Annotated in this window: 43 protein-coding genes (2 of these 43 running past the window's edge); 28 read left to right on the forward strand and 15 right to left on the reverse strand. The window is 58.8% G+C overall.

Annotated elements, in window-relative coordinates:
* The 3 genes in view from ACX80D_RS02535 to ACX80D_RS02545 are tightly spaced (at most 14 nt apart) and all read right to left on the reverse strand, a layout consistent with a single transcriptional unit that may run on beyond the window.
* Positions 1-1,308 carry the 5' portion of a DUF4350 domain-containing protein gene (locus ACX80D_RS02535; RefSeq protein WP_459321007.1) on the reverse strand. It extends 12 nt beyond the left edge of the window, so the window shows 1,308 of its 1,320 coding nt (coding positions 1-1,308); the start codon lies at positions 1,306-1,308; its stop codon lies off the left edge, out of view.
* The gene (locus tag ACX80D_RS02540) at positions 1,305-1,979 is read right to left on the reverse strand and encodes a DUF4129 domain-containing protein (RefSeq protein ID WP_459321008.1); all 675 of its coding nucleotides are present in this window, start codon (positions 1,977-1,979) and stop codon (positions 1,305-1,307) included. Before ACX80D_RS02540 ends, ACX80D_RS02535 begins: the two co-directional genes overlap by 4 nt.
* A 14-nt stretch (positions 1,980-1,993) precedes the next feature.
* A complete protein-coding gene (locus tag ACX80D_RS02545; protein ID WP_459321009.1) occupies positions 1,994-3,088 on the reverse strand; it encodes a glycerophosphoryl diester phosphodiesterase membrane domain-containing protein in 1,095 nt (364 codons plus the stop codon).
* Positions 3,089-3,108: 20 nt separating this feature from the next.
* Here ACX80D_RS02545 and ACX80D_RS02550 point away from each other — a divergent pair, with 20 nt between their 5' ends.
* The 8 genes from ACX80D_RS02550 to secA all read left to right on the forward strand — a co-directional run bounded on the left by ACX80D_RS02550 (position 3,109) and on the right by secA (position 14,257).
* The gene (locus ACX80D_RS02550) at positions 3,109-3,483 is read left to right on the forward strand and encodes a hypothetical protein (protein WP_459321010.1); all 375 of its coding nucleotides are present in this window, start codon (positions 3,109-3,111) and stop codon (positions 3,481-3,483) included.
* A gap of 240 nt (positions 3,484-3,723) precedes the next feature.
* A complete protein-coding gene (gene mtrA, locus ACX80D_RS02555; protein WP_062286912.1) occupies positions 3,724-4,398 on the forward strand; it encodes an MtrAB system response regulator MtrA in 675 nt (224 codons plus the stop codon).
* Positions 4,399-4,432: 34 nt separating this feature from the next.
* Positions 4,433-6,427 carry an MtrAB system histidine kinase MtrB gene (gene mtrB / locus ACX80D_RS02560; RefSeq protein WP_459321012.1) on the forward strand — a complete coding sequence of 665 codons (1,995 nt, stop codon included), beginning with the start codon at positions 4,433-4,435 and terminating at the stop codon, positions 6,425-6,427.
* The gene (locus ACX80D_RS02565; protein ID WP_459321014.1) at positions 6,427-8,241 is read left to right on the forward strand and encodes an LpqB family beta-propeller domain-containing protein; all 1,815 of its coding nucleotides are present in this window, start codon (positions 6,427-6,429) and stop codon (positions 8,239-8,241) included. The genes mtrB and ACX80D_RS02565 overlap by 1 nt, the downstream gene beginning before the upstream one ends.
* Before the next feature lie 74 nt (positions 8,242-8,315).
* Positions 8,316-9,272, forward strand: coding sequence for a ComF family protein (locus tag ACX80D_RS02570; RefSeq protein ID WP_459321016.1), 957 nt, complete (start codon positions 8,316-8,318; stop codon positions 9,270-9,272).
* A 143-nt stretch (positions 9,273-9,415) separates the two neighbouring features.
* Positions 9,416-10,111, forward strand: coding sequence for a ribosome hibernation-promoting factor, HPF/YfiA family (gene hpf / locus ACX80D_RS02575; protein ID WP_459321017.1), 696 nt, complete (start codon positions 9,416-9,418; stop codon positions 10,109-10,111).
* A 50-nt stretch (positions 10,112-10,161) separates the two neighbouring features.
* A complete protein-coding gene (locus ACX80D_RS02580) occupies positions 10,162-11,388 on the forward strand; it encodes a winged helix-turn-helix domain-containing protein (protein WP_459321018.1) in 1,227 nt (408 codons plus the stop codon).
* A gap of 76 nt (positions 11,389-11,464) precedes the next feature.
* Complete coding sequence (secA, locus tag ACX80D_RS02585; protein ID WP_459321019.1) at positions 11,465-14,257, forward strand: preprotein translocase subunit SecA; 2,793 nt, start codon at positions 11,465-11,467, stop codon at positions 14,255-14,257.
* 151 nt (positions 14,258-14,408) lie between these two features.
* Here the strand turns inward: secA and ACX80D_RS02590 are convergent, their stop codons facing one another.
* A complete protein-coding gene (locus ACX80D_RS02590; RefSeq protein ID WP_459321020.1) occupies positions 14,409-15,056 on the reverse strand; it encodes an Rv3235 family protein in 648 nt (215 codons plus the stop codon).
* An 89-nt stretch (positions 15,057-15,145) separates the two neighbouring features.
* On the reverse strand, positions 15,146-15,934 hold the full coding sequence (locus ACX80D_RS02595; protein WP_459321022.1) for a LysM peptidoglycan-binding domain-containing protein: 789 nt from the start codon (positions 15,932-15,934) through the stop codon (positions 15,146-15,148).
* 162 nt (positions 15,935-16,096) lie between these two features.
* Here ACX80D_RS02595 and ACX80D_RS02600 point away from each other — a divergent pair, with 162 nt between their 5' ends.
* Positions 16,097-16,672 carry a hypothetical protein gene (locus tag ACX80D_RS02600; protein WP_459321023.1) on the forward strand — a complete coding sequence of 192 codons (576 nt, stop codon included), beginning with the start codon at positions 16,097-16,099 and terminating at the stop codon, positions 16,670-16,672.
* Positions 16,673-16,757: 85 nt separating this feature from the next.
* On the opposite strand, the gene ACX80D_RS02605 is transcribed toward ACX80D_RS02600, so the two are convergent.
* A complete protein-coding gene (locus ACX80D_RS02605; RefSeq protein ID WP_459321024.1) occupies positions 16,758-16,976 on the reverse strand; it encodes a helix-turn-helix domain-containing protein in 219 nt (72 codons plus the stop codon).
* Positions 16,977-17,172: 196 nt separating this feature from the next.
* On the opposite strand from ACX80D_RS02605, the gene ACX80D_RS02610 reads away from it, so the two are divergent.
* The 4 genes from ACX80D_RS02610 (at position 17,173) to ACX80D_RS02625 (ending at position 25,982) form a co-directional block, all read left to right on the forward strand.
* The gene (locus ACX80D_RS02610; protein WP_459321025.1) at positions 17,173-17,814 is read left to right on the forward strand and encodes an SAF domain-containing protein; all 642 of its coding nucleotides are present in this window, start codon (positions 17,173-17,175) and stop codon (positions 17,812-17,814) included.
* Complete coding sequence (locus tag ACX80D_RS02615; protein ID WP_459321026.1) at positions 17,811-19,445, forward strand: AAA family ATPase; 1,635 nt, start codon at positions 17,811-17,813, stop codon at positions 19,443-19,445. Before ACX80D_RS02610 ends, ACX80D_RS02615 begins: the two co-directional genes overlap by 4 nt.
* A 97-nt stretch (positions 19,446-19,542) precedes the next feature.
* On the forward strand, positions 19,543-24,384 hold the full coding sequence (locus ACX80D_RS02620; protein ID WP_459321143.1) for an NAD-glutamate dehydrogenase: 4,842 nt from the start codon (positions 19,543-19,545) through the stop codon (positions 24,382-24,384).
* A gap of 119 nt (positions 24,385-24,503) precedes the next feature.
* Positions 24,504-25,982 carry a sensor histidine kinase gene (locus ACX80D_RS02625; RefSeq protein ID WP_459321028.1) on the forward strand — a complete coding sequence of 493 codons (1,479 nt, stop codon included), beginning with the start codon at positions 24,504-24,506 and terminating at the stop codon, positions 25,980-25,982.
* Between the two features lie 242 nt (positions 25,983-26,224).
* Here the strand turns inward: ACX80D_RS02625 and ACX80D_RS02630 are convergent, their stop codons facing one another.
* Positions 26,225-26,473, reverse strand: a complete 249-nt coding sequence (locus ACX80D_RS02630; protein ID WP_038469266.1) for a WhiB family transcriptional regulator — start codon at positions 26,471-26,473, stop codon at positions 26,225-26,227.
* A 233-nt stretch (positions 26,474-26,706) separates the two neighbouring features.
* Here ACX80D_RS02630 and ACX80D_RS02635 point away from each other — a divergent pair, with 233 nt between their 5' ends.
* Positions 26,707-27,216: a hypothetical protein gene (locus ACX80D_RS02635; RefSeq protein ID WP_459321029.1), complete on the forward strand. Its 510-nt coding sequence runs from the start codon at positions 26,707-26,709 to the stop codon at positions 27,214-27,216.
* Positions 27,217-27,275: 59 nt separating this feature from the next.
* On the opposite strand, the gene ACX80D_RS02640 is transcribed toward ACX80D_RS02635, so the two are convergent.
* On the reverse strand, positions 27,276-31,451 hold the full coding sequence (locus tag ACX80D_RS02640; protein ID WP_459321030.1) for an FtsK/SpoIIIE domain-containing protein: 4,176 nt from the start codon (positions 31,449-31,451) through the stop codon (positions 27,276-27,278).
* Positions 31,452-31,711: 260 nt separating this feature from the next.
* Between ACX80D_RS02640 and glf the strand changes: the two genes are divergently transcribed.
* From glf to ACX80D_RS02705, 13 genes are all read left to right on the forward strand, one after another.
* Positions 31,712-32,896, forward strand: coding sequence for a UDP-galactopyranose mutase (gene glf, locus ACX80D_RS02645; protein ID WP_459321032.1), 1,185 nt, complete (start codon positions 31,712-31,714; stop codon positions 32,894-32,896).
* 92 nt (positions 32,897-32,988) lie between these two features.
* Positions 32,989-34,908, forward strand: a complete 1,920-nt coding sequence (locus ACX80D_RS02650; protein WP_459321145.1) for a glycosyltransferase — start codon at positions 32,989-32,991, stop codon at positions 34,906-34,908.
* Between the two features lie 6 nt (positions 34,909-34,914).
* Positions 34,915-35,793, forward strand: a complete 879-nt coding sequence (locus tag ACX80D_RS02655) for an ABC transporter permease (RefSeq protein ID WP_459321033.1) — start codon at positions 34,915-34,917, stop codon at positions 35,791-35,793.
* A 1-nt stretch (position 35,794) separates the two neighbouring features.
* A complete protein-coding gene (locus ACX80D_RS02660; RefSeq protein WP_459321034.1) occupies positions 35,795-36,523 on the forward strand; it encodes an ABC transporter ATP-binding protein in 729 nt (242 codons plus the stop codon).
* Positions 36,524-36,693: 170 nt separating this feature from the next.
* Positions 36,694-37,983 carry a nucleotide sugar dehydrogenase gene (locus ACX80D_RS02665; RefSeq protein WP_459321035.1) on the forward strand — a complete coding sequence of 430 codons (1,290 nt, stop codon included), beginning with the start codon at positions 36,694-36,696 and terminating at the stop codon, positions 37,981-37,983.
* 5 nt (positions 37,984-37,988) lie between these two features.
* Positions 37,989-38,918, forward strand: a complete 930-nt coding sequence (locus ACX80D_RS02670; RefSeq protein WP_459321036.1) for a glycosyltransferase family 2 protein — start codon at positions 37,989-37,991, stop codon at positions 38,916-38,918.
* Positions 38,915-40,360: a hypothetical protein gene (locus tag ACX80D_RS02675; RefSeq protein WP_459321038.1), complete on the forward strand. Its 1,446-nt coding sequence runs from the start codon at positions 38,915-38,917 to the stop codon at positions 40,358-40,360. The genes ACX80D_RS02670 and ACX80D_RS02675 overlap by 4 nt, the downstream gene beginning before the upstream one ends.
* Positions 40,357-40,953: an acyltransferase gene (locus tag ACX80D_RS02680; RefSeq protein WP_459321039.1), complete on the forward strand. Its 597-nt coding sequence runs from the start codon at positions 40,357-40,359 to the stop codon at positions 40,951-40,953. Before ACX80D_RS02675 ends, ACX80D_RS02680 begins: the two co-directional genes overlap by 4 nt.
* On the forward strand, positions 40,950-42,041 hold the full coding sequence (locus ACX80D_RS02685) for a DegT/DnrJ/EryC1/StrS family aminotransferase (RefSeq protein ID WP_459321040.1): 1,092 nt from the start codon (positions 40,950-40,952) through the stop codon (positions 42,039-42,041). Before ACX80D_RS02680 ends, ACX80D_RS02685 begins: the two co-directional genes overlap by 4 nt.
* Positions 42,042-42,044: 3 nt before the next feature.
* Positions 42,045-43,037: a Gfo/Idh/MocA family protein gene (locus tag ACX80D_RS02690; protein WP_459321041.1), complete on the forward strand. Its 993-nt coding sequence runs from the start codon at positions 42,045-42,047 to the stop codon at positions 43,035-43,037.
* Positions 43,037-44,206, forward strand: a complete 1,170-nt coding sequence (locus ACX80D_RS02695) for a glycosyltransferase family 4 protein (protein WP_459321043.1) — start codon at positions 43,037-43,039, stop codon at positions 44,204-44,206. Before ACX80D_RS02690 ends, ACX80D_RS02695 begins: the two co-directional genes overlap by 1 nt.
* A 47-nt stretch (positions 44,207-44,253) precedes the next feature.
* Positions 44,254-45,507 carry an oligosaccharide flippase family protein gene (locus tag ACX80D_RS02700; protein WP_459321044.1) on the forward strand — a complete coding sequence of 418 codons (1,254 nt, stop codon included), beginning with the start codon at positions 44,254-44,256 and terminating at the stop codon, positions 45,505-45,507.
* A gap of 45 nt (positions 45,508-45,552) precedes the next feature.
* Positions 45,553-46,641: a glycosyltransferase family protein gene (locus ACX80D_RS02705; protein WP_459321046.1), complete on the forward strand. Its 1,089-nt coding sequence runs from the start codon at positions 45,553-45,555 to the stop codon at positions 46,639-46,641.
* 68 nt (positions 46,642-46,709) lie between these two features.
* Here ACX80D_RS02705 and ACX80D_RS02710 read toward each other — a convergent pair whose 3' ends face one another.
* From ACX80D_RS02710 to ACX80D_RS02735, 6 genes are all read right to left on the reverse strand, one after another.
* Positions 46,710-47,084: a DUF2304 family protein gene (locus tag ACX80D_RS02710; protein ID WP_459321047.1), complete on the reverse strand. Its 375-nt coding sequence runs from the start codon at positions 47,082-47,084 to the stop codon at positions 46,710-46,712.
* Between the two features lie 4 nt (positions 47,085-47,088).
* Positions 47,089-47,754: a glycosyltransferase family 2 protein gene (locus ACX80D_RS02715; protein WP_459321049.1), complete on the reverse strand. Its 666-nt coding sequence runs from the start codon at positions 47,752-47,754 to the stop codon at positions 47,089-47,091.
* A 63-nt stretch (positions 47,755-47,817) separates the two neighbouring features.
* Positions 47,818-48,882 carry a non-hydrolyzing UDP-N-acetylglucosamine 2-epimerase gene (gene wecB / locus ACX80D_RS02720; RefSeq protein ID WP_459321050.1) on the reverse strand — a complete coding sequence of 355 codons (1,065 nt, stop codon included), beginning with the start codon at positions 48,880-48,882 and terminating at the stop codon, positions 47,818-47,820.
* 29 nt (positions 48,883-48,911) lie between these two features.
* Entirely contained in the window at positions 48,912-52,298 is a 3,387-nt protein-coding gene (locus ACX80D_RS02725; RefSeq protein ID WP_459321052.1) for a lysozyme, read from the reverse strand.
* 240 nt (positions 52,299-52,538) lie between these two features.
* Entirely contained in the window at positions 52,539-53,501 is a 963-nt protein-coding gene (locus tag ACX80D_RS02730; RefSeq protein ID WP_459321053.1) for a glycosyltransferase family protein, read from the reverse strand.
* A 21-nt stretch (positions 53,502-53,522) separates the two neighbouring features.
* Complete coding sequence (locus ACX80D_RS02735) at positions 53,523-55,661, reverse strand: acyltransferase family protein (RefSeq protein WP_459321054.1); 2,139 nt, start codon at positions 55,659-55,661, stop codon at positions 53,523-53,525.
* A 40-nt stretch (positions 55,662-55,701) separates the two neighbouring features.
* Here ACX80D_RS02735 and galE point away from each other — a divergent pair, with 40 nt between their 5' ends.
* A complete protein-coding gene (gene galE, locus ACX80D_RS02740) occupies positions 55,702-56,730 on the forward strand; it encodes a UDP-glucose 4-epimerase GalE (protein ID WP_459321056.1) in 1,029 nt (342 codons plus the stop codon).
* Positions 56,731-56,862: 132 nt separating this feature from the next.
* On the opposite strand, the gene ACX80D_RS02745 is transcribed toward galE, so the two are convergent.
* A protein-coding gene (locus ACX80D_RS02745) for a DUF6541 family protein (protein ID WP_459321057.1) crosses the window boundary here: on the reverse strand, positions 56,863-57,671 show its 3' portion. The gene runs 1,156 nt beyond the window's last position; the window shows 809 of its 1,965 coding nt (coding positions 1,157-1,965); the start codon falls outside the window, past its right edge; its stop codon occupies positions 56,863-56,865.

The following is a 57,671-nucleotide window of genomic DNA, read 5'->3' on the forward strand; positions in this document are numbered from 1 at the left end:
CACTTCTTCCTCTAGTGCCGCAAGGTCGGCGGCGATTCTCAACATGTCTTTTTCAGTCGTAGGGGGCTCGCCCAGCAGGATGGCATGAATCTGCGCGCTGGAGCGGGAGCTTGCTGCGGCAACAGCTTCGACGACGGCGGACGGTTCAGCCGCGTGCCCTAATCGCAGGGCGTGTGCCAGCCGAGTCAGTGAGGCATGCCGAAGCGTGCCCGTGGCAGTATCCACGGCTCGGGCATCTTGATAGAGCCGGGCCCGGCCAGCCATGGTCTCGGACGCCTTCACAATTACCGGCAGCGGCTCAGCCACCAGCGGTCCGTTCCTGCGCCCGCGCCACAGCACACCCACCACGGCCACCAGCATCAGCCACGCAGCGGTCGGGAACATCCAAGCCGGGGTCAGCTCGGCCACGCCCGGCGGGTTCTGCGCCGGAGGGATGTCACTGACCGAGGATGTGTACCAGAGCAAATTGGGCTTGCTGCCCAGCAGCCTAAACGTCAGTGCCGCATTCCCGGCCTGGGCTAAATTATGGTTATTGACGGCGCCGGAGAACCCCAATGCGGTGATGTCACCGGCGCTATTGCTCGCCAAAAGTCCCCCCGATGAGGAGCCTGCGTCTCCTTCGGGGCTGAAACACGTCTGCGCACCCTTGAACATCATCAGCGGACCTTTTGCTGGTCCTGCATCCAAGGCTGGGTCGGGTGCGCCACCACTGATGGAGCCAGCGGCAACAGCATCTGGATGATCGCACTGGGCAGTTACTTGCTGGCTTCCCGCGGTGGTGCCGGTGGACCGGAGCTCGGGGCTGAGGCTTTTCACGGTGAGCGGGCCGGGTGTGACGGCCAGCAGCTTGGCACCGTTAGCCGTCACGGATGCGGCTAACTCGGATACCTGGGCTGCGCTGAGGATGTTTCTCGGATCATAAAAAAGTACGGTACTGCTGCCGTAGTCGTTGTGGATCAGAGCGTCAGTGGTTTCGGCCAATGACTTAGTGGCCGTAACAGCCACACCTTGGTTCTCCAGCACCGCTGCCGCAGCCTGTGCGCCAGCCGGAGCCGGATTGTTGATGGCCAGCGCGTCAATGCTGCGATTGCCTGAATCATTGAGCAGAAAGGCAAGCACCGACAACAGTACAAACACTGCCGCACCGATGATCCAGAAGCGGTACTTCCGCCACCGCGTGGACAAGCGCTGGCTAAGTGTGGTGCCGTCGGCGTGAAATACCTTCTCTCCGGTGCTCCCAGACGCAACGGCCTCTTCGGGAGGATCCGTGCTCAGAGGGGCAGGGGGAGGAGAAACGGGCGCGGTCACGAGGTCACCGCCGTGAAATCGTCGGCGTACTGCGGCGTTGTCCGGGCAACAGCTGCGTCGGTTGCCACCAGTTCCTCGAACATGGCCTGGGTCGGTGGAACTCTGCCGTAACGGACGGCATTGAAAAGAGAAGCCGCGTGGCGAATGTCCGAGCTGGCGTTGGGGAAAGCCATCCCCAGTTCACCGGCAATTTCCATGGCCGTGCGCCCAAGTGTCCTGGCTGTGACATCGCGCTCCTCACCGGACCGGGCCAATGCCCTGAATTGTTCATTGATAGCGGTGTGCCAGTCTCCGGCTTGCGCGGCGGCCTTAGCAAGTCTGCGGTGCTGTTCGGCGGACAACGTCATATCAGGGGCGAACACAGCGTTGCCAACGGCCCTTTTGCGGTTCAAACGGGGCCTGACGATTAAGATGATGACCACCACGGCAACCACGATCAGCCCAATGACCACGCCTAGGCCAATGTTTCCATCGGCTGATCCCATGTTTCCCAAGAGCTCATTCAGAGCCCGGCCCAACAGGTCCAAGATCTGCCGCGCCAAGCCGGGCTTGGCATCTTGGTAGGCCTGCTTGGCCAGCTCCTCAGCAGCCCAACGGCGCGCTTCATCGGCCCCCGGGACAACGGGGACCTCGAGGTAGCGCAGGGCGGGCAACGCCGGTGAAGAGACCATGGGAGGGACTGCGATCAGTAAGTGCTAGGCGGCTGCTGCTGGCTGCCCGGCGCATAGGCACCCGGCACCAAGTCTGCGCGAGAAGAGGAGCCGGGGATCCCGCCGTCGTCCTTGCCGCTTTCAGATTCCTTGAGCAAGGTGAGGTCGAAACCGTCGCGGCGCATGCGCAAATCAACATAGATCAAGGCCATGACGCCGGTCTGGAAAGCCAAGGTGATAGCTCCCACCAAGGCGCCGATGGCACTAGAAATGACTTGAGCGATGATGGTTTGGGTGAGCGCCTGCTCCGCGGTGGCCTCGATGCTCATCATGCCCATGATCATGCCCACGATGAAGCTGACGGGTGTGGTGATAACACCGGTGATGACGGCGGCGATGATCACGGCCAAAAGGTACGTTCCAAAGGTCCTCCACCAATTGCGCTTGGTGAGTTGCCATGAACGTTTGATGGCCGCAAAAGCGCCAATGTTTTCCACCACGATCGCCGCCGGAGCCACGAGCAATTTGGTGCCGATCCAGAGGCCAACGGCCAGGAACGGCAAACTCAGCAGCAAGGACAGGCCGATGCCTGCCAACGCCGCTGAATCGGAGTCCATGGATCCCAAGCTGAGGATCAGTAGCACCACCACAGCAATGTAGACAGAGACTGCGATCAGGGCGGCTACGGCGTATAGCACTGCGAGTATAAGCAGGGTGCCAATGCGGGGCTTTGTCAGTTGCCACATTTGGCCAAAGGTGGTTTTGCGGTTGAGTACGGACCTAACCACCGGGACCACTAGGGCGCCCTGTAAGACCATTTGTAGCAGTGTGGAGACAAATACCGTCACCATAATGGCTACGGTGAATCCGAGCATTCTGCCAATGAAGGCGTCGGTATCGGTGACGTTGTTGCCCTCCATGAACAGGCTGCCGTCCATGAACCCCACCAAGAGCTGGCCCAAGGTCAAGAACATGATCAAAAGGGTGGCGGCGACGGTGACCAATTGGAAGATCAGAGCGGAGCCGAACATGGCCTTGCCGTTGCGTCGGGCGGCCTGGAAAGCACCGTCGAGGATTTCACCCAGGCCCAAGGGGCGCAACGGAATGACGCCGGGCTTCGGAGGGGCCATGTAGTTGTTGTAACCGGTCTGTGGCTGGCCCGGGTACTGGGGTTGACCTGGGTATTGTGGCTGGCCCGGGTACTGGGGGAGCTGCTGCTGGCCATACTGACCCCACTGCGGCTGTTGAGGTTGAGCGGGCTGCTGCGGTTGAGCGGGCGGTTGCTGAGAGTACTGACCCCACTGCGGCTGCTGCGGTTGAGCGGGCTGCTGAGGTTGAGTGGGCTGAGCGGGATACTGTGGCTGGGCCGCTGGCTGCTGAGGAGTCAACGGCGGTTGACCTTGCCAACCCTGCGCCTGCCAGTCCGGCTTCTCCTGCGGCTGACCTGCGGCTGGTTGTCCAGCACCTGGCTGATTCGGGTCCTGCGGTTCCTGCGTCATGTTGCTCCCTGAAAGTTCCCCCGTGAAAAACGTGTACGGCAGCAACAACCGCCGAATACCCTCCAGCGGAAGCGTCAATAGTGAAAAAGCGACACTAATGGCGTCATATTCCGCGGCGGATCCATGCTGTTGCTGCGTCCATCATCAAACCCTATCGGGAAGATGTGCCTTTTCCCTGTGAACAAGCCGGACATTGCGGAAACTATTGAGAGTGCCTGTGGAGCGTCGATAGGGACATTGTGCGGCTCATAGGCAAATATAGAGGTATGAAGGCACGTATTTTAGTTGTTGACGATGACGAAGCACTGGCCGAGATGATTGGTATCGTCCTGCGCAATGACGGGTTTGACCCGGTTTTCTGCGCAGACGGTGCCAAAGCCTTGGAGACATTCCAGTCCAGCAAGCCCGATCTGGTCCTGCTGGACTTGATGCTGCCCGGAATTGACGGCATTGAGATTTGCCGCCTGATCCGTGCTGAATCCGACGTCCCCATTGTGATGCTGACAGCCAAGTCAGATACCTCCGATGTGGTGCGTGGGCTGGAATCCGGGGCCGACGATTACGTTGCCAAGCCGTTCAAGCCGGCCGAACTGGTGGCCCGAGTTCGTGCCCGACTGCGTCCCGGCGACGTCAAGGCTCCCGAAACGCTTGTCATTGGTGAGATCAGCATTGATGTGGCCGGCCACGCCGTTCGGCGTGCTGGCGAACGGATTTCGCTGACCCCGTTGGAGTTCGATCTCCTCGTGGCACTGGCCCGCAAGCCTTGGCAGGTCTTCTCCCGCGAGCTGTTGCTGGAGCAGGTGTGGGGTTACCGCCACGCCGCCGATACCCGCCTGGTCAACGTCCACGTCCAGCGTCTGCGCTCCAAGATTGAACGCGACCCCGAGGCACCAGAAGTGGTCCTCACCGTCCGCGGCGTCGGCTACAAGGCCGGGCAGTAAGCGCTGATCAGCATGTGCGCCGGGTGAGCCCAGAATGAGTGCAGACCAAGACCAGTACGACGCCGGACGCGCACCTTTGGGGGCCACTCCGGATGACGCTGTGCCCACTGAAAGCACCGTGTCCACTGAGAGCCCTGTGACAACTGTGTCCGATGCAGAAGAGCCAGACAAGTCAAGAACTAGTGTTTGGCGCACCCTCCTCACTCAGGCGGGCCGCATGGCTGTTGCGGTTGGCCGGGCTGCGGCTCGGTTGTTCGATTGGGTCCGGGCGTCGTTGCTGCGCCGCTGGCGCACCTCATTGCAGTTCCGCACCGTTGTTACCACTTTGCTGATTGCCTCTGTGGCTGTGGTGGGTGTTGGCGGGTACTTGGCTGGCCAGATTTCCAACGGGCTTTTCAATGAACGGTTGGCCCAGGCTCAGCAGGAATCGGCGCGTGGCGCTACCCAGGTGCAGGAGAGCTTTTCCAATGCCAGCCTGAGCGATCAGCCGCGCATGTCCACGTTCGTGGGGGACACCCTGCGCCTGCTGGAACTTGGCGGTGCCGATGACACCCGTAAGTACTTGATGGTCAAGATCCCGGGCCAGACTAGCCGGCTGGCCGTGAGCTCATCGGATTCAGGTGGAGTCACAACAGCCATCATTCCGGATCAGCTGCGTCAAGCAGTCCAAGGTGATCCCGATAGTCAGTTTTGGCAGTCCATTGCTCTGCCCACGGGCGAATCAGGGTTCAGCCCTGCCGTGGTGGTGGGCAGCCAAGTGGAGTTGCTGCAAACCAACTACGAGCTCTATATGATCTACGATCTGAACACCGCTCAAGTGACGCTGAATTTCATTCAGTCAGTGTTGTGGGTAGCTGGTGGGATTTTACTGGTGCTCATTGGCGCCATTGCCTGGTACGTGACCCGGACAGTGGTCAAACCAGTCAGTGAAGCAGCTGCCGTGTCGGAGAAATTGGCGGCAGGCGAACTTGAAGAGCGGATGGAAGTCAGCGGCGAGGATGAAATGGCCAGATTGGCCACCTCCTTTAATAAGATGGCCACGTCGCTGCAGGACCAGATCACGGCGCTGGGGACTCTCTCGGACATGCAACAGCGATTCGTCTCGGACGTCTCCCATGAGCTGCGCACACCCCTGACCACAGTGCGGATGGCCGCGGAAGTTCTCTACGATGCTCGCGAGAACTTCGATCCCATCAACAAACGTTCCTCCGAATTGCTCTTTCACCAGGTTGAACGCTTCGAGCTACTGCTGGCAGATCTCTTGGAAATTTCCCGTTTCGACGCGGGGGTGGCGGATCTGGACGCGGAACAATTGGACATTTTCTCCGTGATTCATTCGGTGATTGACGGGGCCATGCCCGTGGCCGAGGCGAACAAGGCGGAGCTTTCGGTGGTGACCCGCCTACGCAACCACAAGTGCATTGTGGAGATGGACTCGCGCCGGGTGGATAGGATTCTTCGCAATCTGGTGCTCAATGCTCTTGAGCACAGCGAAGGAAACCCCGTGAAGATTTATGTTTCGGCAGATGAGAGTGCCGTGGCGGTGGCTGTACGTGACTATGGCATAGGCATGTCACCGGACGCCGTTGGCCATGTCTTTGACAGGTTTTGGCGGGCCGATTCTGCCCGAGCCCGGACCACCGGGGGCAGTGGCCTGGGCCTATCGATCGCCATGGAAGACGCCCGGCTGCACGACGGCTGGCTGGATGCTTGGGGAATCCCGGGAGAAGGATCCTGTTTCCGCCTGACACTGCCCCGAAAGCGCGGAACAGTTCTGACTCATTCCCCAGTTCCGTTGCCTCCCGACGGCGGACAAGCCGGCAGCGCTAGCAGCCTCGGCACCGGACCAGTGATGACCCACACCGGATCGATCGGGGTTGTCGGAGCGCTGGGTCGGCTGAAACCTGCCGCTGACGTGGCTAAGCCTGCTGAGCCGAGTGCTGAAAAAAGCATGGGAAGCAGTGCTGAGAAGCGCGGCCCCGAGAGTGAAGATCCGGGCATGAACAGCTCTGAGAAGGTGAATCACTGATGAGTCACATGGCACAGCAGAAGCAGCACACACCTAGTGAACACACGCTTACTGATCCCCGTCTGATTCGGCACAGTCTCAACCAGCGCCGTCCGGCCACTCGCCCACAGCGGCACTGGGCCGTGGCGCTGTGGGCGAGTCTCGTCGTCGTGCTTCTGGTGGCAACGGGATGCTCCGCCATTCCGATGCACGGTTCCGTAGGAAAAAGTGATCCGCTGGCCCCGCGCAGCAACTCCGTCAATGTCAATCTGCAACAGTTTTCGCCTGTGGACAGAGCTGAGCCGGAGAGCATTATCCGTGGCTTTATTGATTCCGGAACGGGTATTTCGGATGATTTTCAGGTGGCCCGGCAGTACCTGACACCGGCACTGGCGCAATCGTGGGCACCGGACAAACGCACCTTGGTCTACAAAGACACGTTCGCCGTGGCGCCGGCCTCGCAAAGCGGCGTTTACGAACTGACCTTCAACGTAGTCTCCTCCGTCGATGCAACGGGCGTTCTCACGCCTGGAAAAGCGGAGGCCACGGAGCTGCTGAGTATGAAATTGGTGAAGGTTGATGGGCAGTGGCGGATCTCCGAAGTACCCGACGGCGTAGCCCTCGCCGAAGCGAACTTCCAAACGTTGTATGCGCCGGTGTCGCTGTTCTTCTACGACCCCACCTTCACCTATGGCATACCTGATGTCAGGTGGCTCGCGGGACGGACCTCGCGTACAGCCACCTCCATTGTCCAGGCGATATTGAAGGGGCCGGCACCTTATCTGCAGGGCGCGGTGGTCAGTGCCTTCCCCAGTGGGATGGCCTTGGACCGTGACTCGGTGCCCGTCAATAACGGTGAGGCCAAAGTTGGTTTGACCGCCCAACAGCTGCTGGCAACGAGCATTGAGCAGCGCCAGCAAATGAACGCACAGCTCTTGACCACGTTCCAAAAGAGCCTGAACACGATCACCGAAGTCCAGTTTTTAGCCGACGACAGGTCTGTCGACATGGGCAGCACGGGCGATGATATCAGCCGCATGATCGTGGACAACCCCGTTCCACCCACGCAAATTGCGGTGGCTCAAGGCGATCTGGTCACCTTCGACGGGACCAAAATTGGTCCGATCCCAGATGTCTCGCCAGTGGCCAATCTGGAGCCATCGGCGCCAGCGATCTCCTATTCCGGGAAGAACTTTGCCTTCCTGTCAGGGGTGGGCAACCAAATCTTTACTGTTCAGGCTAACGAAGCGCCGCTGCTGACGTTGTCGGGAGTCGCGCTCACCCCGCCCTCTTATGCCCCCAATGGATGGCTGTGGTCGGCTGCCGGGGATGGCTCAGGGTTAGTGATGGCCATTGACCCGGACGACGGCGGCAAGCTGGGGACACCTGTCCTGCTGACTATTCCGTGGCTAGTTGGGCAGGAAGTGCACACCTTCCGGGTATCGCGTGACGGAACCAGAGCATTGGTGATTTCAGAGGCCAACGGGGTGAGCCGCGTCAGCATCACAGGAATTTTCAAAACAGGGGAGCTGCCCAAGGAACTTACCTCGCCCATTCGGCTGCTCCATTCCGGAACACCGAGGATTGGTGTGTGGGCCGGCGATTCCAGTGTGGCCGTGATGGACCCGTCAGCCACCGAACAGGTGGTCATCGAGGTACTGGACCTCGCCCTTCCCGTGGTGCAGATGGATCCCCTGAAGGGGGTCCAGTGGTTGAGTGCCGGATCGGGAGTACGGAACGTGCACGCCCAAACAGCTTCCGAGTTCTACACCAACGTGGGCAACTACTGGGAAGTCGACGCCAAGGAACTCCAGCAGGCTTCATTTGCTGGATAGCTGGATAGCTGGATAGCTGGACGGCTGGCCTGCCGGTCAGGGTTGTTTCCTCCACAGCCCCAGTAGTCATTGTCTTGGACACAATCGGCGCCCAAGGCCAGCATCTGCCTCGGCTGCGGGTGCATGCTGGGGACATGGATGGAACAGCTCACCGGCATAGAGGCGCGGCGCGTACTCCGTGGCTGCGGATGTATTTCTGGTGCGAGGCGGCTTGGCGAGACTTCCTCTACTTGGTGCTTCCGGCCGATTGTGTGGTGTGTGGGGCCGAGGACCAATCGCTGTGCCCCGAGTGCGCCGCGGCCCTGCGCAGACAGACAGCATCGCCTTTTCGGGCTGAACACAGTGCCGATGCGTTGATGAGTGTCTCAGGGCATCCGTTGTTGCCGGTTATCGCGGCGGGAGAGTACCGAGATGCATTGTCGCAAGCCATCTTGGCGTTCAAAAACCATGGACGAACGGAAGTTGGTCCGCAATTGTCCCGCTGCCTGGCCCGTGCGCTGGACGCCACAGCCACACCATCCACAACAGCCTCGGTGGCCGCTCTGCCCACGCTCTCCGCTCTGCCCACGCTCATTGTGGTACCCATCCCCAGCACCGGCACCGGCTGGCGACGCCGTGGCTACGACCCGGTAGCACTGCTCCTGAGGACTCTGGTCCGGGAGGGGCGGTTGCCCTCCGGTATGGAAATAGTGCCCGTGTTGCGGATCAAAGCCAGACTGCCGTGGCATCGTCGGCACCAGAAAGGACTAGGCAGAGCAGCGAGAAGGAGGAATATCCGTAACACTATGAAAATCAAGCAGAAATTTCTGCACAATTTTCGGCTCAAAGCGAAGCCATCTCGCCAAAATATTATTGACGTTGTCTTAGCCGATGATGTCCTGACCACTGGCTCCACCCTTCGCGAAGCGGCCAAAACGTTGGAATTATCGGGGTTTCGAGTCCGGGGTGCCGTGGTTCTTGCGGCAGCTAGAGCCCCCTCCGGAACCTCGGATGATGATCGTGAAGAAGGACGCGCGGAAAACAATTTATGAGCAAAAGATGAATAAACCCATGCAGTGAACTAACGTAAGTGAACGGGTACCTCTTTCAAGAGGAAACCGCCCGTCGGCGGTCTGGAGACAGCACCGAATATGCTAGCCGGCCGCCGTGTCACCGAAGATATTTGGAGGGCACCATGGAGTTCATGATCACCGGTCGCAACTTGAGTGTTTCGGACCGATTCCGCGAATACGCAGGCGAAAAGCTCACGAAGATCGAACAGCTGGCCACTAAGGTCCAGCGTGTCGATGTGAAGGTTTCCAAGGAGAGCAAGGCCCGCACAGCCGACACCCCACTCACAGTTGAGTTGACGGTTGTGGGTCGCGGTCCGGTCATTCGCGCGGAAGCTGCCGCTTCGGACAAGTTCGCTGCTTTTGATCTGGCTTACGGAAAGCTGCTCGAGCGTCTCCGCCGTGCCAAGGACAAGAAAAAGGTCCATCACGGTCGGCACGCTCCTCTCGCAGTGAACGAAGCCACCGGGTCATTGCCTCCCGTCAGCAGTTCTGAGCCCATCTACGCTCAGACCGCCCCGGAGGTTGTCGAAGAGAAGTCGCCTTACGACATTGAGAATGACATCCCTGCCGGAGACTCGCCTGTGCTGATCCGGCGCAAGGTCTTCCCGGCCACGGCCTTGTCCTTGGACGACGCCGTTGACAACATGGAGATGGTGGGACACGATTTCTACCTCTTCGTCGATTCAGCAACCGGCATCCCCTCGGTTGTTTACCGTCGCAAGGGTTGGACCTACGGCGTTATCTCACTGGATGACAATGCCGAGATGGTCGAAGAAATCTCGGCCTACCGTTCGCCGGATGAGCCGGTCCGCGTCTAACCCAGACCGGAGTTCCAACATTTCGCACTAAGCCCAAGGAGCAACACACGATGCGTGCAAGCCTGAGCCTTTCTCAGGCACGCCGTATCGCACTGAAAGCCCAAGGATTTGCAACCGTTCGGCCCACCCAACCCGTCACAGCGCGGATGGTGGGCCGGACTTTTGCCCAAATACAGCTCGTGCAGATCGACTCCGTCAACGTTCTCTCACGCAGCCACTACCTACCGTTCTTTTCCAGACTGGGCCCTTATCCTCATTCTGTCGTTGACGGTTTAGCAGGGACGGCGCCGCGCAAGCTCATGGAGTATTGGGCTCATGAGGCCAGCTTTATTCGGCCCACACATTTTCACGACCTGCGGCAATGGCAGCACCGGAGTTGGGCTGGCTCGGGCGATATGGATCCGCATGTACGCGATGCTCTCGAAGAGGAAATCATTTCCGTTTTGACGCACAGCGCAGCGCTGACCGCACGGGAAATAGGGGAGCGGATTGGCCATCAGGAAGTCACCGACCGCAGCCAATGGGGATGGAACTGGAACGCTGTCAAACGCACGGTAGAAGGGCTTTTTGAGCGTGGAATAGTCGGGGCGGCCTCACGCAATGAAACGTTTGAACGACGTTACGCGTTGATCGAGAAGATCTTGCCAGCCAGTGAGCGCGGATTGATGGCGCCAGGGGAGAACATGCCGGAGGCTGACAGGGAAGCAGCCCTACTCCGCCTCATCTCTGCGGCGGCCAGCGCTCACGGAATCGGAACGCTGCGATGCTTTGCCGATTACTTCAGGCTTCCGGTCAAGGCGGTGGCGCAGGGTATAGGACAGTTAGTGGATGCTGGGGAGCTCGAACCGGTCACGGTAAACGGTTGGCCGGAACCAATATATCTGCACGCTACGGCTACCATTCCTCGCACGGCTACAGCAAGCGCGCTGCTGAGTCCTTTCGATTCGTTAGTCTTTGAGCGCCGGCGCTTGGAAAGACTCTTCAATTTCCATTATCGGCTGGAGATCTACACTCCTGAGCCGCGGCGGAAGTATGGATATTACGTTTTGCCGTTTCTGCTAGGCGAGAAAATTGTGGCCAGGGTGGATTTGAAAGCCGACAGGCAAGCTGGTGTTCTTCGAGTGCGCGGCGCCTATGCTGAAGCGCAAGCGCCCAAAGATACCGCACTACATCTGGCAACGGAGCTGGAACAGATGGCGAAATGGCTAGGGTTAGGGGCCGTCGTCGTGCATGACCAGGGCGACCTCTCAGGGAAACTGCAGGGCGCACTGCCATGATTGGCGGTGGTCTGTACGTCTTCTCACGTAGACTGAACACGCCACTTTTAGGCAGCAATAGATTGGGAGCAATTTCGTGCCATCACTTCTTGAGCGGGTACTTCGCACAGGCGATCGCAAGACGCTTAAACGACTCAATGTCCTAGCGGACGCCATTGATTCGCTGGAGGACTCTTTCCAGACCTTCACCGACGCTGAGCTGCGCGAGGAAACAGACAAGCTCAAGCTCCGCCACGAAGATGGTGAATCGCTCGATGATCTGCTGCCGGAAGCCTTCGCCGCAGTGCGTGAAGCTTCTTCGCGCACACTAGGTCTGCGCCACTTCCGCGTCCAGATGATGGGTGGTGCCGCCCTCCACCTGGGCAACATTGCCGAAATGAAGACCGGTGAAGGTAAGACCCTGGTGGCTACGGCCCCGGCGTACCTTAACGCGCTCACCGGCAAGGGTGTTCACGTGGTCACGGTGAACGATTACTTGGCGCAGTACCAGTCAGATCTGATGGGCCGTGTTTTCAGGTTCCTAGGTATGAGCAGTGGTTGCATTGTGTCCAATCAGGATCCCTCGGTGCGCCGCGCCCAGTACGCTGCCGACATCACGTACGGCACCAATAACGAATTTGGTTTTGATTACCTGCGCGACAACATGGCATGGAGCCAAGAGGAGTTGGTCCAGCGCGGCCATAACTTTGCCATTGTCGATGAGGTTGACTCCATCCTCATCGATGAAGCACGTACGCCGTTGATCATTTCCGGTCCGGCCTCAGGCGACGCCAACCGCTGGTACGGCGAGTTCGCCAAGGTAGTTCAGCGTCTGAAGATTGACGACGACTACGAGGTTGACGAGAAGAAGCGCACCGTCGGTGTTCTCGAAGATGGCATCGAAAAAGTCGAGGATTACCTCGGCATCACCAACCTGTACGAGTCTGCCAATACGCCCCTGATCGGGTTCCTGAACAACGCCATCAAGGCCAAGGAACTCTTCAAGCGCGACAAGGACTACGTCATTATGGACGGCGAAGTCCTGATCGTTGACGAGCACACCGGCCGTATCCTAGCCGGACGCCGCTACAACGAAGGCATGCACCAGGCCATTGAAGCCAAAGAAGGTGTGGAGATCAAGGCTGAGAACCAGACCTTGGCCACCGTGACCTTGCAGAACTACTTCCGCCTGTATGAGAAGCTCTCCGGCATGACCGGTACTGCCGAGACTGAGGCATCGGAATTCATGGGCACCTACTCGTTGGGTGTTGTGCCGATCCCCACGAACAAGACCATGCAGCGCGTGGATCAGGCTGACCTTGTTTACAAGAACGAGGTTGTAAAGTTCGACGCCGTTGTGGCAGATATTGCCGAACGCCACGCAACCGGTCAGCCGGTTCTGGTTGGTACCACCAGCGTTGAGAAGAGCGAATACCTCTCCAAGAAATTGGCTGAGGCAGGCGTCAAGCACGAGGTCCTGAACGCTAAGAACCACGCCCGTGAAGCCGCGATCGTGGCCCAAGCTGGCCGCCGTGGCGCCGTCACCGTTGCCACCAACATGGCTGGCCGAGGCACTGACATCATGCTCGGCGGTAACGCAGAGTTCAACGCAGTGTCCGAGTTGAAGGCCCGTGGCTTGGATCCGGAAGAAAACGCCGAAGAGTATGAGGCGGCCTGGGATGAGGCATTCGAGGAAGCCAAACTGGCTGTCAAGGATGAGCATGAGGCTGTTCTGGAAGCCGGTGGACTGTATGTTTTGGGCACCGAGCGCCACGAATCCCGCCGCATCGACAACCAGCTGCGAGGCCGTTCCGGCCGTCAGGGCGACCCCGGTGAGTCACGCTTCTACCTGTCACTGACAGATGATTTGATGCGCCTGTTCAACTCCGGTGCAGCCGAACGGCTCATGTCAAGATCCTCCATGCCGGATGATGTGGCGTTGGAATCCAAGCTGGTTTCCAAGGCCATCGCTTCTGCACAGGGTCAGGTTGAGGGCCGCAACGCCGAGCAGCGCAAGAACGTTTTGAAGTACGACGACGTCCTGAACCGTCAGCGTGAAGCCATCTACGGCGACCGCCGTCGAATCCTCGAAGGTGGCGACCTGCACGAAAAAGTTCAGCACTTCTTGGAAGACACCGTCAACGAGATCATCGAGGCTTCGCTGAGCAACGTCCATGCTGGTGAGTATGATTTCACCACGCTCTGGAGCAACCTGCGCACCATCTACCCCGTCACTGTGACGGTGGATGAAATTGCGCAGGAGGTGGGCGGCGAAGGACGAATCACTCCGGAACACCTCAAGACGGAGCTGCTCTCAGATGCACGCGTTGCATACCAGGAGCGCGAAAGTGCTCTCGGTTCAGAAACCATGCGTGAGCTGGAACGCCGCGTTGTGCTTTCTGTAGTGGGCCGGAAATGGCAAGAGCACCTCTACGAGATGGACTACCTCAAGGAAGGAATCGGTCTGCGGGCCATGGCCCAGCGCGATCCCCTCGTGGAGTACCAGCGTGAAGGTTACGAGATGTTCCTGTCCATGATGGCAGCCATCCGGGAAGAAAGCATCGGCTTCCTGTTCAACTTGGAAGTTCAGGTTGAGAACGCTCCGGCTGCCGCCGTAGGTGTTGTGGCAGATGCACCTGCCAATCTCATGCAACGAGTCGGCGGTGGTGCAGCGAATGCAGGGCACGATCATGACCATGATCATCCGCATGTAGCTCCGCGCATCACGGCCCCGGGTCTAGAAGCACCGGCTCGTCCGGCTCAGCTGCAGTTCACGGCGCCGGATGCTCAAGGTGAAGCTGAAACTCATGTTGAGCGTCGTAGCACCGGTGGTCTGCCGCCGTCGGCTAAGCGTCCGGCTACTAAGAACAAGAAGAAGAAAAAGCGCTGATTCGCTTCTGATTCCACTCTTTTGTGAGTGAGAACGCCGCCGTCTGGCGGAATGGCCACAGAATTTTCTGTGGTGATTCCGGCGGGCGGCGCTTCTTTGTCTCCGGCTGCCTAATGGTTCGGTGGTCTGAACCTTGGACGGCAACGCCCGGTCAACCGATGCGTAGTGCCGTGACTTTCCACATGCCCTTGGATAGTTCTAGGCGCATCGCGATGGCGCGGAATCTGGTCCTGTCGGCAACCACCACTGCGGTCTCAAAGATGCCCGGTTCCACAGCGAAGCAGTGAACTGAGTGCACCCGCGGCTGCCTGTGCAGGAGTCGGACATTGTCTGGGTGTCCTTCGCGGCTACGGTGGCGGTCCTGTTCTCGGCAGGCCTGGGCATAGAGACGTGCGCGGGTTGTCAGTGAGCTTAGGCACCGGACGTCGAGCCAGCGGGCCAGTTGCTGCACGGAGCGAGCACCGTTGATGATTTCCAAGGCGCTTTGGGCCACCTTGCAGGACATGTTGCTGACCACCGCCCGTTCTGCCGCTTCCGGGTCTAGACTCACCACTGTTCCTGCAGTGCCAGCTGATTCAACTGTGCCAAGGGTCCCAGCAGTGTCAGCCGTGCCTCCGGTACGTTTGCCTGGTGCCGCCGAATCCCGAGTGTTCCTCTGGGCCTGGCCGGCACGGGTACCTCGGGGAAAGAGTTTCACCAGATTATCCGGTGCCGCAGCGACGCCGCCGGTGAAGGCAACGGCTTTGACTGCAAGCAAGGTGGTTGGTGCGGTGGTTTCGGAGATGGCTGCTGTATTCACGGTGTGCTCCTTTGCACTGAGTTGGTACCGGCAGGGCTGGGGATTGGCTACCGGCAGTCTTTCCATGCTGTTTTTTGCTGCCGGGAGAGTTAGTAGCTGCTTGGGGCATGTAGAACTTGGCCGGGAAGAATCAGGTTCGGGTCGGCCCCAATGATGGTGCGGTTGGTGCTGTACCACTGCGGCCAGGCGAGGGCGACGTCCACGTCGCTGGAGTACGGGCCTAAGGCTTCGGCCACGATGCCCCAGAGGGTGTCACCGCTTTTGACCACAACATCACCAGTCTCCGGGTGGAAGGTTTCCGCAGTTCCAGAGTCGCTATGACCCGGATCGTTTCGTGGAGGTTGGCGGATCAGCAGATCAGGTTCAACCTCGGGAGTATTGGGCACCCATAGGGGATCTACCGGCGGGGCAGATACCAGTGGATTCTGAATGACCATGCCTTCCGTGGCTGCGGATCCAATAGAGGTGGACGGGGCCGTGGCGAAGATTTGTGCTTGCCTGAGTGGGTCTACGCTGGGACCTTGCGCTGCTCCAGCCAAGGGAGCAGTGAGCAAGTTGATGCCCACCACTGCGGCAACAACTCGTCGCATGAAAGCCGGCGATAATCCTGCTGTCACTGCTGAGAGGCGGGAGGCTCCGAGCTTGTGCGCCACAGCGGACAGGAAAGCGCAGAGAAGGGCGAAACACCACCAAGACAACAGAGCAATGCCAATGCCTGCCCCGGCTACGCCCAGTAGTTCGGGTAGATCAAGGGACATTGCCTGGGGGCGCCCGCTCCAGTGAAGCCGCAGCAAAGAAAAGCCACTGAAGATCAATGCTCCACCCAGGAAAACGATGGCCGCCGTCATGGCCAGATCCGCCCGTGTTTGTGATTTCACGAGAACTCTCCTTTGAGTCTTTGCTCCCATTTGACACCGTTTAATATCTATTGACGTTGTTTAATTCATTTTGACCCCTTAATGCTCCGCTGTCCAGAGTCTGTGCAGAGGTTGTGGATAGCTAGGGTTGACTGCCCTCCCGCCTCCGTTTACCGTGTGCCCATGAGGTGGGAACTTCTTTTCGGTGACATGGAAGCGCAATGGCACGCCTCGACGCAGCAAGATTTCGAGCAGTACGTCAATGAACTGGCTCGTATTGAAGCGTCCCAATTGACTCTTGCGGAGGCGTTGCGGGGTGCCTGTGGACAGCAGCTCTCGGCGGTCACGTGTACAGGATCGGCCGTCCACGGAGAACTTCTAAGAGTAGAAGGAACGTGGGCGCTACTGCACGAAGGGAACAGCTCGATCATCTTGCCACTGGCAAAAATTGTGCGGATTCACGGTTTGGGGATGGCGCGGCGGGAGTCCGTCAGCACGCTGAACTATTCGCTGGCAGCCGCCTTGCGGTTGTTGGCCAGGAACAGATCGGCGGTAGTTCTTGAACTTGACGCCGCAGCCCAAGCAGGCTCCAGTGCGGTGCGCATGAGGGGAGTCTTGGATCAGGTGGGGGCGGACTATATTCAGCTCATGCAACTGGCCGATGGGGTGGGGCGGGACCCCGGAAACCGGCAAGGCTCAGTGGTCATTCCGATGGGACGAATAGTGTCCATTGCCTCGTCGCAGGAGAATGAGTTCTGAACCAGCGCTGCGGTGGGTGCCGCCAAACAAATCGACAGCCACGCTGGCACGCTGGTCGAGAAGGCCGCGGTCAGTTGGTGTGCGGTCAGCCAGCACTCGTGGGGTTTTCGGCGGCCAACATGGTCCGGGCCGCCGCGTGCCGATCATCAATAAACTGTTCAAACTTCGCTTCGTCTACCCGCCATTGTCCGCGCCCACCAATTTGGAAGGCGGGCAGTTCGCCGCTGTGCACCAGCGCGTAGCAAGCGGCGGCTGAGATCTGCAGTTGTTCGGCTACATCGGCCAACGTCAAGAATCTGGGCATACCTTCATTATCCCCCCGTTAAGCCCCTTTGGCGAGGTTCGTCCGTGTTATCCACAGTGTCGGTAGAGCAAGAGTTCTCCACAGATTTAGCCGGTTTCCCACAAACCCCTTTCAACCTTGGTCAATCAACGGTACAAATAGGAGAGGGCAGCGCGGCTCGCACAGCTGCTGGCAGGGTCCTGAAAGGGGCGGAGCTATGGCGATGGAGACGTCCGGACCGGCGCCACGGTTGAGTAAGCCCTCATGGAAGGATCCGAGGCTGCTCATTGGTATTTTATTGGTTCTGGCCTCGGTGGCTGGTGTGGTGGCCTTGGTAGGCAACGCAGAGCGAACAGTTCCCATGTACGCAGCCAGAGACGCGCTCGTGGTGGGTCAAAAGATCACTGCGGATTCCTTCACCATTGTGCAGGTCCAGCTCGGAGACGTCGATGGAAAGTATCTAGATCCCGCCGATGAGTTAGAAACAAATGCCGTCGCCATTCGCATGGTTCCCAAGGGTGAGCTGGTCTCCCGCACCAGCATTGGCCGGATCGACGTGCTGGACCGCAAGCCGGCCCCTATCACCATTACCGAGCCGCTTCCCAAAGAAGTGGTGGTGGGTGCTTACGTTGATGTCTGGGTGGCGCTACCAGATGACCGGAACGGTTTCCTTGAGCCGGTTCTGATGCTGCCCGGAGCCGAAGTCGCCTCGTTGAGTTCGGCAACAGGATCATTGGGTGCGAGTCAGAATATGGCGCTCATGGTGCTAGTAACCGACGCTCAGATGCCAAAGTTTCTCGGCGCAGTGGCCAACAAAGCCAAGGTCTCGGTGGTGTGGAATCCCGGAGCGGCTCCATGAACCCAGGAGAGGGCAACACCGCGAACGCAATGAGTGCAGCGAACCCAGTGACGGTGGTTGCCGTGGGGGACACCCCATCCGGCGTGATTGCTAAACTGGCTGAGGCGACCGGGAGCGTGGCGATTGTGCGCCGGTGTCCCGAGCTTGCCGAACTTCTGGCCGCTTGTCAGAACGGACTGGCTCAGGCGGCCGTGGTGGCTAGTGGGGTCGAGGATTTGAGTGCGACGTTGGTGGATCGTTTGGCTGCTGTCGGCGTCTGTGTTGTGGCCATTGCCGCCACAGAGACCGACGCGCAGCGACTGCGAGGTTTGGGAGCAGTCGCTGTCACGGAGCAGGCAACCCCGGAGATGCTGAGCCAGGTTGTTGCGTCCGCGGTGCAGTCCCGCCGCTGGCGTGATGCTGCCGGATACGCTGTGCCCACTGGCTCCGATGCCCGTGCCGCATCCGGTGGGAAAGCTCTCAAAGACACCTCCGACGACGTGTTCCCGACTTCCGCAGCCGCCGCGGGTGTCGGGGTCTCCCACCAAGCCGCTGCTGCGGACGGCGCCAACCGTTTTGCCGCGGCAGCTGAGGGCGAATCGGATGCCACGGCGAGCGAGCTATCCCCCAGCAGAATGGAACTACCCGCGAAGGGCGTCCCGGCTGGTTTGTGGGCCCGGACCAGGCGGCGCTTTGATCACCGAGCTGACGCAGCCCAGAAGCGAAGCTCCGGCACCAAAGCAGCCACGGGCGTCTCTCAGTCCAAAACCCAATCATCAGCCCCCGTTTCGGAAAAGAACTCGGCCAACAGCACCTTGGTGGCACTGTGGGGTCCCATCGGATCGCCCGGGCGGACTACCGTGGCCATCAACCTGGCGGCTGAACAGGCCGCGGCCGGCAGAAGCGTGATGGTGATCGACGCTGATAGTTACGGCTCGAGCATTGCTGCTGCGTTGGGATTGTTAGAAGAATCGGCGTCGTTTGCACAGGCTTGCCGGGCGGCTGATCAGGGCTCCCTCTCGGCGGCACAATTCTCGGCCATCACCACGAAGGTGGTGTTTTCGGGCGGAACATTTTCACTGCTGACGGGCCTGACCAGGGCAGACCGCTGGCCGGAGTTGCGGGCGGCAGCTGTTGCCAGAGTGTTGCAGCGGGCACGGGAAGCGGCCCAGCTGGTGGTGGTTGATTGTGGCTTCTCACTGGAGAACGATGAAGAGCTCAGCTACGACACCATCGCCCCGCGGCGCAACGCAGCAACACTGGCCGTTCTAACCGAGGCAGACATTATTTATGCAGTGGGCAGCGGAGACCCGGTGGGCATTCCACGCCTGATCCGAGGAATGAATGAGCTTCAGGATGCCTTCCCCGCCAACCGGGTGGAAGTGGTGGTGAACAAGGTTCGCCGCAAGGCCGCCGGACGAGCTCCGGAGAAGGCCTTGGCTCAGGCTTGGGAACGGTTCGGGCCGTCCCTGCCCATTGCTCATTTCCTGCCGTGGGATTCGGATTTATGTGACCGCGCGCTGTTAGAAGGGCGCCTCTTGTTGGAGATTGCACCGGACGCACCGCTGCGCAAGGCCATCCGCGGGATCGATTGTGCAGCTGTCCAACAGAACTCACAAATTGCTGTAGCAAGCGCCACAGCAAAGCTCTAGAATCAGGGATAGGCTCAGTTCAGGACCGCAAAGAAGCGGTCTTTTCTCTTTGACGGAGGGCTATTCATTGTCATCGCACACATTCACTCACGATCCCGTGCAGGAGCAACCACGGTTCGGCGGGCAGTCATTCTTCAATGACTACTTTGTGCAATTGTCGGTAGAGGACGCAGATCTCTACGACCCTGCGGTGCTCAAAGCCCGGGCCCTGCTCCACCAACAGGTGGCAACAATCCGAACCCCGGGACAATCCACGGTGGACATCCGTGATGAACGCGACGCCAGCATTGTTTACATCGTTTCCGAAGACATGCCGTTTTTGGTTGACTCCGTCAGTGCCGAATTGGTGCGCCAAGAACTGGCCATTCACCTGGTGACACACCCCGTATTTGTGATCTCGCGTGACAAGAAATCCAACGCCCTGAGCGCCGTCACCAAGGTCCCCACCCACGCAGGCATCGCCAGCGGGGACACCTCAGCCATGCCTAACATCGCGCACCTGCTCGGCGACGGGGACAACACCTCCTTCTTGGAGTCATGGATAGCCATTGAAATCCCGAAGATCGACGACGATGCCAAGTTAGCGCTCTACGCCGGCCTTGCCAAGGTGCTCGGCAATGTGCGCGCCGCCGTAGAAGACTGGGCCTCCATGCGCGAGAAGGCGCTGAGCCGGGCCGAGGTTCTGGCGACCGTGCTCGCTGGTGAAGATCTGGTGGACCTGCGTGAAGCCGAAGACCTGTTGCACTGGATGGAAGCTGACAACTTCACGTTCCTGGGCTACCGCGAATACGATCTGGAAAAGCGTGACGGCGAGGACGTGCTGGTCAACAGGGAAGGCAGCGGTTTGGGCCTGCTGCGGGATGGTTCCAGCCACCCCACCGTGCAGCACCTGACCACCACTGGCCGCAAGAAGGCTCGTGAGAAGCGTGTTTTGGTCATCACCAAAGCAAACTCCCGCTCCACCGTTCACCGCGGCGCCTACCTTGATTACATTGGCATTAAGTCCTTTGACTCCCAGGGCAACGTCAATGGCGAACAGCGCTTCATCGGGCTGTTTTCCTCGGCCGTCTACACCGGTTCTGTTCGCAATATCCCGGTGGTCCGGGAAAAGGTTGAGGCCGTGCTGCGGCACTTTGGCTTCCCGCCCAGCTCGCACTCCGGCAAGGACCTCTTCGCTGTGCTGGAGACCTACCCTCGCGACGAGCTGTTCCAAATGGAAGTCTCGGATCTGATTCAGATCTCGGAAGGAATCCTCAGGCTGGCCGAACGCCGTCGTACACGGTTGTTCCTGCGCCCGGACATCTACGGCCGCTTCATGTCGGCGCTGATCTACATCCCGCGTGACCGGTACACCACCGCCGTGCGCCACCGCATTGAGCGCGAACTCATGGATACTTTCAGCGGCGTCTCCATCGACTTTGAGGCGCGTATGAGCGAGTCTTCGCTGGCTCGTCTGTTCTTCCGCATCCGCCTCCCCAAGGCCTACCTGGTCCCGGCCGATCTGCAGACCGTTGAACTCGAGCAGCGACTAGTCCGGGCGGCCCGATCCTGGCCCGAAGGTGTGGCTCAGGTGCTGCGTGAATCCCAGCCGAGGGAAGTCGCGGAGCGGCTGGTACCCAAGTGGTCCGACGCATTCCCGAACAGTTACCGGGTTGATTTCGAGGTAGAGGACGCCCGGGCGGATATTGCCCGTTTTGAGGAATTTGACGCCAGCTACAAGGCGGCCATCGCGGCCGGGAAGTCTCCGGATCAGTGCGCGCCCGGTATGCACGTCTACCAGCCCGCTGGCATTGACGAGCTCGAGGAGGATGCGCGCGTCAAGCTATACATGGCCCACCCGCAAAGCCTGAGCAAGATCCTCCCGTACTTCCATAATCTGGGGTTGGAGGTGCTCGATGAGCGGCCCTTTGAAATTGAAACCGCTGACAAACGTGACTTCTTCCTCTACGATCTGGGCCTGCGGTATCCCGAGGGCGTAGACCCATTGACGACGGCGGATCTACTCACCGAGGCGTTTGGTGCGGCGATCACGGGCTTGAGCGAGTCGGATAACTTTGACCAGTTGGTCTTGCGGGAGGGCATGCACTCGCGCCAGATCGTCATTCTTCGCGCCTATGCCAAATACATGCGGCAGATGGGTAATACCAACTCCTTTGGCTTCATTGCCAACACGCTCCTGCACAATGTTGCGGTGACGCGCGGGTTGGTGGAGCTGTTTGAGGCCCGTTTCGATCCCACTGTTGATGAGCTGGCGCGACCTGCCCTGCAGGAAACGATCCACGCCAAGCTCAACGAGGCGTTGGAAAACGTGCCCACCTTGGATGCTGATCGGGTCCTGCGCACGTTCACTAACCTGGTTGATGCCACGCTGCGAACCAACTATTACCGTGAACGCGATTACCTGAGCCTGAAGCTGGATCCGGGAGCCATTGTTGGCCTCCCCGCGCCGAAGCCCATGTTTGAGATTTGGGTGTACTCCCCGCGTGTTGAAGGGACGCATCTGCGCTTTGGCAAGGTGGCCCGAGGCGGGTTGCGGTGGTCGGACCGGCGTGAGGATTTCCGGACAGAGGTACTGGGCCTGGTCAAGGCACAAACGGTCAAGAACGCCGTCATTGTGCCCACCGGTGCCAAGGGTGGCTTCTTCGCCAAGCAACTCCCCAACCCGGCTCTGGACCGCGGCGCCTGGATGGAGGAAGGCCGGGAAAGCTACAAGACTTTCATTCGCGGCCTGCTCGATGTCACCGACAATCTGGTGGCCACAGCTGATGGCGAAGTAGTAGCGCCGCCGGAGAACGTGGTCCGCCACGATAGCGACGATACCTACTTGGTGGTGGCAGCGGACAAGGGCACCGCGTCGTTCTCCGACACGGCCAACGCCATCTCGGCCGAATACGATTTCTGGCTCGGTGACGCTTTCGCTTCCGGCGGCTCTGTGGGCTATGACCATAAGGTGATGGGCATCACGGCCCGAGGTGCGTGGGAATCCGTCAAACGGCACTTTAGCGAATTCGGTGTGGACACCCAGACCCAGGAATTCACAGCCGTGGGTGTGGGCGATATGTCCGGAGACGTGTTCGGCAATGGCTTGCTGCGCACCCGCCACGTGCGCCTGGTGGCGGCGTTTGACCACCGAGACATCTTCCTTGACCCCACCCCCGAGGCAGGGCCAGCTTTCGATGAGCGCCAGCGCCTCTACGATCTGCCACGATCCTCCTGGCAGGACTACAACAAGGACCTCATCAGCGCCGGTGGAGGTGTGTTCTCACGCTCGCTGAAGTCCATTCCGATCTCCCCGGAAGTTGTCGTGGCCTTGGGATTGCCGGCAGGAACGGTCAAGCTCAGCCCGCCGGAACTACTTCAGGCAGTGTTGTTGGCGCCCACCGATCTGCTCTATAACGGTGGCATTGGCACGTACATCAAGGCCAGCACGGAAACCAATGCCTCGGTAGGAGACAAAGCCAACGATCCCATTCGTGTTGACGGTGCTGACCTGCGCGTGAAAATCATTGGCGAGGGTGGCAACCTGGGCATGACCCAGCGAGGTCGTGTGGAAGCGGCCCTGCATGGGGTCATCCTGAACACGGACGCCATCGACAACTCGGCCGGCGTGGACTGCTCGGACCATGAAGTCAATATCAAGATCTTCGTGGACCGCATGGTGGCCGCCGGGAAGCTTGACCCAGCCGAACGCACCGAGTTCCTGATGTCCATGACGGATGAAATCGGGCACTTGGTCTTGGAAGACAACATTGAGCAAAACATTTTGCTGCTCAACGATCGGTCCAGGGTGGTTCAGTGGAGCCCCAGCTACGAACGCTTCATGAATTGGCTGGAAGAGCATGCTGATCTGGACCGTGAGCTTGAGGCGCTGCCCAGCAATGCGCAACTGCAGGAACGGTTGGCCTCAGGACAGGGGCTGACCTCTCCGGAACTGGCTGTGTTGCTGGCGTACGCCAAGATGGAGCTGGCCAAGGCCCTGAGCAGCAGCGACTTGGCAGATGATCCGTGGTTCAAGTCAACGCTGCGCAGCTACTTCCCCACAAAGATGACTGAGCGCTTTGATGAAGAGCTGGACACGCACCCGCTGCGGCGGGAAATCATTGCCACGGTAGTGGCTAATGACATGGTGAACTTAGGCGGCATCACCTTCGCCTTCCGCGCCATGGAGGAATCCTCGGCTGGCGAAGTGGTGGTCGCTAAGGCGTTTGTGGCCCTGCATGAAATCTTTGATTTCAAGACCATGTCCACCATGCTGCAAGAACTGCCGCCGAGCTTCCCCACAGAACAGTGGAGTGCCGTCCACCAGGACATGCGCCGTCTCCTTGACCGTGCCGTGCGCTGGCTGGTCAATGATGGGATTGGGCAGCAGAGCATTGCCGAAGTAGTGAACCGCTTCCAACCGGTGGTCAGTAGCTTGGCGCACCGCATGGGTGAGTTCTTCCAAGGTGTGGACGTGGATCGGGTTGAAGCTTCGTACAACCGCGCCTCATCCTTTGAGATGCCGATGGCACTGGGCCACCGCTGGGCGGAACTCTTTGAGACCTTCCCGTTGCTGGATGTGGCCAAGGTCAGCGAAGCACTCGGTGAGCCGCAGGAGACTGTGGCTAGCGTCTACTACGCCATCTACAACCGCTACGGTGTGGACGCCCTCTTGGAACGCATCACCGCGTTGCCTCGTAATGATCGTTGGCAGGCTTTGGCTCGTGCCGCTCTGCGTGATGACCTCTACGCGACCACCGCTGATATGACGCGCAACGTCATGATCAACACCGACCATGACGCCACCACCTTGGCTCGGATTGAAGCTTGGGAAGCGCAAAATGCGGAGCAGCTGGAACGGGCTGTGAAGATGTTTGCCGAGGTGAACCAGCTTGAAGAGGATGATATGGCCTCGTTGTCGGTAGCATTGAGGCTCTTGCGTTCAATTGTGCGGCGTTAACCAGCAGCACATCATCAGAGACGGCTGCCACCGTTTGAATGCAACCGTACTGATGCATTAATTAGCGCGGCGCCCGCTGTTCGCAGCGGGCGCCGCCACCCACGTTTAAAGGAGCCCGCATGGCAATTTTTGCCGACATGATCAGGGAGAATCCCGGGTTGGGCCCGGGCGACGCCGAATGGCTGCACCTTCTGGTGGGGGACTGGCAGATGATTGCCGATCTTTCCTTCGCCGACCTGGTGCTATGGTTCCCGGCTAAAACGGGCGACGGTCATGTGGCGCTGGCCCACGTGCGCCCTTCCACCTCTCACACCATGTTCCACGCGGACTTTGTGGGGGAACAGATCCAGCCCGAACTCGAACCGTTGGTCCAGGCCGCGTGGAAGAGTCAAAATATTGAGCGCTCCCAGGAAACCAAAATTTGGAGTCCTGAAATGGCCATGCGAGTTGAAGCCATTCCTATGGTGCGCAACGGCAGGACCCTGGCTGTTATCACCTCGCACATGGATCTTTCCAGCTCGAGGATGCCCTCCCGGCTGGAACTCACCTACCGGCAGTGCGCCTACGATCTCTTGAAGATGGGCACACTGGGGCTGTGGCCTGACTTTGCTTCTCCTACCGGATCGCGCCGCGGAGCACCGCGTGTGGGAGATGGCCTACTGCGCCTGGATGTGGACGGCATCGTGCAATATGCCAGCCCCAATGGGGTCTCGGCGTTCCGCAGGTTGGGCGATGGTGAGTCACTCGAGGGCCGGTCCCTGGCTGAGGTCACCACAGGGCTACTCAAGGACCGGCGCATGGTTGATGAATCATTGCCGCTGGTGGTGACTGGACGGATGCCGTGGCGTACCGAAATTGAATCTCGGGGCGTCAGCCTGTCATTGCGAGCTATCCCGTTGCGCGATGGTTCAGAACGTTTCGGTGCACTGGTGCTGTGCCGCGATGTGTCGGAGCTGCGCCGCAGGGAGCAAGAGCTGGTGACCAAGGATGCCACCATCCGCGAGATCCACCACCGGGTGAAGAACAACCTGCAGACCGTGGCCGCCTTGCTGCGTATGCAATCGCGCCGCATGCACAGCGAGGAAGGCAAACAGGGCCTGGAGCAGGCCATGCGCCGGGTCGCCACGATTGCTTTGGTGCATGAGACGCTGTCGCAAGGACTGGCTCAGAACGTTGACTTCGATGAGTTGATTGACCGCCAGTTCCGGCTCTCTGCTGAGGTGGCCTCACCGGCCCATCGGGTGCAGACTGAACGCGAAGGTGCTTTTGGCGAATTGCCCAGCGACTTCGCGACGCCCTTGGCTCTGGTGATCAACGAACTAGTTACTAATGCTGTTGAACACGGTCTGCAGGAGCATGGGGGAACTGTCTGGTTGATGGCCCACCGGTTCAAGAACGAGGCAGGGGATGACGCGCTAACCGTGAAAATTGCGGACGACGGCGTGGGGCTACCTGAGGGGAACATCGCCGAGGGCCTGGGGCTGCAAATTGTGCGGACCCTGGTCACCAGTGAATTAGGTGGCACCATCGACTGGTCCCCGCGAGAGGGCGGCGGCACGGTCGTGGAGCTGCAGATGGCACTGATCAGCAGGCACTAAATCGCTGGTCTTGTTTGAGACTGCAGCTCATGCGGTTTGCAGGTTTGAGACTGCAGCTCATGCGATAAAAGTCCGGTGATTGTCGCATTAGCTGCAGTCTGGACTTGGAGGGTGGTGCGGACTGCTGGGTTTAGGGGTAGTAGGTCGAAACTCGGGGTTGGAACCTGGTTAACCCGGAATCCGGTGTTAAAAAACTGACCCGCAGCAACCAATAGATTGCTGCGGGTCAGTTGGAATGATGACTAGCTGGCGCGACGGGCGCGAGCTGCGCGGCGCTTCATAGCGCGACGCTCGTCTTCACTTAGGCCACCCCAAACGCCTGCGTCCTGTCCTGATTCAATAGCCCACTTCAAGCAGGTGTCAATCACGGGGCAGCGACGGCAAACGCTTTTTGCTTCCTCGATCTGCAGCAAGGCCGGCCCGGTGTTTCCCACTGGGAAAAACAGCTCCGGGTCCTTGTCGAGGCAGGCTGCGCGACTACGCCAGTCCATGCTGATCACTCACTCCTTTTAGAACGGGAGGCATCTTGTGAAAATTTTCACGTTAGGCCACATAAGAAAGGGCCCTATCTGGGCCCCTTTAGGTCATTAACTTAAGACTGTCATGTTAACTCTGCGTAAACAAGGGGTTGAGGGCGAAATAATAGCCTATAAGCGTGAGCGATGCGTCACAATGACCTCGAGTTTCGCGGCCACTTTACGGCTATTTCCGATAAGGTGCTGTTGTGCGCAATGATCCCCAAACCCCAGCTGACCTGCCCCGCCCAGAGGACCACAGCGCGGTGAATTCAGCCCTCGGCGGTGGCCTCGAGGGTGGCCCAGCAACCCGCCCCATGGGAGTCTTCGTCATCACCGTGGTGGTGGGGCTGGAAGCGTTGGCACTTGGAATTCTAGGAGTTTGGTCAATCTTTTCCCTGCTGACACAGCCCAGCCATTCCATGGCTAGCTCAATCTTTTTGACTCTGCTCCTCTTGGGAATGGCCGCCGGTTTGGCGGCCGTGGCCGTCAACGCTTTCAAGGGACTTCGCTGGACCCGGTCAGCGGCCTTTGTCTGGCAATTGCTGATGGTGGCTATTGCCGTACCTGCCCTTTTGGAAGGCCAAGTGCTCTTAGGGTTGGTGCTCTTGCTGCCACCGCTTGCTGTGGCCTACTTCTTGTTCACGCCCAAAGTGGTGGATTTTTCGCTGCGGACAACAGCCGAAGGGTCTCACGAGGACGAAGGGAAAGTCCTTTAGCTTCCTGGTTCAGGTTCTCAAGTTCTTACGCAGACAGTCTTGGGAAAGACACCGGTGCTTTAGGTAGGTCTGACGGTAGCGCCGCCCATTAAGGGGAATTGGAACCACTCCCGGCGCAGGGCATCGATCAAGACGGCTCGTCCGGGAGGTTCTGAACCGGCGGTATCTAGCCGGACCCCGAAGAGTTCTCCGTCTGTAACTCGCTGTGGCCGCAGCACCACACCTTGTTGAGCTGTTCGCAAACCCCACTCCAGCGGAAGCCGCGATACTGCAGGACCGGGATAAGGCAGAGCCACAACCAGCACAGCTCCTGCTGCCAACTGTTCGCTGGCCACGCGGAGCAGCTCCGGCGACAGTGCCAGAGGGTTATCGATGAGCAGCACCTTAACGGCCACGTCACGAGAAAAATCTGCTTGGTCATCGCTCAGCCACACAGCATCATTAAGATGAGACAGCATATTTAGAAAGCTCGTCTTCCCGGTTTGCGGACCGCCCAGCACGGGAAACACGGTGCCAGATTCCAGCCGAATGCTCACGGGGTCTTCTCCGTCCCCGCCGATTCCCAGATAGAGCGAAAACCCGGTGCCGCTGCCAGAAGGTGTCTGGGGTAGCACAGCAAGGCGGCTTAGCCCGGCGAGATTGGCGAGCTGCGCCGAGGAAACGGACTGGGCCAAGGGGCTGACCCTCAGCGCCTCCCCAGTATGAGATCGCATCCTCGAATGTCGATGCTTGCCGGATCCCGGCACCGTCGGCACGGACATCCCCAGCTGCGTTACGTGCATGCTATTTGAGGGTTGGTCAGCATCATTATCAGGTGCACTAAAGGGTCCGTCTACAGCGGCGCGGCCGGGCAGCGCGGAAAACTGAGGAAGGCGCGGCCACAGCATGGTGGATTCGGCGGGACTTCCGTGGGTCAAATACAACCTGTTGGGAATCGCGGCCATGAATGTAGCCGTAAGCAACTCTCTGGCGCCACCAACCACCACAACCAGATTCTTTCCCCCAAAACGGATCAACTCCGCAAGGACGTCCTCGGTCTCGTGCCAAGGGCTGGCTCGCAGAGCAGAGATCCAGCATCCCCAATCGGTGATGCACAGCAGTAGAGGGTTCAGGCTGGTTCCTGCGGTTTCCTTCAGTCTCAGGATCAGATGTGCCGCTGCCCGCAGATGCTGGGGTGTCAGGTAACTACCCACCCAAAAGCTAGTAGCGAACTCCTGAAGCGAACCGTCAGCATCGAGCAGATATAGCAAGGTGTCCGTGGAACTTGCAGAGTCGGGCGCTTCCGCAGTGGCGTCCAGGAGTCTGTTCACGATCAGTGCCACAGCGTGGGAAGTCTCCGTGGATGTTCCAAAACATGCTACGTGGGAATGCCGAAGAGGCTGCCAACGCAGAGGTTGCAGACGCTGTCGTTCCGGCAGGTCCATCAGGCCCAGCACTACTGTTCCTTGGCCGCTTGTGAACTCGATCGACGAGTCACACCCCGCATCGTCGGACGGAATGAGCAGTCCGTCGTAGGCGAGCGAGAACTCGGTAGGTAAATCAGCAGCCACCACAGCTGGAGCTGCAATGAGGGCAGGATCTCTGGAGCATGCAAGCGTCCACGCTTGCGTCATCAGCCCTGCGACCCCATCTACCCCGCTGGCTGTCGCCGACTCCTCAGTTCCCGAAAATGAATCAGCGGTGCCGCTTTCGAGTTCTGCCTCATCAGTTCGCTTCACCCGCGGCAGTAGAGCTGCACCAGAGGGAGGCAAACTCAGGACGGCACTTTGAAACTCTTCAGGCGCGCCGCCTGCTCGACTGATGTAGGCGCGGCCCGGTGTATCGACCGCAATGTCGGCAGCAACCGTACTGCCAATAACATCCACGGAATCAAAGCCGGATTGCACCCGCAGGCAAATGGAACTGGTGACGTTAGCGCGAATGTCTGCGTTCACAGCACCTTGAGGCCGTTGTGTGGCCATGACCAGATGAATGCCCAGAGACCGCCCCACCGCAGCAATCCGCATGAGCTCGGCCATGGCATCAGGGAACTGGTCTACCAACACCCGGAATTCATCAATCACTATAACCAGGTGTGCCATAGTGTGACCGCCGACGATGGGTCCCCCAGGATGAGCACGGTAGGAGGCGCTATCGGCGGCGTTGACGGAGGACAGCGCCGTTTCGCGTCGGTGCAGTTCGGCCCGCAGTGAAGCCAACGTTCGCTCCATCCCATGACCACCCAGATCGGTAACCAGTGAACTTTTATGCGGCAGTTTGCCCAAGGTGCCCAGCCCAGCACCACCCTTGAAATCGACGAACACAAACTGCAGATCGGCAGGGGAGTGGGATGCGGCAAGGCTACCTACCAGTGTCCGCAAAAACTCCGACTTCCCGGAGCCCGTAGTTCCACCCACCAGTAGATGGGGACCGTCATGCTGAAAACTGAACAGCGTGTGTCCAGCCAACGATCTTCCAATATGAACCGGAAGCAACGGCCCTCCGGCTGACCGATCCCATGCAGCCGTCAAGGCTGTAGGGCTGCATTGTTCAGCCAGAGGAAGGCAATTCGGCGCCAGAGAACCGTGGGCCTCGTTTCGCTGGGCGGCCGCCGTCCACGCACGACGCCGGGCGTAGTTGGCAAATACTGTGGAGGGGACACCATCGGGCACAAAGTCACGTCCGCCCCATGAGGCAGCGACGCCTGGGCCATCGGCATGAAGTTGGATCAGGTTTTGCGATGAGGTGACAGTCGGACCGAAGCCGGAATCGTCCAGGCGGAAATGGAGCTGTCGGACGTGAGGGCCCAGGATCATCCCCGTGCTGTCTGCATAGCCCACCACGAGCAGCGCGCAAGAAAGGGCAACAGCGCCCTTGTCAACGGGGCGGGACATGCTCGCAAGTATCTGCTGTGCGGCAGTAGATGAGACCGTGAGCCGAGTTTGGGGCAGGAAACGGGCAGACCACGGAAGTCTGCCCGCAGGACCTAACACAACCACTGGGATGGCGGCAGCATCCAATTGCATCAAAATGAAGTTCAGCAGAGCCAGAACTGGCGCCTCGGGACCCACAATAGTGGTGGGCTCCCTGCCTAAAGGAACGGTGAACGGCTGGGAGTGAACACGGGGAGCAGTAAACCCCGGATCGTGTGGCTCTGGAGCAATCTGCGCGGCACGTGATGCAAGCCCAACACGAACGGCAAGCTCCGGTGGAGAAGAAGAACTCTGCACGGAAACGTAGATGGAGGGCTTGAGGCTTGCGTGATCCACCACAAGAGTTGCGGCATCGGGAAAAGTGCGCGCGGCCCGCTCTGTGTCACAGGTAACCGCGCGTGACACCTCGACGCGGAACGCCTTGCGACGTCGACCTCCGCCCATCAGGGGGACCAGCACTGTCACTGCGCCCATGGCTGCAAAGGCTAAAAACATCGGCGAACCCGTAAAGACGGCCAACGCTGTGCCCAATAACAGGGGAAGCAGCCCGGTCAGCAGCATTGCGATGGAAGCTCGGGACGAACCGGATGGATGGGGCACGGCAATAATCTCCGTGGCTGAAAGATTCAACAGGCCAACAGCAGAGGCAGGCACAACGGAGGAAGGCAACGTAACATCGTCGCCGCGCTGCAGGGGGAGTCGTATCTCCAACTTCGAGCTCCCGCAACAGATCCATTGCCCGGCCTCCAACGTCACGGGGCCCTTGATTTCTTGGGCGCTCGCCGTAGGACCATCAGAGCGTTGGTGAAGTAGAAAACCCGATGAGCCCGGTGCCGCCGTCAAAGTGATGAGTGCCGAGCCAACTACCAAGGTTCCGTGGTGCCGGGACAGCGCAGGGTCTGGCAGCTGCAGCCGGCACTTTCCACGGCCCAGACTGTATGTCCCACGCTTCAGCGTGAAAGTAGTTCCAGCGGCAGGGCCTGAAGAAACAACTAAGAGCGCTAAAGCCCCAGCACCTGCCGTATCTACAAGCGAGAGATTTTCGTGTCTCGAAGGGGAAGCGTTTGCCGGCCAAGCAACAACCACTGCTCCGTCGCACAATGGTGCGGTTCCCGGGGTCATAGCGTTCAGCGACTGCCCGGCGACTGTAAAGTCATGGCCGGGCCACTGTAATTCCAGCGCCTGTTCCAGGGAAGAGCCGGACCCGGAGCCGGCGGCGCCTAGCGGCCACACCACGCTCAGCTCCTGCGGAGAAAAGCAGGTGCCCTCCGCAGAAGTCCCAGCCACCAACGTGATTTCCAGCTGCATCACTCCTCCCAACATGCCCCTCCGCCACGCTCAAACCTCGGCTCAAAACCGACTTCTCACCCCGAGCCTAGAAGAGTGGCGCGCAGTGTTGGAGTGCGGTGGGGTGCTTTGTGAAGACGGCAGGCGAATAAAGCCATTGTGGGGGAAGCAACCGCGGGAAGCTGTGAGCATCGCCACGAATGCGGGGCCCTGTGATAACGGTCAGGTAACCTTGGGAGGTAGATCATGGCACTGTTGTGCCCAATACACCGCTATCAAGCACCGCAGGAGAGTTTGTGAACGCTGACCTAGTCGTCGTCGGTTCGGGTTTCTTTGGCCTAACCATTGCAGAACGTGCCGCCACCGAGTTGGGGCTGAAGGTTGCTGTCATCGACCGCCGCCACCACATCGGCGGCAACGCCTACAGCGAGAACGAAGCCCAGACTGGGATCGAAGTTCACCGCTACGGAGCGCACCTGTTCCACACCTCCAACGAGCGTGTGTGGGAGTACGTGAACCGCTTCACCAAGTTCACCAACTACCAGCACAAGGTGTACACCTCCCACAAGGGTGAGGTCTACCAAATGCCTATTAACTTGGGCACCATCAACCAATTCTTCCGTTCCTCCATGGGGCCAGGTGAGGCGCGTGCGCTGATCCAGGAACAGGCCGGCGAGCTCGCCGGAACTGATCCGGCGAACCTCAACGACAAGGGCATCCAGCTCATTGGCCGCCCCCTCTACGAGGCATTCATCAAGCACTACACTGGCAAGCAGTGGCAAACCGATCCTAAGGACCTGCCGGCCGAGATCATTTCCCGCCTGCCTGTCCGCTACAACTATGACAACCGCTACTTCAACGACACCCACGAAGGTCTGCCGGTTGACGGTTACACAGCCTGGATTGAGCGCATGGCGGATCACCCCAACATTGAAGTTGTGCTGAACACCGATTTCTTTGATGACGGCGAGTACTCACGCAAGGCTGTCACCGGCCAGGTCCCGGTCGTCTACACCGGAGCTGTGGACCGCTACTTTGACTACGCCGAGGGCGATCTGTCCTGGCGCACCATCGATCTGGAGCAGGAAGTTCTGCCGATCGAGGACTACCAGGGCTGCGCCGTCATGAACTACCCGGATGAGGAGCAGAAGTTCACGCGCATTCACGAGTTCCGCCACTTCCACCCGGAACGCGAATACACCAAGGACGCCACGGTCATCATGCGTGAATTCTCGCGCTTCGCCGAAAAGGGCGACGAGCCGTACTACCCCGTGAACACCAGCGATGACCGTAGCAAGCTGCTGGCCTACCGTGATCTGGCCCGCGGCGAAAAGGACGTACTGTTCGGTGGCCGTCTGGGCACCTACAAGTACCTCGATATGCACATGGCCATCGGTTCGGCCCTGAACATGTATGACAACAAGATCAAACCGCATTTCACCGGCGGTGCGAAGCTGCAAAGCGGAGGAGTTGACGCGTGAGCGTAACTGAGTCATTGGAAAGTTCGACGGCGGCAGCTGAGTCCCAGCAGTGGCGCACACTCCAGCGGGTCATCCTGCCGGAGCAGAGCCAGATGGATACGGCACCTCTCTACATGGACACCGGTAGCGCCATGGGGGTGCAGATCCCCACCTTGGGCTCCGGCAACACCATGCGAGATGCCAAGACATCCCAGACCGTGAGCGCCCCCAGCAAAGAAGTCCACGTTGAAGACTTCTTGTCCCGGTACTCAACATCAGTCCGTGCTGGCGAACGAGTCTCCTTCGGAACGTACTTCAACGCCTTCCCGGCAAGCTACTGGCGCCGCTGGACCACCGTGGACAGCGTCCGGCTCAGCGTAGCCACCTCGGGGGTCGGAGCGGTGATTGTCTACAAGTCGAACGCCCGCGGCGCGCTGCAGCGCGTCGATTCTGTCCGCGTTGAAGGAGAAGCCGAAAGTAACTTTGACCTGTCGCTAAAGCCCTTTGGTGACGGCGGCTGGTACTGGTTTGACTTGGTTGCAGGCTCAGAGCCGCTGGTGCTCAAAGAGGCTGAATGGCAATCCGAGGGTGTAGCGAAGAAGCCCGGCACCATCACGCTGGAAATCACCACGCTCAACAAGACTGATTTCTGCATCAACAACCTGCGCCTCCTCTCTGAGAACCCGCAGGCCCTGGAACATGTTAAGGAACTGATCCTGGTAGACCAGGGCACCCAGAAGGTCGCAGATGCCGAAGGCTTTGCCGAGGTGGCGGAGGCCCTCGCCGGCAAGCTGCGCATTATTAACCAGGACAACCTAGGCGGTTCGGGCGGCTTTGCCCGAGGCATGTACGAGGCTGTTCAAAACGGCAGCGACTACGCACTCCTCATGGATGACGACATTGTTGTAGAGCCGGAAAGCATCCTTCGACTGCTGACTTTTGCTGACTTGTGCAAGACCCCCACCATTGTGGGCGGGCATATGTTCGATCTTTACAACCGCACGGTCCTGCATACCTTCGGTGAAGTTGTCAACCCGTACGCGTTCCAGCCGGATCTGCCTAGTCATGAGATGGTATTGGGCCACGACTTTGTCGGCTCGAACCTACGCCACACCGGTTGGCTGCACCGCCGCGTGGATGTGGATTACAACGGTTGGTGGATGTGCATGATTCCTACCCAAGTGATCCGCGAAATCGGCCTGTCCCTGCCTGTCTTTATCAAGTGGGATGACGTGGAGTATGGCTTGCGCGCCAAGGCCGCAGGTTTCCCCACGGTATCCATGCCTGGTGCAGCAGTATGGCATGTCTCCTGGATCGACAAGGATGACCTTGTCGGCTGGCAGGCTTACTTCCATGCCCGCAACCGGTTTATTGCAGCCTTGATTCACAGCCCATACGAGTTTGGCGGCAAGGTGGTTCGGCAGTCCTACGCCTTTGATGTCAAACACCTGGTATCCATGCAGTACGCAACCGCCCAGGGCCGCATTATGGCGCTCCGCGACCTGCTGCGCGGACCGGACCACTTGCACAGCCTGCTGCCGGGCAAGCTGCCGGAAATCCGATCGATGATGAGCGGCTACACCGACTCCCAGTTCTCCGCCGACCCAGATTCCTACCCGGCGCCGAAGATGGACAAGCCGCCCAAGCGCGGACATGGTGTGACTCCGCCTTCCTACGTAGGCCTGTTGCCGTGGGCGGCCAAGACCGTGATTCGCCAACTTTCGCTTCCAGTCTCGGAATCCAGCCAAGAACGACCACAGACCAATGTGGCGCACCAGGACAACCGCTGGTGGCGCATGTCCCAGTACGATTCAGCGGTGGTTTCCAATGCTGAAGGAACCGGTGCCTCTTGGTACAAGCGAGATCCCAAGCAGCTGCGCAAGATGATGGCCGAGAGCGCCAAATTACACGCGGAATTACTGAAGGACTGGCACAAGCTCAGCTTGCAGTATAAGAGCGCACTACAGGAGATCACCTCCATCGAGGCGTGGGAGACGACCTTTGATGCCCATAGTGAAAAAAGCGAGAACTAACCGCACATGACGCAAACGAACAGTGAGCTGGTCCGCCCCGGAGTAAGCGGTGGACTGGCAGATGTTGTGCGGGCACGCTTCCTCTTGAAGCTTTTGGTCCGTAAGGAACTGAAAGTCCGGTACCGCGGATCTGTCTTGGGACTGTTGTGGTCCTATGTAAAGCCCGGTGTTCAGTTTGTAGTGTTCTATGTGGCACTAGGTGTGTTCATGGGGTTGGAACAAAGTCCGACGAACAAATCGGGATTACCCAATTATGCAATCTACTTGTTTTCGGGCATTGTTCTGATCAACTTCTTCACCGAAGCACTCGGGAATGCATCGCGGTCGATCGTGGGCAATGGGGGGTTGATTAAGAAGATCTACCTTCCGCGTCAGCTGTTTCCAGTGGCTTCTGTGTGGGTCTCAGCTGTTCACTTCTTCCCGCAGTTAGTCATCTTGATCGCTGCCTGCCTCTTCAGCGGATGGCATCCCTCGCTGCTACAGCTTGCTGCGGCCGTGGTGGGCTTCATTATCGTTGCGCTGCTGGCCACCGGCCTGGGGTTGCTGTTCGGCGCGGCCAACGTGTACTTCCGGGACTCTGAAAACTTTGTTGACATGCTCCTGATGGTGGCTACTTGGGCGTCACCGGTGATGTACTCCTGGACTATGGTGCAGGGCAAATTGGGTGATTTTTGGTTCTTCATTTATCAGCTGAACCCCATCACCGTGGCCGTGGAAACCTTCCACTATGCGTTCTGGCTGCCCACAACTGACGAGAGTGCCAGCATCCCACCCAACTTGTTGTCCTTCTGGGTTCCGGTGGCATTGGTCATGTCAGCCGTTGTCCTTTTGTGGGGACAGCTGACCTTCCGCAGGCTTGAAGGCCGATTCGCGCAGGAGCTTTAAGATGACAACAGCCATCGAAGTAAAAGGCATTAACAAGCAGTTTGTGCTGCGGCATTCCCGCTCAATCAAAGAGGCATTTGTTTGGTTGATCAAAGGCCGCAAGGGCGATCTCTCCGAAAAGTTCCATGCACTCAAGGGAGTGGATTTGGACGTCAAACAGGGCGAGACTGTGGCTCTTCTTGGATTCAACGGATCCGGTAAGTCCACTTTGCTGAAGCACATTTCTGGTGTCATGATCCCTGATAGCGGGACGGTGCGCACCCGCGGCCGGGTAGCTGGCTTGATTGAGGTTGGGGCAGGATTTCATCACGATCTATCCGGGCGAGACAACGTCTTCCTCAACGGCGCTATATTGGGAATGACTGAAGATGAGATCAACGAGCGTTTCCAGTCCATTGTGGACTTCGCCGAAATTGGTCATTTCATAGATACCGAAGTGAAATTCTACTCGTCAGGCATGTACCTGCGCCTGGCATTCTCTGTAGCTGTGCACACGGACCCAGAGGTATTTCTTGTCGATGAGATTCTGGCCGTGGGTGACGAGCCATTCCAGAAGAAGTGCATCGCTAAGATTCAAGAGCTCGCTTCGGAAGGCAAGACCTTGGTTGTGGTTAGCCACGATCTGGACTTGGTATCGCGCATTTGCGACAGGGGTGTGCTGTTGGATCATGGCGAGGTGCGATTCGATGGCCCCATAGGCGAAGCGGTTGCAAAACTCCGTGGGGAGTGACCTAAATAAGAGAGTCGCTCGATATTTAGGCTCCACGGAGAAGTCTGACAGCCGTCGGAACCACTGAATGTGGGTGGTTCCGTAGTAAGACCGATATTCTATACGAAGGGCACTGGCGCTAACCATCCAGTAATCCCATGCAAATGCTCAATAGAAAAGGCAACTAAAACGTGAAGATTGCAGTTATAGCCCTCGGCAAGATCGGGTTGCCGCTGGCAGTTCAGTTTGCTTCCAAGGGCCATGAGGTCATAGGTGTTGACGTCAACCAGGCAGTTGTTGACCTAGTCAATGCGGGCCAGGAGCCCTTCCCCGGGGAAGCGCACCTGCAGGAAAAGCTTTCGGAACTCGTGCCGGCTGGAAAGTTGCGTGCGACGACGGATTACGCCCAGGCCGTTCCCGGGGCCGATGCTGTGGTTTTGGTAGTTCCGCTGTTCGTTGATAAGGACGCCAACCCCGACTTTGGCTGGATGGATACTGCGACGGAGGAGTTGGCTCGTCACTTAACTCCCAATACCTTGGTCGCCTATGAAACGACGCTTCCCGTTGGAACCACTCGAAGCCGCTGGAAGCCTGCGCTCGAAGCAGGCTCAGGGTTGAGCGAAGGCACCGATTTCCATCTCGTTTTCTCTCCCGAGCGTGTGCTGACAGGCCGTGTCTTCGAGGACCTGCGGAAGTACCCCAAGCTGGTGGGCGGTCTGTCCGAAGCTGGAGCAACCAAGGCTGTTGAGTTCTACGAATCAGTCCTTGACTTTGATGAGCGTCCCGATCTGAACCGCGCCAACGGCGTCTGGGATCTGGGTTCAGCTGAGGCATCCGAGCTGGCGAAGCTTGCCGAGACCACCTACCGCGACGTGAATATTGGTCTTGCCAACCAGTTTGCGCGTTTCGCAGCCAAGACCGGCATAGACATTTATCAGGTCATCGCGGCTTCAAATTCCCAGCCGTTCAGCCACATCCACCAGCCCGGCATCGCCGTCGGCGGACACTGTATCCCTGTCTACCCGCGCCTGTACCTATGGAATGATCCGGAAGCGACAGTGGTTCGGGCGGCACGAGCCGCTAATGCTGACATGCCCGACTACACCATTGGCCTGTTGGAAGGTGCCTTTGGTGACCTGACCGCGGCACGCGTCGTCGTACTGGGTGCTGCCTATCGCGGCGGGGTCAAGGAAACTGCGTTCTCCGGTGTCTTCGACGCCGTTGAGGCCATCAACCGACGTGGCGGAACTGCTCTGGTGCATGATCCCATGTACACCGATGAAGAGCTGAGCAAGCTCGGCTTCGTTCCGTACCACTTGGGCGAGCCTGTTGATGCCGCTGTGGTACAGGCTGATCACGCTGAATACCGAGAACTAACTCCCGCAGTGCTGCCGGGTGTGAAGGTATTTATCGATGGTCGCCGCATCAGCTCCGCCGAGAAATGGACCGGCGTAACCTACCGCGTTATTGGCAAGGCGTAATTTTCGTGACCATCCGCAAAGTGGCGATTGTCCCCTGCCATAATGAATCTGGGGCCATCGCCAAAGTGGTCGCCGATTTGGCAGCGGCCGTCCCGGACATGGAAATCTATGTCTATGACAACGCCAGTACCGACGGAACCGATGTTGTTGCTCGCGGAGCTGGTGCCCAGGTCCGCTATGAGAATCTCAAGGGCAAAGGCAACGTGGTCCGACGGGCCATGGCAGATCTGGATGCAGACGTGTACCTGCTCATTGACGGCGATGACACTTACGACGCTTCCGCTGCGCCATTGATGATCGAGACCCTGTTGAACGGTCCCTTTGACCAAGTGACGGGTGTCAGAACACAGCAGAGCGAGACAGCCTACCGCGCCGGGCATGAACTGGGCAACAGGGCGTTCAACTCGGTAGTGAGCCGCATCTTTGGCTACCCCGCCACAGATATGCTCAGTGGCTATAGGGTGTTTTCTCGCCGTTATGTAAAGTCCTTTCCGGCTGTTTCCCGAGCTTTTGAAATTGAGACGGAGATGACGGTCCACGCAATCAATGCGCGACTTCCGCAGACTGAGGTTCCCGTGGGGTTCAAGGACAGAGCCGAGGGCACTGAAAGTAAGCTACGCACCTACCACGACGGTTTCCGGATTCTGGGCATGATCGGCAAGCTACTCTGGCAGGAGCGCCCACTGTTGGTCAATGGACTGCTGGCTGCGGCGTTATTTCTTTTGGGCGTGGGCTTCGGTATTCCGGTCATAGCTGACTTTGCCGCAACTGGCGAAGTAGCTCGCTTTCCCACGGCCATTTTGGCATCCTCTATCGTTCTTCTGTCGGTGCTGACCCTCTTGATTGGCATCATCCTTGATGGTCTGCGTAAGGTTCGCCAGGAAAACATCCGAACGGCGTACCTTGCCTTTCCTGCCGTAGGAGTGGAACGATGACGGCGAACCACCCTGCGCATGGGCCATTTCGTCGCAGCATCGCTGTGAAGCTATTCCTCCGGCGAACCGGGGCTTTTTTGTTGGTAGCGGCAACGGTACAGGTCATCTTTTTTGGCCTGTTGGTCGCCGGACAGTCTGTGCCCGACGACGCCGTTGCCCACAATCTCAGCGTTGCCATCAAGTCAGGGAACTATGGACCGGACGGCTTGAACGACCGTATGGGGGGCACCTCGGACACCTTTACGGAGTGCATAGTAGCCGCCACGGGGTTGGGCCACCCCGGTGAGAACGTGGTCATTCGCGCCGCTTACATGCCTCGTTTAGGCAGTTGCGCTGGCGGCAAGGAACCTATCCTCGAGTTGGCGGCAGGCAAGGCACTGCCCGATGGAATCGTCTCAGGCTACTCAAAATATTGGGCCGGTTACACAGCAGTTACGAGGCCGGTTATTGCGCTCTTCGGGCTGACCGGGATGCGAATCGTGGCAGGCGCTATGCTCTTGTTCAGCGCAATCTTGGCTGTCGTTGTCCTCGGTCGCCGGACAGGTATGTGGGCGGCCGCTGGTTTGTTGTTGCCGCTAGGGCTGGCCAGTAACATCATGTCCACGCCTTCGACGTCCTTTAGCCAGGCATTTTCTATATCTGTCATGTTCTTTGGAGTAGCACTCACGGCGTGGGGCGCGGCCAAATCGACAAAGCGGACCATTTTCTCGGTTGGCCTTGCGGGGGCCTTGTTCTGTTTCGTGGATCTGCTGACTGCCCCGGCCATTCCGTGGGCATTCTGCACTGTCGTTGCCGCGGGTCTCACCTATGCGAAACACCGCACGCTGCGGCCCACATTGCTCGCAGGAATCATTGCTGCGTCCGTGTGGATCCTCGCTTTTGCGGGAACGTGGTTCTCACGATGGATCTTCGCCGCACTTTTTCTGGGCGTACGGACAACCTACAAATCGATCGTGAGCAACATTGAATTCCGCACAGGGGGCGAGCATGCAGCTGTCAAGCACACCCTGTTTGCGCCTACTGAAGCCAACTGGACTTATTGGATCACCCATGTGTCCACCTCCGGGTTCATCACCGTCGCCGTCGGAATCGTAATCGTGCTGGCTCTGGCTATGACTTGGGGAAAGCATGGCCTGCGTACCGTGGCGGCCTGGCCAGTGCTGATATTGTCAGCTGTCGTAGTCATCGTCTGGTTCGAGGTCTTGAATAACCATTCCCAGATTCACGCATTCTTCACGTATCGAGGATTGCCAGCGATGCTGGGAGTGCTGTTATTTTCAGCCCTCACGCTATGGCAGTTGCCCCGCGTGGGCAAGAAGAATTCTATCCCGAAGGGTGAGGTCTTGGGTCTAAGAGCATCGCCATCCCCCACCGTTCAGGGAATGCAACAAGAGCAAGCTGAATCGAGAAATTTCATCCATCGAGAGGAACCCACCGCATGAGTTACATTGCCCCCAGCGCCGATGTCGCGGACCAAGCGGTCCTTGGCGAAGGCACAAAGATTTGGCACCTAGCCCAAGTGCGCGAGGACGCAGTCCTTGGCGAGAATTGCATCGTTGGTCGGGGAGCTTATGTTGGTACGGGCGTGAAGATTGGTGAGAATACCAAGATTCAAAACTACGCGCTCGTCTACGAACCCGCCGTTCTCGGCAAGGGCGTGTTCATTGGTCCGGCCGTTGTGCTGACAAATGACACCTACCCGCGTTCGGTGAGCCCGGACGGTTCGCTCAAGAGCGCTCACGACTGGATCCCGGTAGGAGTCACGATCGAAGACGGCGCGTCGGTTGGGGCCCGCGCCGTATGCGTCGCACCCTTGACTATTGGGCGGTGGGCCACCATTGCGGCTGGCTCCGTCGTTACAAAAGACGTTCCTGCGTTTGCCTTGATGGTAGGCGTTCCCGCCCGTCGTTTGGGGTGGGTCGGCAAAGCCGGCTTCCCGCTCAAACAGGACGGAGATTTCTGGGTATGCCCGGAAACAGGATCAAAATATATTGAAGATTCAAACTCCCTTATAGAGGCAGAGGACAACGTATGAGCCAGGAATTCATCCCCGCAGCAAAACCGATTATTGGCGACGAAGAGCGTGCGGCAGTTGACGCTGTCATGGCGACCGGTATGTTGGCCCAGGGTAAACAAGTAGCCGAATTCGAAACTGAATTCTCGCAGGTACTTCTTGACGGCCGCGCCAGCGTAGCCGTGAACTCCGGCACCTCGGGCCTGCACCTAGGTCTCCTAGCCTCCGGCGTTGGTCCCGGCGATGAGGTCATTGTCCCGTCGTTCACTTTCGCCGCCACCGGTAACTCTGTCGCTTTGACCGGTGCAACCCCAGTCTTCGCGGACATTGAGCTGGACTACTACGCGCTCGACGTGGCCCACGTGGAGTCCTTGATTACGGATAAGACCAAGGGCATCATGCCGGTGCACCTCTACGGGCACCCTTTTGCTGCGGAGGCGTTTGCCGCATTGGCTGACAAGCATGGTATTGACCTTTATGAGGATGCCGCCCAGGCTCATGGCGCTGCGTTGAACGGTAAGAAGGTGGGAACGTTCGGTAAGTTCGGCATGTTCAGCCTTTACCCGACGAAGAACATGACCTCAGGTGAGGGCGGCATGGTCTCCACCTCTGATGCCACCGTTGAACGGAACCTTCGCTTGCTGCGCAACCAGGGTATGGAAACCCAGTATCAAAACGAGCTTGTCGGTTTCAACAACCGTATGACGGATCTGCACGCCTCCATTGGTCGCGTACAACTGACCAAGGTTATGGGTTGGACCAAGCAGCGTCAGGACAACGCCGCATTCCTGACGGCCAATCTTGAAGGCGTCGGAACGCCCAAGGTTGCCGTAGGCGCTGAGCATGTCTACCACCAGTACACGATCCGTGTTCCGGAGGGCCGAGATGAGCTGCACGAACGCCTACGCTCGGAATTCAACATTGGTTCCGGCGTGTACTACCCGGTCCCGAACCACCGCCTGCCCTCGTTCAACCGCACCGAGGAACTGCCCAACACGGAGATCGCGGCGAAGGAAGTCTTGTCACTGCCGGTCCACCCGTCGCTGTGTCAGAACGATCTGGAACGCATCGTGGCCGCCGTCAATACCATCGTGAAGGCCGGTGCCTAAGATATGGCTAATTTACGCGTTGGTCTGATCGGCTTGGGCATGATGGGTCGCCACCACGCCCGCGTCATCCGCGAAGTCGAGGGTGTTGACCTGGTCGCCGTCGCCGACGCATTCGGCGACCCCCACGGCGTGGCCAAGGAACTTCCCGTTCTGCACAGCGTAGAGGAACTCATCGCGGCAGGCATCGACATGGCAGTTGCCGCAGTTCCCACCGGCATGCATGAAGAGGTTGGCTTGGCCCTGGCTGAAGCCGGCATCCACACCTTGGTGGAGAAGCCCATCGCGGCCAGTGCCCCAGCAGGCCAGCGCCTCGTGGATGCATTCGCTGCCAAGGGCCTTGTCGGGGCTGTGGGGCACATAGAGCGCTTCAACCCCGCACTGCAGTCGCTGCGTCAGCGCATCGCCGACGGTGAGCTCGGTGAGGTTTACCAGATCGCGACGCGACGTCAGGGACCTTTCCCGTCCCGCATCGCCGACGTTGGAGTGGTCAAAGACCTGGGCACCCACGACATCGACCTGACAGCATGGCTGGCTCAGAGTCGTTTCGAATCGATCTTCGCTCAGACCACCACACGCAGTGGACGTCCCCATGAGGACATGGTTGCCGCAACCGGCAAGCTTGAGAACGGTGTCATCACCAACCACCTCGTGAACTGGCTTTCCCCCATGAAGGAACGCTTGACCATTGTCACCGGTGAAAAGGGCGCCTTCGTGGCCGACACCGTCACCGCAGACCTCACTTTCTACGAAAACGGTACGGTAGCCACGCAGTGGGAATCTATGGCCGCCTTCCGCGGAGTATCCGAGGGCAACGTCACTCGTTTGGCCATCGCCAAGCCGGAGCCGCTGCGCACCGAACACGAAGCATTCCGTGACGCCGTTCTGGGACTGCGCAACGATGTCGTCACCATGGCCGAAGGCCAAGACACCCTCGTCGTGGCAGAAGCCGTGCTGGAGTCCTCCCGCACTGGGGTGCCTGTAAGGATTTTGTCTTAGTGGAAGCACAAAAACCCTTGAAGGTCGTCGTTACCACTAGGCTGTTCACTCCAGAAGTGGGAGCGGCGGCCTTCCGCTTAAAGGCCCTCGTTGACGGGCTCGTTGACCAGGGTGCTGAGGTCCAAGTCATCACCACCGCACCACCCAAGGGCTCGGGGATCTTCAGCCCGGAGTACAAGCTCAGCCGCTGGCCGGTGCTCCGAGACGCCGGCGGGAACGTGCGCGGCTATATCCAGTACCTCAGCTTCGACATTCCTGCGTTCTTTCGGCTGCTCGCCGTGAAAGCCGATGTTGTCGTTTCCGAGCCGCCGCCCACCACGGGAGTCGTCGTGGTGCTCTCGTCAATTCTGCGCCGTCGCCCGTTTGTGTACTACGCAGCGGACGTCTGGACCGAGGCACTGTCTGCGATGGCTGTCCCACCCTTCGTTAAAAAGGTCATGGGCGCCGTCGAGGGATTCGTCTTGCGCCGTGCAGCGGCGGTAATCGCCGTGTCCCATCCTGTGGCGGAGCAGGTGGCAAAGTTCAACGTGTCGGCCAGCCGTATTACGGTCGTAGGCAATGGTGTGGACACCAACGTGTTCGGACCAACGGGAGAGGCTGCCTCCACGCAGCGGCCATACTTTGTCTACACCGGAACCATGAGTGAATGGCAAGGGGCCGGCATTTTCATTGAGGCGTTGCCCTTGGTCAAGGAGAAGTTCCCCGACGCCGAGATCCGCTTCTTTGGGCAGGGCACAGACGAGGATAACCTAAAAACAATCGCGGAGTCGTTGGCCCCCGGGGCCGTCCACTTTGGTGGCGTAATTCCACCCGTCGAAGCGGCGAGCTGGATTCGAGGTGCAGTTGGTGCGTTGGTTAGCATCAAGCCAGACCAAGGCTACGACTTTGCCAAGCCCACCAAGATATATGCAGCTGCCGGCTGCGGCACGCCGGTCGTCTTTGCAGGAAAGGGCGACGGCGCCGCTATTGTTGCTGACAATGCTTTGGGCACGGCCGCTGACTACAACGTTGAGGCCGTTGCCGCCGCCATGACCGAGATGCTCCTGATGCCTGATAGAGCGAGCAGTCAGCGCAGTGACTGGGTCCTAGCCAACGCGTCGTTGACGGCTTCGGGGCAACTGGCCGCCGCCGAAGTGGTCAAGGTCGCGGGGACGTCAGTTCGGCCGTGAGGGACAATATGGGCGGGCGGATTGCAAGGTGGCGCAGAAGCGAGTTTTTGCGCCACATTGTTACACTCCTGACGGGGACGGCAGCAGCGCAAATCCTGATGCTGCTGCTTACTCCGGTGCTTTCACGTCTGTACTCCCCGGAGGCCTACGGGCTGTTTTCACTCTACTCGGCGCTGGTGGCCACCTTCAGTGTCGTAGCCGCCCTTCGATATGACATTGCGATCATGCTGCCAAAGCATGACGCTGATGCGAAAGTCCTGAAACGGGGCGCCACTCGGTTGATCCTTGCCGTGAGTATCACCGCGTCGCTTGTGTGCGGCATTGCAGCACCTTTGATTGCTGATTCTCTGGGCAACCCCGAACTGGCACCGTGGCTGTGGCTGGTGGGTCTGAGCGTGTTCACACTAGCTGAAATTTCGGCTCTTACCTACTGGTTGAACCGTCGCAGCGACTACAAGGCTATCGGCATCAACAGGGTGCTTCAGAGCGGCGGCACGGCATTGGCCCAACTGGGACTGGCCATAGGCAAGCTTGGAGGCGTGGGCGGGCTGATAGCCGGCTCCATCATCGGGCAAACCGCGGCGCTACTGACGCTGCGCCACAAAGGCCGCGACGTGCGGACTGGCCTGGAGGATTCCGTGGAGACAACTCGCAGTCTTTTCAGCCGCTATCGCAGGATGCCGTTGCTCAACGGGCCAAACGCCCTTGTCGACGCTATCCGTATCAACGGCATCAGTCTCTTGATTGCTGTGGTCTATTCCGGGGCTCTCTTGGGCCAGTTCTATATGGCCTGGAAACTCCTGCAGATTCCCTTGGGACTGATCAACGGCGCCCTCTCACAGGTGTTCTTCCAACGGCTGTCTGTCATGGAGCGCGGCTCCATGTATTCCTTTGCCAAGTCCTCGGTCATCCGGTCGGCTATTCTTGGCATCCTGCCGTTCGCTTTGATTTATCTGCTGTCCCCTTGGGCTCTGCCGGTAATCTTGGGGTCTCAATGGGTTGATGCGGGATTGATAGCCCGCGCACTGGTGCCCTGGCTGTTCATGAGCCTGATCACCTCTCCCATCTCCACGATTTTCGTGGTAACAGAAGCCCAGCACCTCTTGCTGGCCCACTCCATCGTGTATGCGGCCGTCCCGCTATCGATGATCTATTTCCTCAACGGGGACATTGTCTTCAACCTCAGTATGGTGTCGTGGGCCATGGCCTTAATCCTGCTGGTATTCATTGTGCTGGCCTTGTTCATTGCACACCGCTACGACCACCAGCCCGAACCGGACTCGCAGACAGCCGCAGCCTAGCTGCAAGGACCACCTACCACTTGTCAAGACCAGGAAGACCACATCATGAAGCAGATGATCTACCACGTGCCGTATGTGCTGAACCAGCATGCCAAGACGGGAAGCGGGCTGCGTCCGTTGCGGATGCTCGAGGCGTTCAAAGAGATCGGCTTCAACGTGACGATCGTGGCGGGGGACTCCACCCTCCGCCGTCGGGCCATCGCTGACGTTAAGGCGCGGATCAAGTCCGGGGAGCGGTTTGAGTTCCTTTACTCCGAGAGTCATACCATGCCGACGGCGCTGACCGACCCTGACCATTTGCCACGCCACCCCGCGATGGATGCTTCGTTCCTGCGCTACTGCCGCAAGCGCGAAGTCAAAGTTGGCTTGTTCTACCGTGATATCTACTGGCGCTTCCCCGAGTATCGGGAGCGACTGAATCCAATAGTCCACACTGCCACACGGGCCCTGTACCACTGGGACTTGTTGGCGTACAAGGCTGGTGTGGATGTGCTGTATCTACCGTCGCTGGGCATGGGAGACTTCGTCCCACATGTGCCGGCCAAGCGCCATGTAGCCCTGCCACCTGGCGCAGAAACCAAGGATCTGCCGACAATCGCCGGGGGTGGCCTTGAACTGTTCTACGTCGGTGGGTTGGGCGGCTACTACAAGATGCACGACACTGTCCGTGCAGTGGCGGCATCAGCATCCGCACGCCTGACCATTTGTACACCTGAAGCGGAATGGGCCGCCCATGGTGCCGAATACCAGGCTCTGGTCAATGAACGCATCACAATCATTCACAAGAGCGGGGTGGAACTGGAGCCCTACTATGCAAAGGCTGCGGCTTGTATGCTTTTCATCGAACCGAGCGTCTATCGCTCCTTTGCAGCGCCTATAAAATACGCTGAGTACATCGGCTTCGGGAAGCCTGTCATCGTCAACGAGGGCACCAACGTGGCCGGCCAGGTGCAAGAACACGGTAACGGGTGGGTGTTGCCGTTCGACGGAGCAGCCTTGGAACAGCTACTCAACGAGCTTACGGAGTTCCCTGAGCGGGTTACTGAGGCCACCGCGAAGACCTTGGCCATCAGGGACCAAAACACATGGGTGGCACGCGCCCGCCAAGTAGCTGAGGGCCTCGCTCGCAACTAGGAATTACGTTTGGCGCAAGGAGAAGCCCGGGTCAACTTGACGTTGGGCCCGGGCTTTCCATGTTTAATCTAAGCTTCGCGGCCTGGGGCGGGGCTATTCGTCTCGGCCGTTGGCTGCTCTGCGTCGTCAAGGGCAATTCGGCGCGAAAGCAATGTCAGCGAATTCTCCAGATGGCGGAACCGCTGGTAGGTGGTTGCCATAAACACCAGGAAGCTCACGATCAAGGCGTAGAGGACTAGGTCGGTACCGCGCCCAATGCCGAGAATCCTGGCCACCTGGGTCAGCGCCGACGGGAAGAAGACCGAGAAGGCGGCCACGCAAGCGAAAAGCACCAGCATGATGCGCCGGATGGCCAGGTGCCGGGCATTGGAGCCACCGCGCATCAGGGCCACCGAGACGACGATGACGGCTAGTACAAGAGCTATTTGGACAATGATCTGCATGGTCTCACCTAAAGAAGAGGTCCGCGACAATGTTCACGGAGTTGAGCAGGGATTGGCCCTTGGAACGCGAGTAGTCTGTGTAGATGATCTCCACGGGTTGCTCGACCCAGCGAGGCTTGATCTCGGACAACTGATGGATCAATTCTGACGCGTGGGCCATGCGGTTTTGGGTGAGATGGATCTGGGCCGCGGTGTCACTACTAAAGGCACGCAGGCCGTTGTGGGCGTCTGTTAAGGCCATACCCGTCGACCAACGGGACTGCATGGCAGCCACCCGCAGCACGAGGCGTTTTGCCACGGACAGTTTGGTCCGGTCGTCAAGGAATCGTGAGCCAAGAACTACGTCGGCCTCTCCGGAGACGATTCGGGCTTCCATCTCTTTGGCATCTTCTACCCTGTGCTGGCCATCGGCATCAAAGGTGATGATGCAGGTCGTAGCAGGGTCGCGTAGGGCATATTCCAGGCCCGTCTGCAATGCTGCCCCCTGGCCGAGGTTGATGGGATGTTGGACCACCTTGGCCCCGGCCTCCATGGCCACACGCTGGGACCCGTCAGAGCTGCCGTCGTCAATGCATACGACGTTAGGGAAGTCCGCTAATAGACCTCTAATTACATTGCCAACGACTGTAGCTTCGTTGTACATCGGGATGACAATCCATGTTCGACTCACAGTTCCATTATCCCATGAATCGACTGGCCGGCAGCCTCGGCGCTCGACAACGATGGACACACGTCAGTTCCCAATGACGGATAGAAGTGCGTCAACAGTCCGTGCTGCAGCCTGGCCGTCTCCGTAGGGTGCGGCTTCCGTGGGGGGTGCGGGTGCCCTCTGGACTGTCGAGGCCAGAACGGAGAGGTCCTTGCTCACGAGCATGTTCCAGCCGAGATCAACGGTTTCCACCCACTCCGTTTCTGGCCTGATCGTTGTGCAGGGCACCCGCAGCAGGAACGCCTCTTTCTGCAGCCCGCCCGAATCAGTGATGACACCTGCACTATTGGCTACGGCATTCACTAGCTGCGGGTAAGCCAACGGCTCGGTGACAGTGATTGAACCCTGATTGAGGTCGATGTTGTGTGTTTTTGCCAGACTCTTCAGGCGTGGGTGCGCCAGCAAGACCACGGGCAGCCCTAAGGTCGACAGCTCTTGGATAATTGCCGCCAGCCGTTCGGGAGAGTCGGTGTTGTCGGGGCGGTGCAGTGTGCTCACATAGTAACCGCGGCTGGGCAGTCCCAAAGGCAGCGATTCCGTGGAGCCAGTCAGGGAATCCCTCACTTGGTACAGCACATCGGTCATGACATCGCCAACAAGCACCGAGCGAGGGGCAAGTCCCTCGCGAGCTAGATGGTCCATGGCAACTTGGGTGGGTGCTAGCAGCAGATCCGCGCTATGGTCTGTCAGGACGCGGTTGTGTTCTTCAGGCATGCGGCGGTTGAAGGACCTTAGCCCTGCCTCAAGGTGCGCTACCGGGATGTGCATTTTTACGGCCGCCAGGGCAGCCGCAACGGTGGAGTTCGTGTCCCCGTAGACAAGGACACAGTCCGGTTTTGAGGATTCAAACACTTCCTCTAGCCCGGCCAGCATGGCGCCAGTTTGGGCCCCGTGCTTTCCCGAACCGATCGCCAGATTAAAATCCGGAGCCGGGATGCCCAAGTCGCGGAAGAAGACATCACTCATGAGCTCGTCGTAGTGCTGTCCGGTGTGGGCGATCAAATGCTCAGCCCGTCCCTCCATGGCTCTTGCGATCGGGGCAAGTTTCACAAATTGGGGACGGGCACCTACAACACTGAGAATACGCATGGTCTCCAGCATACTGCGAAACCTCGGGTCTACCGAGACACCACGGAGCCAGCGACCTTCGTTGTAGCATTGCGTGGCACGCCCCACTGGAGTGGGGCTACTAACGGGTAATACCTTGGCTGGTTGCCATTGATGACGGTCATGATGCCGGTGCTGCTGGGGCCAGCATATCCGGCGGTCCCGCTGAACTGGTCGACGTTGCTCCAACCGTTGCCCACAGTTGGCCGGGGCTCAGCGACGAATTTTCCAGTTCCGGTGCTGCGGTAGAGCTTCATGAATCCCGAACCGTCGACACCCAGAATGTCTTGGGTGCCATTCTTGTCGAAGTCAATCATGGCAAGTTTCAACGTTCCCCAACCATTGCCGATCTGGAGCGCGTTACTGAGCCCGCCCCCGGAGCCATTGGCCCACACAAATAAGTTGCCAGCTGTGTTGGTGCCGACGAGGGACGGGTACTTAGAACCGGCTAACCAGGGCCCGGTCACGAAGTTGATGCCGCTCCAGCCTTTAGTGGACAGCGCTATAGTCCGCGAGAAACCCCCGGCCGCGGAACCGACGTAGACCGTCATTGCACCGCCGGACCACTGCGTAAGCACATCGACGATGCCGTCAGCGTTCCAATCCAGAACGTGCAGGCTCTTGACGTTTAGCCAGCCATAGCCGATCTGGAAGCGCGCTCCAAGATTCCCGGTCCCAGTGGCGGGGTAGTTCCACAAAGCTCCACGCGAGTCAGCAGTTAGTACATCCGAGACACTGGTGATCGAACGCTGGCGCACCAGGACGGAACTTCCCGAGACCATGGTGGACGTCCAGCTGGAGGCCAAAGTGACAGGACGGCCAAAGGCCGACTTGACAATCGGGTAGTAGCTCAAGGTGCCGTTCGTGGCTAGTGCAAGAACGCCGTTGGACGCAGTTGAGGAGTATCCCCTTGCGGGAGAGGCGCTCCGGACGTTTGTCCAACCGACGCCGATGACTGGACGAGCTTCTGTTACCAGAGCGTTTGCGCCGTTGGATCGGTAAAGGATGAGTTGGCCCACATTATCGATGGCTGCAATATCGGCTTTCCCGTCGCCATCGAAGTCCCCCATGATGGGATGCATTCGCGCAAAGCCACTTCCCAACGGCGTCGGGGTGGACAGAGAGGTGCCATTTGCGCTGGTGAAGCTGGCCAAGGTTCCATCCGGTCGCCGGGCAACAATGCTGGGGTATTTTGCCCCCTGGATCCAAAAACCTGAAGTGATGTCGAATCCGGCCCAACCCGATGAAGCAAGCACTGTTTTAGTATTGAACCCCCCAGATTTGCTTCCGGTATAGAGCGACAGTTCGCCGCTCTTCCATTGGGTGAGAAGGTCATAGACACCGTCGGCGTTCCAGTCAACGGCATGAATAGAGACGGTACGGGTGAATCCGCCGCCGATCCTTGTCCGGCTGCCTAATCCCGTCCCGCTGGCAGAATGGCGCCAAAGCGTGCCAGCAGCGTCTACAGAGACGATGTCTGAAGCAGCCTTTATCGAAGGGTTGACGACAGGCGGGGCCGGAATAGTTGCCCGCGGGGCCAGCGTCTCGCCCCCGGCAATGAGGAAGCCGTTCCACGTGGTGCCGACGGTGATCGGGGCTGAGAATGTGGAATTGCCGGGCACTGGGTAGTAAGCAAGTTTTCCGGTTGCGAACCGGACAAGGATTCCGTTGTCCGAAGGAGTCCGGTAACCGCTCGAGATAGACATGCTTGTAGCCGACCCCCAGCCCTGGCCAATGGTGCGCCGGGTTTCTGAGATGAACCGACCGGCACCGTCGGATCGATAGAGCACCATGGTCCCTGTGGAGGTTTGGGCCAGTATGTCCTGCCGGTTGTCACCGTCGAAATCGATCATGATGAGATTTAGTTTTGCCCAGCCGGAACCAATCTGAGGGCCTGCTGCGATGGCTCCTCCGGAGCCGTTCGACCATAGGCGCAGTGCACCGGATGAACTGCGAGCAAGTATTTGAGGGAAGCGGCTCGAGGAGAGCCAATAACCGATGGTCAATTGGAAGTTATTCCAGCCGGAGGCACCTAAAGATTGGGCTGAGGCGAACCCTCCAGCCCCTAGACCGCGGTACATGTCTAAGCGGCCATTGTCCCATTGGGCCACCAGATCGAAGATGCCGTCGGCATTCCAATCGATAACGTTGATGGAGCGCAGACCTATCCAGCCAGAGCCGATTTTTGTCCGGGCTCCATATCCGCCCAGCCCCGTAGCAGGGTAATCCCAGAGCGATCCTGCCGTATCGGCCGCGACAATGTCCGCCGCTGAGCGGATGGACGGCGTTTTTGCTACGGGGAGGGGAGTGTCAGTTTTGCTCGCAAACGTCTTCAGGCTCGTCAGGGTGCCATTCCAAACATTGGAGTCCCCGTCAAAAGGGCCGTTGTCGCTATATTGCCAAACGCTGTAAGCGTTCCAACTGCGAGGAAGGCTGGTTACAGAGCTGGCGTAAGCTGCAATATGGAGAGGCTGGTTGCCAAACGCGGCGGAGTTCCCTGTGCACTGGATCCACCAGTCGGTGGTGGTGTAAATCATAGGCAGTCGCCCGGTACGAGCCTTGACGCGGTTGGAGAAGTCTTGGATCCATTTGACCATCGCCGCATCGCTGAGATTATAGCAGATGTTGCCCCGGTAACTGGACTTCGAGGAGTCGGTGTAAGGATTGTATTCAATATCCAGAAGAGGCGGCATAGTCTTCCCGTCGGGACTCCAACCACCACCGTTATTGATGAAATAGTCCGCTTGGGCGGTGCCGGATGAATCACTCGGCAACGCGAAATGGTAGCCGCCTCTGAGCATTCCGACCTTAGAGGCACCGTTCCAGTGGGAAGAGAACGAACCGTCCTTGAACCCGATGCCTTCTGTAGCCTTAATGTAGGCGAAGCGCGCTCCCATGGACCATTGGCCCGCCCAGTCGACTTGGCTAATGGTGTGTGTGGCAGCGTCAGCCTGCCAGCCGCTGACGTCCATCCCCTGAATTCCAGCAGGAAGGGCTAACGGCTTAGCTATGCTGCGGTCGGTGGGACCCGTGGACGTGCCCGTATTTTGGTCGTCCCGAGCCTTGGCCGCACCCAGCCCCATGTAGGCGCCGAACTTCTCGACGTCGGAATCCGATGGGACCGGGAGCGAATCAGAAGCCGGTTTTGGGGCCGAAGTTGGTGTTGGTGGGGGAACTGCAGCAGGGGTGGGTTCGGCTGGCGTTGAGGGTGCGTTCGTCACCTCGATCGCCGGTTCGCCATCCGGCACGGTCATCGTTTGTGGGGACGTCGGGGACGTCGTGGCCACCGCGGACGGAGTCGTTTGGGCGTCTTGGCTAGGGGTCGCCAGAGCGGGCACGGTCCCCATGGAAAGGACCAAGGTAGAGGCTAGAATCCCGATGGACAACTTGCGTGTCAAGTTCGGCAGTCTTATACGCTGGTCGATGTGAGGGGACGTGGGCCGAGTCGTAATCATGGACATTCTCCGGGGAGGTCTAGGTGCGTCGTCTGTGCGTAGGGGCCCCGCAACCGCAGGAAAGCCCAGGTAGGTCCCAGACGCTCGTCCAGACTACTACCCGCCGCTAAATGCCACCACGATTAACGTTGGGACGGAAGTCAATAGTCTACTCGGGTGCAATACGAGTAAGTTCAGCTGGGCTTATGCCAATATGGATTCGTACAGTGACTCGAGTCTGGCTTCCAATATCGATGCGCTGTGGTGACTAAGCGCCCACTCACGGCCGTGGAGGGACCTCAGTGAGGCAGCCTGAGGATTCGCGAGGATCTCTTGGATCAGAGCGAATGGCTGACGTGTTGCTGAATTGAACAACGGAGCTTCGCTCCCATACTCTTCTTGAAGTGTAAATTTGGCCACAAGCGGGCGAGCCTGTGCCATCGCTTCAAGGTCGCTCAGCCCTAGGGCGCCGACGGCGAGTTGTCCGACAACGACGTCTGCTTGAGCCAACTGGGCGCGAAACTCTCCGGTAGACATGTGAGGCAGGAGGGTCATGCCAATTTCACGGGCCTCAGCAGCGTGCGTGCCCCAGTCCAGACCGACGAGCTCTAGTTCAGGAAATTCCCGGTGGAGTCGAGCCGCCAGCGCAAGAAGTTCCGGGGCGCCCTTGGAATCATCCCAGCGGCTGGCGAAGAAGACTCGGCGTCCCGTCCTTGGTAGGGCAGGTTCAAGTAAGTTTTCGGCCTCTGTGGGAAGAGGGGCGGGCAACCATTGGGCGTCAGGCCGAATCGCGCGGACGGCTGCGGCCAGGTCAGGCGTGGAATACAGCACCACGTCAGCGGTCTTGACGGAGCGCCTCACCGCCGGTCCCAGATATCGGCTGACCATGTCGGAGCGAACATCTGTTCCATGCAGGTGGAGCACGACTCCGCGCCGGCCCCATCCGTAGTAACCTGAGACGCCATAGTTGATGTGGAGGATGACGGGCCGTGGCCGTTGGAGCCGTACGGCTACAAGGTCTTTGAGTCGCAGCCAAGCGATCCTTGCAGGGTTAGAGCCACGGCCCGCCGGTACGTCCCTCAAGGTCCAGTCCAAGCCTTTGGCCCGGGCCACGTCAATAACGTTTCGAGATGTGCCTGAGATGTCACCCAGATGCAGAACCGACATTGCGCCACCGTTATTCGTCAATTACTGGCCAATCTTTGCGGCACCGAGTTGTGCATCAATATACGGTACCAGCGCCCGGGAATATTCCTCCGACAGATGTGAGTAGTCGCGGTAGACGATCAACTGGCCAATGACCGGGTAGCACCAATTAGTGTCGCAGAATTCATTTCGCAAGGAGATTCTGGTTATGCCGTCAGCCTCGGCGACCTTAGCGGCCTCCGTGATGGCCATGCTCGCCGGTAGAGCTTGGCTTACCGGTAGAGCGCACTTCATCGGGTCATCGGCGTTGGTGGACAGGCACGTCGGAATGTACTGACCGTTGGTCCGGGGCACGTCGTCAAAGACGACAACTTTCTTGCCGGAGGCCTGCCAACCAGCCCACATGGAGGTGAATCCTTCCACGGATGGGTTGGCCATAGTGTCACTGCTCGATGCTTTAAAGGAGTAGGCGGAGGAGAAAGCCGCGGTGAATATGGCAGAAATTTCTGTACTAGACGTTAGCTCTTTATTCAATTTCATGTTCCACTCATGGCAACTGAGCTGGTTCTCGTCGGTTTTCTCGCTAACCTGCACTCTAAGCGCATTAGTCAGAGGGCATGAGGACTTGGAATACGTCACCACACGCCAGCCATGTTTTTTGCCCAGTTCATCCATGGCTGGAAACCATGCGGTGGCATGAGAATCGCCTACGATTGCGACTGTGGTCTTGGCTGCAGCGGCTGGTGCGCCGAGATCGCATGTCACCAGCTCGGTGCCCTCGAAGCTCGCCTGACAGCCCGGATAGCGGGGCTCCGTGTTTTGCTTGGAAACGGCAACGGCTGCAGGGTTGGGGGCAGAATCGCCCAAGATAGAGGCGCAGTCGTTGTCTGGGTTGAGTGCACGAGGACCAGAACAGCTCGCTGATTGCGTCTCGGATTCGACTTGGATCGGCGCATTGGCCAGTGCCGTCAATCCAAACGAGAGCCCAGCGATCAGGACCATGCCCAAGGCTGTGAACGAATAGGTGCGTAGGTTGCTCCGCAACAGTGTGCCCTTGCGGAGTGGATCCTCGAGCAACAGCTTTGTCACCCAGGACAGCAGGATGGTGAATCCCAAGATTCCGAGCTTGATTGACCAGTTGAGCTCGGTTTTGAGCGCGAATGGAGTCACGATAATCAACGGCCAGTGCCACAAGTACACAGCGTAGGAAATATCCCCAATGAAGGTTGCCGTCCGGCGGGACAGGAACCATGTGGGGCTTAGCAGCGAGGTTCTGCCGCTGCAGCACAACAAGAGGGCAGTGCCAACGACAGGTACTAGCGCAGCGGAACCTGGGAATGGCGTCTGGCTGTTGTACAACAGAGCTGAGATAAGGATGGCAGCTAGCCCTGCCCACGCGAGAACCGTTGCCACGGGGCCGGAAAATTGCCGATCCAAAAAGACCAACGCCACCAGGGCACCAATGGCGAATTCCCACACGCGGGTAGGGGTGACGAAGTAGGCCGCCGCCGGGTTCGAGGCTGTCGCGTAGATCGAGTAAAACAGGGATATTGCCCCAATGATGCTCAATCCGGTGATCAGCGTTGTCCGTGCGGATATAGATACCGCCGGGACGCCTTTGGTCAGCTGGCTGACAGACCAGAGCAGCGCCACCATGATCAAGGGCCAAAAGATGTAGAACTGTTCCTCGATGGAGAGGGACCAGTAATGCTGAGACACGGTCGCGGCTGCATTTTGTGCGGAGTAGTCCACGGATTCAGCAGCCAGAACCCAGTTCTGCATGTACAGCGCGCTTGCGCCGACCTGGTGACCGGTTGACTCCCATAGTGTGGCAGGAATCCACAAGTAAGCGGCAGCAAGGGAAACGAACAATACCAGAAACGCAGCCGGTAGAAGGCGCCGGATGCGGCGCCCCCAGAATTGGATGAGGGAGAGACCCTTGCCCATCAACTCCCGGTACATGTGTCCTGTGATCAGATAGCCAGAAATAACAAAAAAGACGTCAACTCCAACGAATCCGCCAGTTACACGATTCGGCCACAAGTGGTAGAGAACAACAGCTATGACAGCAACGGCTCTCAGTCCCTGTAGCTCAGGTCGATAGCCGGAAACAACCCTGTTGGCAGGTAGAGGAAGTCCGGGCGTGGCTGGAGACTTGGTGGTGGCGCTCTTCGATAACACAATCATCAAGTCTACCGGGAGTCCGTATAGGCTGGAGCGCATGAAAGTTCTTGTCACCGGCGGCGCCGGATATATAGGTTCACACACGGTCCTTTGCCTACTGGAAGCCGGGCACGACGTCGTCGTGCTGGATAATCTGGCAAATTCCTCAGCGGAGTCTCTACGTCGAGTTGAGGAGCTGACAGGCAGGTCTCCAAAGTTTGTGGAGCTCGACTTGCTTGAGGCCCCTGGCGTTGACGAGCTGTTCGCGGGAGAAGACTTCGGTGCGGTCATTCATTTTGCGGGATTGAAAGCTGTAGGCGAGTCGGTTGCCCAGCCGTTGCGCTACTACCAAAACAACATTGTCGGCACGCTGAACCTGCTCGCCGCTATGGACAAACACGGGGTTCGAACCTTGGTTTTCAGTTCGTCCGCTACCGTTTACGGTGCCAGCGAGGAGGTGCCCCTGATCGAGAAAATGCCGTTGGATGCTACAAACCCTTATGGCCGAACTAAGGAACAGATCGAGGACATTCTCACCGACCTCGGTGCGGCCGACCCCTCCTGGCGAGTGGCGCTATTACGGTACTTCAATCCTGTCGGAGCCCACGAATCTGGTCGCATCGGCGAGGACCCCACAGGTATTCCGAATAATTTGTTGCCCTTTGTTGCCCAGGTTGCCGTGGGACGACGTGAAAAAGTCATGGTCTTTGGCAATGACTATCACACCCCGGACGGTACTGGAGTCCGCGACTACATCCACGTCATGGACCTAGCCGCGGGCCACCTCGCAGCGCTGGATTACTTGCCCACGCACCGGGGCGTCTTCATCTGGAATCTAGGGACAGGAAACGGATCCTCCGTGCTGGAGGTTATTCAGGCGTTTGGTGACGCCGCAGGAAAACCAGTGCCATTCGAATTTGCACCGCGACGTCCCGGTGACGCCGCGGTGAGCTACGCGGATCCGTCAGCGGCGCTGGCGGACCTTGGCTGGTCAGCCCACCGAAATCTGGCAAAAATGTGTGAAGATCACTGGCGCTGGCAACTCCAAAATCCATTGGGTTATGAGGGTGAGTCTTCACCTTCGTAGCGGCAAAGGCTTGTAATCGGGGGTCGGGCAAGTAGTCAGACTACGGAGGAACTTGTCCGACCCCTCCACCACGCTCACAAGCGTCACCCAGAATCTGGGAGCGGACTAATGTCAAGGACCAATCATATTAAGTTACCGGCATGATTCGATTCTGTAGAGCTTGGCCGAACCCTCTTGGTCCACCAGCTCGAGGCCCGGATTGGATGCAAGCGCTTGCGATTCAGGGAACGGGATATGCATATTGTTGATTGATTTATCCCCAAAGTCCAAGATGTAAAACGCGTCCAACCGGGCAACAGCGCCGCAGACGGCTGCGCTGGGTTGGAGTTCGCCCAGCTGTTGGATCACTAGTTTGTCGTCTGGGCTTGTGCGGCTACCTACCGCTGGCAAGATGACATGTCGATTTGCTAAGGCGTATATCAAGGACGCGCCCGTGGCGGGATTCGCAATGACCGTAGCTCCCTCGGGAATCTTAGAATCGGCGCGAGAGATAAGCGTGGCTTCGTCCACGGAGAGCAACGAAGATTCGGCCGTCATTCGATACACTTCGGTCCCTCGATTCTGTGCAGTGTCCACAGAATTGTCTTGGGCCAAAACGCCTATGCTCAGGCCAATGAGGGTCCAGCCCACGACCACAATAGATCGTGGATATGTACGGCCGCCTGGTTGCGGGGTCAGTTGTGGCCTTATCGTGTCATAGATGCGTACCGCGCCGAAGGCTGTCAACGGCAATGCCGCCACCGGTAGTAGTGCGGCCAGTCGGAAGCTGTCATTGTAGAAGACACCGGTGATGAATGAACGCAGATCCGTTTCGGCGAAGCCAGAAACTACGACGTAGAACATGATGCCTATGGCAAAAACGCCTAAGTGCCACCATTGCTTGCGTTCCCTCAGTAAAGAGTACAAGCCGATTATTGTCAGTAAAACGATCATCCACGACA

Source organism: Arthrobacter sp. Sr24 (assembly GCF_054511175.1).

Bases quoted from the DNA above. Each gene is read 5' to 3' on its own strand.
- ACX80D_RS02540 (WP_459321008.1), bottom strand. From the start codon at position 1,979: ATGGTCTCTTCACCGGCGTTGCCCGCCCTGCGCTACCTCGAGGTCCCC.
- ACX80D_RS02545 (WP_459321009.1), bottom strand. From the start codon at position 3,088: ATGGCCCCTCCGAAGCCCGGCGTCATTCCGTTGCGCCCCTTGGGCCTG.
- mtrA (WP_062286912.1), top strand. From the start codon at position 3,724: ATGAAGGCACGTATTTTAGTTGTTGACGATGACGAAGCACTGGCCGAG.
- mtrB (WP_459321012.1), top strand. From the start codon at position 4,433: ATGAGTGCAGACCAAGACCAGTACGACGCCGGACGCGCACCTTTGGGG.
- ACX80D_RS02565 (WP_459321014.1), top strand. From the start codon at position 6,427: ATGAGTCACATGGCACAGCAGAAGCAGCACACACCTAGTGAACACACG.
- hpf (WP_459321017.1), top strand. From the start codon at position 9,416: ATGGAGTTCATGATCACCGGTCGCAACTTGAGTGTTTCGGACCGATTC.
- ACX80D_RS02580 (WP_459321018.1), top strand. From the start codon at position 10,162: ATGCGTGCAAGCCTGAGCCTTTCTCAGGCACGCCGTATCGCACTGAAA.
- ACX80D_RS02600 (WP_459321023.1), top strand. From the start codon at position 16,097: ATGAGGTGGGAACTTCTTTTCGGTGACATGGAAGCGCAATGGCACGCC.
- ACX80D_RS02605 (WP_459321024.1), bottom strand. From the start codon at position 16,976: ATGCCCAGATTCTTGACGTTGGCCGATGTAGCCGAACAACTGCAGATC.
- ACX80D_RS02610 (WP_459321025.1), top strand. From the start codon at position 17,173: ATGGCGATGGAGACGTCCGGACCGGCGCCACGGTTGAGTAAGCCCTCA.
- ACX80D_RS02615 (WP_459321026.1), top strand. From the start codon at position 17,811: ATGAACCCAGGAGAGGGCAACACCGCGAACGCAATGAGTGCAGCGAAC.
- ACX80D_RS02625 (WP_459321028.1), top strand. From the start codon at position 24,504: ATGGCAATTTTTGCCGACATGATCAGGGAGAATCCCGGGTTGGGCCCG.
- ACX80D_RS02630 (WP_038469266.1), bottom strand. From the start codon at position 26,473: ATGGACTGGCGTAGTCGCGCAGCCTGCCTCGACAAGGACCCGGAGCTG.
- ACX80D_RS02640 (WP_459321030.1), bottom strand. From the start codon at position 31,451: ATGTTGGGAGGAGTGATGCAGCTGGAAATCACGTTGGTGGCTGGGACT.
- ACX80D_RS02650 (WP_459321145.1), top strand. From the start codon at position 32,989: ATGGATACGGCACCTCTCTACATGGACACCGGTAGCGCCATGGGGGTG.
- ACX80D_RS02655 (WP_459321033.1), top strand. From the start codon at position 34,915: ATGACGCAAACGAACAGTGAGCTGGTCCGCCCCGGAGTAAGCGGTGGA.
- ACX80D_RS02660 (WP_459321034.1), top strand. From the start codon at position 35,795: ATGACAACAGCCATCGAAGTAAAAGGCATTAACAAGCAGTTTGTGCTG.
- ACX80D_RS02675 (WP_459321038.1), top strand. From the start codon at position 38,915: ATGACGGCGAACCACCCTGCGCATGGGCCATTTCGTCGCAGCATCGCT.
- ACX80D_RS02680 (WP_459321039.1), top strand. From the start codon at position 40,357: ATGAGTTACATTGCCCCCAGCGCCGATGTCGCGGACCAAGCGGTCCTT.
- ACX80D_RS02685 (WP_459321040.1), top strand. From the start codon at position 40,950: ATGAGCCAGGAATTCATCCCCGCAGCAAAACCGATTATTGGCGACGAA.
- ACX80D_RS02690 (WP_459321041.1), top strand. From the start codon at position 42,045: ATGGCTAATTTACGCGTTGGTCTGATCGGCTTGGGCATGATGGGTCGC.
- ACX80D_RS02705 (WP_459321046.1), top strand. From the start codon at position 45,553: ATGAAGCAGATGATCTACCACGTGCCGTATGTGCTGAACCAGCATGCC.
- ACX80D_RS02710 (WP_459321047.1), bottom strand. From the start codon at position 47,084: ATGCAGATCATTGTCCAAATAGCTCTTGTACTAGCCGTCATCGTCGTC.
- wecB (WP_459321050.1), bottom strand. From the start codon at position 48,882: ATGCGTATTCTCAGTGTTGTAGGTGCCCGTCCCCAATTTGTGAAACTT.
- ACX80D_RS02730 (WP_459321053.1), bottom strand. From the start codon at position 53,501: ATGTCGGTTCTGCATCTGGGTGACATCTCAGGCACATCTCGAAACGTT.
- galE (WP_459321056.1), top strand. From the start codon at position 55,702: ATGAAAGTTCTTGTCACCGGCGGCGCCGGATATATAGGTTCACACACG.